Raw genomic sequence first — 57,671 nt, forward strand, 5'->3', positions numbered from 1 at the left:
TCGCACAGTGACAGCGACAGCGTCGTAAAAGGCGCGCGCGGAGATCTCTCCGTTGCCGCCGAGCGATTGCTGGAAGAGGTGGAGCTTCCACCCAAATAACGTCGATCCTCCTAATCGGACAGAGTCACCGTTCAAATCGCATCTAGTTTGTGTGATTGCACGTCGAGCTCAGTGAATCCATGCGGGGGCGACTACAATGGGTTCACCAGGAATACGAGGTCTGGCTGAGTGACTGATTTTGGAATGAGCGTCTAGTAGTAGAACGATCGTGTATTGTGCACACAAAGGCTTCGGCCCATAAGCAAAAGCCAAGCGGGGGTAAAATGTATTCAAGAGGATCCGAATGGCGCGAATGGGATTTCCATATCCATTCGCCGGCCTCCTTCCATTGGGGTGGTGAGCGGCTCGGATCGGACTCGGATCGCAACAACCACCTTATTGATGAAATGATCCGCGCATTGGATGAGGCGCGTCCAATAGCTTTCGGTCTCATGGACTATTGGACATTCGACGGCTGGTTCGCTTTGAAGGCGCGGCAAACGCAACAAGGTGCTCCGGCACTCACGAAGACTGTTTTCCCCGGCATAGAGCTGCGCCTGTCGGCGCCAATGGAGGGTCGACTTAACGCCCACGTTCTATTTTCAAACGAGATCAACGATCAGCATCTTAGAGATTTTCTATCTCGCCTGACGCTCGAACTCATCAATCAACCCCTGTCACCCGCAGCACTGATTGAATACGCTCGTTACGCGGGAGCTGATAAATTAGCAAAGCACGGGTTTGACAAGAGGCGGATCGCGTCAGACGACGCAGACGCTTTGAGGGCCGGCTGTGAAATCGCAGAAGTAAACGTCGACTCCTACAAGGAGGCGATCCGGCACGTGCCTGGAGGACGAGCGATCGGATTCATGCCTTTCTCCACGAACGACGGGCTCGCCTCGGTTAAGTGGTGCGATCACTACGCTTACGCATTGGGATTATTTGAATCCTCACCGATATTCGAAACGCGAAATCCGGACCTGTGGGCAGCCTTCTGTGGGATCGAAACCGAGGCGAACAAGGATTGGCTCGCTAATTTCCAGGCCGCGCTGAAGGGGGTTCCCCGGCTGGCCGTCTCGGGTAGTGATGCGCACTGTTTCCGCGGGAACGGCAACAACGATAAGCGGGGCTACGGCGACTTCCCCTCGGACAAACGAACGTGGATTAAGGCTGACCCTACCTGGAAGGGCCTGTTGCAAGTCTTGAAGGAACCCGCCAAGCGCTCGTTCCTGGGCGGGCGGCCACCAAAGCTAGACCGCATCAATCAAGGCAAGACATTTTACATTGACCGCATTCGCATCAGTAAAACTGCCAGCAGCACTCTTTCGGAGACCTGGCTTCACGGAACTGAAATTCCTCTGAACCCGGATCTCGTTGCAATCATCGGCAACAAGGGAAGCGGTAAGAGTGCGTTGGCCGACATTGTCGCTTTGCTGGGAAACTCCCAGCAGAGTGCCCATTTCTCATTCCTCAAGCGAGATCGCTTCCGCGGCAAGGCCGGCGAACCTGCCCGCCAGTTCACCGGCGAACTAGCTTGGCTCGCTGGCGATCCATGTGTCATGGGCCTCGCTGACGATCCATCGCCTGAACGGGTCGAACTGGTTCGGTACATACCCCAGGGCCGCTTCGAAGCTCTCTGCAATGATCACGTCTCGGGCAAGACCGATGAGTTCGAGAAGGAGCTTCGAGAGGTTATTTTCTCCCACGTTCCCAGCGACATTCGACTCGATGCACTTAGTTTCGATCAACTTATCGAGAAGCAGGAAAGCGTCTTTCGAGCCCGGGTCAACGAACTTCGCAAGTCGCTGCGCGCACTCAACGAGCAGATCGTGGACATCGAAGATCAACTTCATCCCAATGTCCGGAAGAACCTCGAAGAACAGATCAAACTAAAAACGAAGCAGATCGAAGAGCACAATATTATCAAGCCGCCAGCACCCGAGCCTCCCACGGAGGAACTTACTCCCGATCAGAAGCAGGCGAGCGCGCGGCTCGCGGAAATTGTTACAGTCTTGGAGACACTTACGGCCGAGAGCAAGAAGGCCGGCGAAGAACGACGGCTTATCGGAAGGAAGCAACGGTCGCTTCGCAGCATCAATGAACGCACTGGCTTGTTCGAGAAGCAATTCGCAACCTTTGTGAGCGAGATCGCCGATGATCTCGACCTGGTCGGCCTGAAGGCTGAGGATTTCATCACGCTGACCGTGAACACCTCTTTGCTAAAGGAACATCAGGATACGCTTGGCGCCGGCGATAGCGAGTTCGCGAAGAAGATCGAGAGCGCCGCCGCCACACAGGGCGCGATCGTTGAAGAACAGAAGAGATTGTCAAAGAAATTAAACGAACCACAACAGAAATATCAGGCAGACGTGCTGGCCCTGACCCAATGGCAAACCGCGCTGGACGTGATCGAAGGTTCCGATACCGAGCCTGAGAGCCTCAAGGGCCTGCAACGCCGCATGGCCCAAATCGATGAGCTGCCGACCCTACTTGCTCGACAGCAGACGTCGAGGCAGCAGATCACACGTCAGATATTCCTCGTACTTGATGAACAGCGCGCCGCGCGTGAGGCACTGTTCGCGCCACTGCAGCAGCTCATACAGAGCAATTCTCTGATCCGGGAAGAGTACAAGCTGCAGTTCCAGGCAAAGCTGTTGGGCTCACCGGAAGCCATCGCAACGAACCTCTTCAGCGCGATCAAGCAGAGCAAAGGGGAGCTTCGGGGAGAAGACGAAAGCTTCGGTGCCGTACGCACGCGATTCGAGAAGTATCAATTCAACAGCTCGGCAGATGCAGTCGGATTCGCTGAAGACATGGCCGCCGTGTTGGGTGAGAGCGCTGGGATCATACACAACATTCCAGGTATTCGTTCGCTAATGCGCAAGGGCAAGGACCCGGCTGACGTCTATAGTTACATTTTTGGACTTCAGTATCTTGAGCCGAAATACACATTGCTATTTCAGGATACACAGATCGAGCAGCTATCGCCCGGGCAACGCGGCGCACTTCTTTTGATTTTCTATCTTCTCGTCGACAGGGGCCGTAACCCGATCGTGCTCGACCAACCGGAGGAGAACTTGGATAACGAGACCGTAGTGAGCCTGCTTGTGCCGGTACTAAACGAGGCAAAGAAGTCCCGCCAGATCATCATGGTCACCCATAACCCCAACTTGGCGGTCGTGTGCGACGCCGAGCAGATCATCCATGCGGTATTCGACAGAAAGAACGGCTCACGCATCTCTTACAATTCAGGTTCTATCGAGAACGGCACCATAAATCGGGCGGTTGTCGACGTACTCGAGGGCACGAAGGTAGCCTTCGATAACAGAGGCCAGAAATACCATTGAGTGCTTACATGGCATAACGAAAGATTGGGCTTTCGGGTGGAAGCCTCCGAAGCTCAAGCCAGAACGACCCCGGATGCGAAGGATGTCGCTTACCCGACATCAGATGAGCCTAAGAAGCGCCATGAGTGCCCAATTTCTGACTGAGAAGGCATGCCAATTAGATCGCGAGAAGAATTAGAGGAATTGCGACTTAAAGTTCAAAAGGGACTTTCGGGATCAATCTATAAGGAACTTGCCTATCGATGCTTCATCTTCGACTTCGACATGGCGATCGCACTGCGAGAAAAACGCATCCCCGCGAGCAAAGCTATCGAAGCGGCGCTTCAAGCAATCCGAGGTGCCGGCCACGTCTTCCTCGAATACGAGCTTGTTGGCCGGGAAGAGAGCCTACAAGCGACCATCGGGCGGTTGGCGACGTTTGGCATGATTCAAAATATTACACATCTGGTGGAAGCCACGAAAATCGTCTGCGCTCGCCTGGAAATAAAAGAAAACGAAATCAAGAAAAGCTGGTATTGGGACTTTAGGAACGACCATACCCACATAGAACGCGAAATAAAGAAGGGAAAAAAGAAGGACGAAGAAGGAAAGAGAAAAGTCTTCAACATTCACGAAATGCCACCAGAGGTCACGAGCTTCGGCTCTATTAAGTACGCCTCTTACAGCGACGACGTACATGGATATTCGCTTCAGACCTTTTCATTGGACCGTGGCTTGAGGGATTTATCGTTCGATCTGGCGAAGGTTTTTGAAGCCAGCATCCGAAAGATCAACACGCCATTATAGGTATAAGGCGCATCATCAAGCCAAATGCCGAACGCTCTGATTGGAACTTCGTCTTCCGTGGGTTATCCGCCAGCGCTGCGAGCGCCCTGTGCCAGAGGCCGCTTGGGTGTCGGCTCTTTCGTTTGCCACGCCGAACATTTCTAATGGCATCTTAAGCAGTTCGGAAGTCCGGGGAGCATCCGCGTGTGTTTGGCAACGACGTGAATGGAGAAGAGACTCACCATTCTCCGGAGTGCCGCGTTGGCCGTGATGATGACGTTGGGCTCAATCCTTAGGTGAAGCCCAGCGACGTTTCTGATCTTCCCACGATGTAGGCGGCGGCCCTTGCGTCACCAGCAGGTTGGCTGTCAGCTCCGGAGGCTGACGTCCCTGCAGGATCATTTTTGTGATCTCTGGTGCGAGGAAGCTCAGGCGCACGACGCGCGTGAAGTAGGTCGCGCTGGTCCCTGCTTCTGCAGCGAGCGTCGTCATGGTCCGATCATGGCTGGCACGATCCAGGATCCGGCGACAGCGATGTGCCTGCGCTAAGAGACGGATGAGACTGCGATCGGCATTACGCCGAGTAGGCCCCGTGGGGCCTTGAATGAGCAGCTTGGTTTCCATGCCGGTGCGTTTGATGCGTGCCGGGAGTGACAGGGTTCTCGTTGGCCCATCGAGATTCTGCGGCAGACGTCGGATGTCGAGGTCAGGGGCCGTAACGTGCGGCACGGCATCGAGCCGAACGGTCAGCGCAACCTCTTTCGGAGCAACGACGACGCGCTCAATCAAAGCGCTCGCGATGGCACGTCGATCCGATGGCGATTGGCTCGGCCAGCGCTCAGCAAATGCTACGGCCTGCATGATCAGGGCTTTCCGCTGGGCGACGGATGAAGGCCCCGCGACCTCGTGAATGAGCTCCTCGTCTCGCATCAATCGTATGATTTCGTCATCGATGATCGTTTCGAGATCGGATGCCGGAACACGACAGGCTTCACCAGATGCTCGTGGCCGCCCACGTTTGATCAGCGACTGGCTGATGTAGTAGCGGTAGCGCGTGCCCTTCTTGTTCGCGTGTGTCGGCGACATGCGATCACCGCTCGCATCATAGACGAGGCCGGCAAGCAAGCTCGGATTGGCTGCTGTTGATCGGGTTACGCGCTCGACGCGGTTCTCGGCGAGTGCGGCCTGGACCATATCCCACAGAGCTTCATCAACGATTGCGTCGTGCAGACCGGGATAGGCCTTGTCTTTGTGGACGATCTCGCCGCGGTAGATGCGGTTCTTGAGCATCAGGTAGAGCGCGCCACGGGCGAGGGGCTTCCCGCCACGAGGCATGCCAAAGCGATCGACGCTGCTCTTGCTGAGGATGCCGGCTGCGTCGAGATCTTCCTTGAGGGCGTGTACGGACTTGAGGCCGGCGTAGCGGCGGAAGATGTCGCGGACACGCTCGGCTTCCGGCTCGTTGATGACGAGCTTCCTGTCGAGGACGTCGTAGCCGAGGGGTGGATTGCCGCCCATCCACATGCCCTTCTGCTTCGACGCCGCGATCTTGTCACGGATGCGCTCGCTTGTGACCTCACGCTCGAACTGGGCGAATGAGAGAAGCATGTTGAGTGTCAAGCGGCCCATCGAGGTGGTCGTATTGAACTGTTGCGTCACGGAGACGAATGACACGCCCTTGGCATCGAAGGCATCGACGATCTTGGCGAAGTCGTGCAGCGAACGCGTCAGCCGGTCGACTTTATAGACGACGACCGTGTCGATGCGGCCAGCAGCAATATCGGCGAGCAGGCGCTGGAGTGCTGGCCTCTCCATGGTACCGCCCGATATGCCGCCGTCATCGTACATCGCTTGTAGCGCGATCCAGCCAGCGGCCTTCTGGCTCCGAATATAAGCCTCGCACGCCTCACGCTGAGCATCGAGCGAGTTGAACTCTTGCTCGAGGCCCTCCTCGGAGGATTTGCGGGTGTAAATGGCGCAGCGGATGACCGCTGCGCCATTCGATCGGGGCGACCCGAGCTTCCTACTCATCCATCACGCCTCCGGTATTTCTTTCGGAGGCCAAACCGAAGAAGCGTGGTCCTGACCAATGGGTCCCGGTGATCTCCTTTGCGATCAGCGAAAGCGAGCGCCAACTCTGACCGCGCCACAGAAAGCCGTCCTCGGTGACAACCACCTCGTGGGTCTCACCTCGCCAGTCTCGGACCAGTCGGGCGCCGGGCCTCAGCTCCAGTTGCTTCGGTCTGGTGATGTCGGATTTGATCTCCAGTTCGTCGGCAAGCGCGTCGAGTTGGCGCTTGGTCGCCGTACCAAGTCCCCCGAAAGCCCGCTCTTGGATCTTCCAGGCAACACCGAGTTCGATCACGGTGCGGTTCACGAACTTCGGCGGATAGGCCTTGTAGTATTGCCGCCATGCAAGGCGAAGCTCTCGATGGCTGAGCGAGGCAAGCGCGGCAACCTCCGTAGCGACCGCGTTGCTGGTTTGATCAGATGCCCTCGACATATCTCAACCCTTCTGCAGCCGATAAGCTCGGCGGCCGGATATTGTGTCGAGATTGAAAGAGAAGCCGCGCGCTTTGAGCCGGCTCAGGGCGCCGAGCACCGAATGCCGCTGCCATCCGGTCGCTTCGACGAGTTCATCGGCCGTCGCGCCGCGCTTGGTGGCCAGACAGTCGATGATCACTCCGAGTTTGCCGCCGGGGTGTGGCTGGGGAGGAATTTGCTCGGTGTTAGGCGTCAACGCGGCTGGCGGTTTTCGTGCTGCATTCGAGCTTGCATTGCCAGATTTGGCCATCGGGTGATCCTCATGTGCGGCCACGCCCTATGCATGGCCTTGCACCACCCGAAGCCCCGGAATTCTTCACCGAGGCGGAAACCCTTGCCGCTCGTAGCAGCAAGGCATGACGACAGTACCGCTCCAATCAGCAGGGAAGTCCAGTCGGAAAGAGGCGTATGCAGACAATATCTCTGGCCCCAATACATTGAGAGTAGTGCGATATTTCGGGAGCTTTTTCTAGCGATACCGAAGGTTCGAATCCCGCTCGCTCCGCCATAAATTATTGAATACAAATAAGAAAATTCGTCTCCCCGCCGTGGTCGCGTATTCCTGCGCACTATCCGGGCCTTAGCGCGTGGTGACCGCCGACACGTGACCGAGAGATGGATTTCGGACCGCAATTACGAGGCCGTCGTGCCGAAAGTCTCCTATCGGCTTTCAGGTGGTACCACTGTGTCGGGTGGAATTGGTTCGACACCGGCGAGGTGAAGTCGCTTGCTTACGAGACGGTGGGCGAGCTCACGCCGAATTCGAGGCGAAGGACCGCGGTCGGTAAAGGTCAGTGCACCGTTCCGCCCACGGCGACGCCCCGTCCATCCAACCACGCTGCGTTCAACGCTTGCGCGTCGGACAGCGCGTTGTGCGGCGTCTCGGAATAGAGTGGTTGCTGCAGCACGAGCCGGACCTCCAGCGTGGCCGGTCCCACGAGGCGGTTACCCTTGCTGAGAAAGCCTAAGAATTTGGCGAGGTCCTCGGGCCAATCTGCGATGACCGTCTCGCCGCGGTGGGTCTGGAGGAAGACTGCGAGGCGGCCCCTGAGCGCGTCGTCGGATTCCGGCTGTTGGCCAAGGCAAGGAATCACATTGACCTTCACCCAGGGGTCCAGCTTTTTCGGCAGCTGGCGGACGCCATAGAACTCGCCGCTGTTGTCGGACACCAGGCCGAGCGAAATCAGCTCCCCCTGAAAGCCATTGAATTCCGCATCAAGAAACAAAGTCATCCTTCGCCCCATTTTGGCGGCGGGGACCGGCACCCTAATCCTTCTCCTTGAACCAGGCCAACTGATCGCCCAAGACTTGTTCCATCACTTTGAGGTCCTCGTTACTGAGGTTCGCAACCTTCGGCGGCGGCAGGGACAACGGGTGGCCCTATCGCGGCAGCGCCATGTCATTCCATCAAGCGAAACTTGAGCGGATGCCGGCCTTGGCGCCATTTCTTGTCACGCGGCTCGCATTTCCAGTCTGACGGGTTTCGCGTCGGCGCCATCGCCGTATCTGCGCCCCGGCAAGAGGTCTTCGACGACGTCGGCGGCGCCGCGCAGGATCGCCTCACGCAATCTGAGCGGATGGGCCACCCCATGCTCGGCTGCTGTGAACAACCTGGCGATCATTTCGTAAACTGTGAGGGGGATACCGCGGTCCGCCACCTCGCACACTACGCTGTCCAGCACCTGGTAGAAATCTTCCAGCTCTTCCGCCGTGAATCGGTATGTCGCCATCAAGCCTCTTCCATCCTCCGCGCGAACCGCATCATCCGGCGCGCCCACCAGGACGGAATCATGATCCTCGACAAAATCCCGTCACGTTTCTGAATCACCCACCGGCTTTCGGCATGTTCTCCACAGCTTGCGCACATCAGCACTCCGTCAGCGCCGTTTGCGGCTGCTCCTATAGACGCGCTCAAACGCAAACCGGCAGTGAAAGGACTCCTTGCGAGTGGTTGACCGGTGACCAGAACCACTCGCCCGACGATGTTTTCGTCGGATTGCGGATGTGTTTCACGACCTCAAGAAAGAGTTGTTCGATTTTTCAGCGACCCAGTAAGCGTGCTTCTGGGCATCATCGTTGGCAGTGTTTTCTTGGCATGCCTCGGATTCATCGGGCTCGACCTGAACTGGGGCTTAGATACTTTTCTCGATTTGGTGTGAGGCCGGACCGCTGCTCATGAACGTAAGATGCATGCTGCTGCCGCGAAGGCGAAGATTGCCATCGACAAATGCGAGGCAGAGAAGCTGCCGCTGTGGCTGATCTTCAAACCCAGCATGATGCAGCGGTTGCGGAAGTAACGGTGTGTGAGCAGGCATAGGAAAACCATCGAAGCCACGGCGGTCCGGATGCCATGTGCGATGGCAGCCGTACGCCATCGCTGAATACTCACGGACAGCTTAACGCCCCCAAACGTGTTGTCTGTAGCACAGGTAGCATCGCCAATTGGTGCAAATGGAAAGAATGCTGGCATAGGGCGCCGCCGTCGGTTCGTCCCAATTACAGACATCGGCTTGGTATGCGGAGCTACCGTCGGCTTCCACTGGCAGACGTCGGCATTTGGGTTAGGAGCCGACGTCACAAACGATCCAGGTATCTTCGACCCTAAGCGGCAATCACGCAAACGTAGCACCTTATAGCTCGAGGCAGCGCTCGGCCAAGAAAGCGTACGCGTCTGCCAAGGATCTAAAGATTGGAAGCCCGCAAGTCGAGTGTATTTCTCATCCAAAAGCTCGCCACTCGATGAATTCTGTCGCCTAGAAACACTCGCGGACGTCGGCTCTTCAAGAATTGGATGCGGAATTGAAAGACACGTATCTTCGCGATGAGCGAAGCAGAGATGGTCTGTCTCGTTCACTCGGAGCTTTCGGCGATGTACAATTTTTTCTGGTCTATCTTGGAGTTCATCGCATCCCCCCTCTCTTATCGTATGGGGATCGCAGCTACAAAAATCGCAATAGCAATCGTGTTTATTTGGATCGGCGCGCTGAAATTTGTGCCGTACGAAGCCGATAGCATTACGCCGTTCGTCGCGAACAGCCCCCTGATGTCGTTCTTTTATGAGCATCCTGCAGACTACAAAATTCACCTCACACACGAGGGTGAATTGAAGCCAGAGCAACGTGCATGGCAGACATCAAATAACACGTACGGCTTTTCCAAGGGGCTAGGCACCGTAGAACTTGTTATCGGCTTCCTGACATTGGCCGGACTATTCTCAATGCGTCTGGGCCTTGTCGGTACAGCACTCGCTTTCGCCACACCATTCGTAACGCTGTCGTTCTTGCTTACCACGCCTGAGGCTTGGGTGCCGGCGCTCGGGGATGCTGAGCATGGATTTCCATTTTTGTCCGGTGCAGGCCGTCTTGTCTTGAAAGACACGGTCATTCTTGCCGGTGCCTGGTTGGTGCTTGTCGATACGGCGCGGCGATTGCTTGGCGAAATGAATACCTCCACCGCGCGAACAAGCACGAAATTGTCAGCCCTATAACATTTTTATTTGGCTGGCTGGCAACCCAAACCGGACTGCCTTACGGGTGGCATCCATGGCCACGTCGATCGCAAATATCCCTGTGAACGGAGACCTTCGGTGACAACCTCGACAATCACGAGCGCGATAACACGGCGCGGCTTCTGTATGTGCTGTGCGGCCAGTGTCCTTGCCAAAGGTTGGCTGTCGCCAAGAGAGGCCTTTGCAGCTTCTCGCAGTCTCGTCGACCTCATTAGAGATTCGGCCGCGAAGACTCCGATCTCGACATACAAACTCCGCGGGAACGTTGCTGTTTTTGAAGGATCTGGAGGAAATATCGCGTTTTTGCATGGGCAAGATGGAAAGGTATTCATCGACGCCGGCATTACCGCTTCCCGTCTGCGCATCCTCGACGCGGCGAACGCTCTCAGCAGTGAGCCCATCCGCTATTTGATAAATACGCATTGGCACTTCGATCATGCCGATGGCAACGCTTGGCTGAACGCTGAGGGTGCCGCAATTGTTGCGCATGAAAATACGCACAAGCATCTTCTCTCGGCGCAACGTGTCGAAGACTGGAACTTCAATTTCCCAGAGTCGCCTTTGGCGGCCATTCCGACGGAGGTCTTTTCGTCGGAGAAATCCCTGAAGCTGAATGGCGAGACATTGGCGCTCAAGCACTATGGGCCGGCACATACGGATAGCGATATCTCGGTCATGTTTTCCAACGCCGACATTCTTCACTGTGGTGACACGTATTGGAACGGGATCTATCCGTTCATTGATTACTCAACTGGTGGCAACATTCAGGGAATGATCAAAGCGGCTGATGCAAACCTCGCCGCCACAACGGACAAAACCATTATCGTTCCGGGGCACGGCCACCCCGTCAGCAATCGGACTGAGCTTCAGGCCTATCGCGATATGCTGCTAGCCATCCATGAAAATGTCGCCAAGCTTAAACAGAGCGGTAAGTCGCTCGACGAAACAATAGCGGCGAAGCCGACTGCTGCATTCGACGCCAAGTGGGGACAGTTCATCATAGATCCGGACTTCTTCACGCAGCTTGTGTACGAGGGAGCGTAGGCTTGGCTTTGGAGCAATCGACCGAACGACTACACGACCACCGTCGCCGGCGCCTTCATGCCGTCGATCAGAAACTGAATGAGTGGTTGGGCAAGATCTCTGCGCGCGTTGTCTTGCCCAAGAACGACGATTTCCGTCTTCGGCAAAGGAGGCCAATGGTCGGGAACGCGCAGAATCTTCATATTGGATTTGATGAAGGACTGACCGAGAAGCGATATACCCAGCCCGCCTTCAACCGCGGCCTGCACGCCCATCAAGCTGCTGACGGTGCAAGCTATCGTCCATTCTTGGCGGGCGGCATCGAGGGTCGAGAACATCAAATCGCGATACATGCACGGCTCTCGCAACAAGACGAGCGGAACCGGGCGATCGAGATTGAATTGAAAATCATCGGCGGCAAACCAGACCATAGGCTCCCGCCAAATAATGCGCCCTCTGTCATCAAACTGTTTGGTTCCGATAACGAGATCAAGTGAATCGTTATCGAATGCTTCGATGAGCTCGTGAGTGAGGCTTGTGTTGATGTTGAGATGCACATCGGGATAGAGCCGCTGAAAACGCAGTAGTAAGCGAGAGAGTTGATGAGGAACGAAATCCTCACAGATACCAACGCGAAGCGTTCCGCTGGATATTGGCGCCCGCAGCGAGCGAATAATATCATCATTGAGTTCGAGCAATCGTCGTGCCCCTACCAGAAGCTGAGCACCGGTTGCGGTGAGCGACAAAATACGGCTGTTCCTATCAATCACAGGCAACCCGACGAGATCCTCAAGTCTTTTGATCTTTTGGCTCACTGCAGATTGCGTACGCCCCAGCGTGTCCGCAGCGGCGGTAAAGCTGCCGCCGTCCGCGACTGCAACAAGCGCGCGAAGGAGATCGATTTCGAGATCAGGCGTGGCGGATGTCATTAGCAGCCTTACTGACCATATTAGAATTATGCGTTTCACATGCACTGCTGCAGCGTCGATATACGCCGCATCGAAACGAATTTATTGGAAATTCCGATGAAGGCAATTGGCTACAGGGTTGCGGGTCCGATTACGGCTAAGGATGCGCTGATCGATATCGAACTTCCGGATCCAATACCCCGTCCACGAGATATTGTGGTGGCGGTGAAGGCCGTGTCGGTTAATCCAGCAGATGTCAAATTGCGCGCGGCTGTGTCGCCACCTGACTTTGATGGCAAACATCCGAGCGACCAAGCAAGAATTCTTGGCTTCGATGCTGCGGGAATTGTGAAAGCCGTCGGCTCGGATGTCTCCATGTTCAAGCCAGGAGACGAGGTATTTTATGCGGGCACGATCGATCGCCCTGGCACCAATAGCGAACTTCACCTCGTCGATGAGCGCATCGTCGGCAGAAAACCAAAGACGTTGAATTTTGCCGAAGCTGCAGCCCTGCCGCTGACCTCGATTACGGCGTGGGAACTTTTGTTCGATAGGCTAGGCGTCGCATTTGGAAATACGAACCAGAAGGGTTCGCTGCTCATTATCAACGGCGCGGGCGGAGTGGGGTCCATCCTGACCCAAATCGCTCGTAAGCTGACCGGGTTGACAGTTATCGCCACGGCCTCCCGGCCGGAAACAATTGCTTGGTGCAAGACGATGGGTGCGCACCATGTCGTCGACCACCACAAACCGCTTATGGAGCAAATAGCGACGCTTGGGATTTCTGGTGTCGAGTACGTTGCGGGTCTGACAGCGACGGACAAGCATCTTCCGGAGATTGAACGCGTTCTGCTGCCGCAGGGCAAGCTTGCGCTCATCGATGATCCTGCTGTGCTCGATATCGTGAAGTTCAAGCGAAAGAGCATCTCCGTCCATTGGGAGCTGATGTTTACGCGTCCACTCTATCAGACGGCTGACATGGTCGCGCAGCACAAGCTGCTCGATAACGTTGCGGACCTCGTCGACACCGGCGTTTTAAAGACGACGCTTTCTGAAATTGCTGGTCCGATAAACGCCGATACTTTGAAGCGCGTCCATCAGATCGTCGAGAGCGGGAAAGCGTTCGGCAAGACGGTTCTGGAGGGTTTCTGAGCCGTGTGTGCGCATGTCAAAAAGCCAAAGATCAGAAGATGGTCTTGTTCACGTCGGTCAGCGGTGTTGGCTTTTGCCTTCAGCCTTTCATCACAATGGCCTGTATATGCGGATGAGATGGTGCCAGCGCGATCGCTGATTAGCGCCGTATCGAATGCGCCGGGTCGAGGGATTCAACCGAGTATCACTAGCCATAGCGCTATGATGCCAATCCCCTATCAGCTGGACGATCAGCCCGTCGAGCAGATCTCGCCTCTCATCCAACGGCAAGTGATCCATGGAACACAGTCCACGTTCGTGAAATGGATTGTAAAAAAGGGCGGCACGGTTCCGCTTCATCACCACGCCAACGAGCAGATCACTTGGATTCTCAAGGGGCGTTGCGATGTCTATTCGCAGGGAAAGAAGTTCACTTTAACAGCCGGGACGCTTCTCGTTATTCCTCCGAACATCCCTCACGAGTTTGTCTGCCCCGAAGATACCGTCGACATGGATTTCTTTTCACCGCAACGGCAGGATTGGATCGACGGTGCGCCCTCTGTCGCCGCCACCGGAAAGTGAAGTGCCGCCGTTTGGCGCGCATCGATACTTCAGCTTGGAGCAGAAATTATGCGCATGTCGCTTTCGAAAGCCAAACGACAGCTCACATATGAGGGCGCCGCCGCGGCGGTAATGGCTGCTGTCGCCAAATCAAAGGAAATAGGCGCCCCCGAATGCATCGCAGTCGTCGACCCGGGCGGCAATCTTCTAGCATTCGCACGCGTCGATGGTGCAGCGACGCTAGCGCGAGACCCAGCCATTTCAAAAGCTGTCACAAGCGCGTCGCTGGGAATTCCGACAGGACAAATCCCATTTGTGTTTGGCGCAAATCTAAGCTTTGCAAGCCATGGCGATATCGTCAACCTCGGGGGCGGTCTTCCGATCATATTCCAGGATGAGATTATCGGTGCAATCGGCGTCGGTTCTGGGACAACCGAACAAGATATAGCTGTCGCAACGGCCGGACGCGACGCTGTCCTTCACGCACTGGCATCTGAAACCTGACGGGCGAGACAGAGCATGAGAACTCTACAAGCAACAACGATTGCAATTTTCTTTTCCTGTGCGACCCTAGGCGCAAGCATAGCCGGCGAGAAGCAGACAATAGAAAGCACAGACGCTTCCGCGTCACTTCCGAGCGACCGGACCATCGGCACGATCGAACCCGTTTTTGAATTCCGCGAAGCCATGCCAACCGGTGTTACTGTGTCGGCGAAAGGCCGCATGTTCATCAATTTTCCCAGATGGGGTGACAATGTTCCCTTCACGGTTGGCGAAATTCGCAACGACAAAGTCGTTGCATTTCCCGACTTGGCTACGAACACCTTCGATCCCAGTCGCGCCGCCCAAACATTGAGCAGCGTGCAAAGTGTCGTTATCGGTCCCGATGACAAGCTCTGGATTCTTGATACCGCCGCTCCAAAATTCTCCAAGCCCCTGATCGGTGCTGCGAAGCTGATGGCCGTCGATCTTGAGACGAACAAGGTTGTGAAGACGATCGCGCTATCCTCCTCCTCGGTTCTGCCAACAACGTACATCAACGACGTGCGCTTCGATCTCCGCAAGGGCAAGGCGGGATTCGCATATATCACAGACTCTTCCGTCAGCGGTCCAGGCGGCATTATCGTCGTCGATCTGGACAGTGGAGAAAGTTGGCGAAAACTTACAGGCGATAAATCCACGTCTCCCGATCCAAATTTTATTCCGGTTGTTGAGGGAGAACGCCTAGCGGTGCGTGCGAAAGGTAGCAAGCCTTCGCCATTTGCAGTTGCCTCCGACGGAATCGCGTTGTCAGCGGATGGCGAAACTCTGTTCTTCTGTCCCCTATCCAGTCGCCATCTCTTTTCTGTCCCGACGCGACTGCTCCGAGATCGGTCTGTTAACGACGGGGACGTCGCGAAAGCAGTGAAAGATCTCGGCGAAAAAGGTGCTTCCGACGGTCTTGAGGCGGATGACCAAGGTCACGTTTACGCAGGCGACTACGAGCGCAACAGTATTCGGCAAAGACAGATCGATGGCGAATGGATCACGATCGCCCACGATCCTCGCATCCTGTGGCCGGACACACTTTCGGTGGCGCGCGATGGCTATCTCTACTTCGCTGCCAACCAGCTTCATCGTCAGCCTCAATTTCATGAAGGACAGGACCAGCGGCAAAAGCCTTACACGCTATTCCGCATCAAAATTGGTGCCGGTCCCGTGTTGCTGAAGTGAGCATCCATAGAGACCGCGTCATGAAGAGAACTTCAATCGCCGGAAGACGACGTGGCGTTGCGGCATCCACGTTGGGGCCGGTATTGTTGTTTTTTCTGTCTTGCGGGGCGTCGGCGGCCAACGCACAACAGATGCGCGATCTCACCGTTGAATTTCAATCGCCATCGCTAATTATCAATGGCATCACGACGACTCCGTCCGGGAGGAAATTTGTCGTTATTCAGCCCCTAACGGCGAAGCAGCCGCAGGTAGCGGAAATCACTACAGGCGAGCCGATTGCCTATCCGAATGCTGCCTGGAATGGCAGGAAGCCAAGCGAGGACGGTAGTATCCGTTTTGTAGGCGTAAATTCGTTGCGTGTTGGCCCCGATGGCATGTTGTGGGTTGTCGACCGGGGGGCGCCGGGGATTGGAAAAGCCCTCGTTCCAGGAGGTCCAAAACTCATTCGCATCGATCTGGCGAACAACAAGGTGACGCGTATCTATGACCTTTCGACTGTCGCCCAAGGCAAGAGCTTCGTCGATGACGTAAGGTTTAATGGCAAGCATGCTTATCTGACCGACGCAGGCCGCCCGGCAATTATCGTTCTAGACCTCGAAACCGGCAACGCGCGCCGCATTCTGGAAAACCATCCTTCAACGGTGGCGCATCGCCCCCTAACGGCTGAAGGCAAGCAACTCCGCGACTCCGAAGGCAAACCGATCATCATCCATGCCGATCAGCTTGAAGTCTCTGCCGATGGCAAATGGCTTTTCTATCAACCCTGCACAGGGCCTATGTCGAGGATCGAAACGCGCTATCTGGACGATCCGACGTTGACGCCAGACGCGTTGGACAGGAATGTTCAAAGTTTTGCCGATACCCCTTCGACGGGAGGCACGGCAATCGATGCGAACGGCACAATCTATTCAAGCGATACCAATCGCTCGCGCATTTTGAAAATAGCGGAAGACGGCAGCATCTCGACGCTTATCGCGGACCCGCGGCTCGCCTGGGTAGACGCAATGTGGATCGATGACAGCAGGAAGCTTTGGATGCCGGCTGCGCAACTTAATCGCGTCGCCGGGCTAAATGACAGCGTCGACGCGGTATATTGGCCGGTCACGGTTTATTCCATCGAGATTGGAGAAAAACCTGTCAGACGCTGACGTTTGCCCAGGACTTTCCACGAAGCCTGAGCAGACCCTGCTCGCGGTGACGAACTCGTACTCGGTCGGCATTCCGTCGAATGTTCCGCCCAATGCGGAATCTCAGGTTCGTCTGGTGCCCTCGTCGCCCCTGCAGAAATGGCGATTAAAGCGAGTACTACTTTACATCGACGAAAAACTCTCGGAGCCGCTCCGTCTTTCTGATTTAGCTGCTGTTGCGGGGATGAGCCGGATGTACTTCGCGCGAAAATTCCGAGCGGCCACCGGCAAAAGTCCCCACGCGTATGTTCAATTCCGCCGTATAGAGTGCGCTCAATTTTTGCTCCTAACCACTGATCAGTCGATTTGCGCGATATCTCTAGAGGCAGGCTTCCACTCCCATGCGCATTTTTCGACGTTCTTTCGAAAGGCAACCGGCGAGACGCCCACTCAATGGCGTCAACGACAAATGAGCGAGAATGTGCCCAACTGGAACGCAAATAAAGAGCCTGCACATAGAAATAGAAAATCGCCGGCCATTTAGAGACGCATGCAGCGGGCTGCGTGACAACACTGACGAGCGGTCCGACTGTTTTTGGCCGTTTGCGTCGGAAGGCTATGTCCGCTCGTTGGCTGTATGCGGTCATAAGGTCCCTTGATTCAGCAACCTAGACCGCAGCCGACGTCAACGTCAGCAAACTCGGCTTTGCGGAAGTTATAGGACGTCCGCTTCGTCCCAATTGCAGACATCTAAGTCCAAAGTGCATGAAAACGTTGGCGGCACCGAAGAACGTCTGCTTTCATGTCAATGTTAGACCTCGCGGATCAAACGAAGACCGACGCCATTGGCCCGAGGCGGACATAAAACTCAAGCGAGGCGTTTTCCTAAAAACGCCGGCTGACGGCGTCGGCGAATTTTTTGCGGCTACTCGTAATCGTTACCGGCCGACGCTAATATATGATAGCGTCAGGTTCGCGGCCCAGTGGGAAGGGAAGCTCTGCAAGAGGGCCCCCGACTTCCCGCGCTTCCCCGAAATAAGGAAATGAAAAATTCTTATTTCGCGCCGTCTTGTGGACCTGCTAGCTCCGGCAACTCAATATTACGCCATCAAATAAGGGGTGAGCGCTCTGGCGGATGCCCATCCTGTGTCCGACTTCGCTTCTCATGGGGATGATCACGACGTCCGGGCCGCTAGAAACCGCTAACTGGTACGCAACGTTTGGAGTTGCGGCCAAATCCATCGGCTCATCGGATTTCTATCGGCAATTGCTCCGGTTGCTCGGCTGTTCCGTAGAGCACGATTACGGGTTTGCTGTCCGTTACGGAAAAGCCAATACCACCGATGTTCTACATACGACGGGCCATCCCGACTTCATCGTCGAACAATACAAAACGATATTTCACGAGGTTGATCCGTTCGGAAATTACTGGCGAAAAACCAGCAGGAAGGGATTTGTACGTTCCTCTGAGGTAATCAACGAGACCGCAGAGACCCAGCTTTACACAAATGTTTTTCTCAAGCGCGCGAAAATTGTCGATGAGGTTGGCATCGTCCTCCCGGCACCCGGAGGTTCGTGCATAGCGCTATTTCTCGAAAGTAAAGCGATCGGCTTTTCCAACGCTGTCGGTGCTCGCGTTGATGAAGTGTTCCCTGCGATTGAGGGCCTTCACCACGCACACCTGGCGCGAACCTATGGGAAGCTTATCAGCATCGCCAATGACAGTCGAAACGTCAGCGCACTTCCGATTGCCATTTTCGATCGGCACGGAAACGCGATTTACCAGAGCGCCAGCTGGCGAGAGGCAGAACTATCCGAACGCCGTCTCGTCGACTTGAAGAATGATATTCGTACGACAGGCCGCACCGAGTTCGGCGTATCCGACAGCATGCGTCTGCGGGTGATCCCTCTCCTCGACGATTTCGCAATCGCTCCGGGAGGACGGATGTGCGCTTTGGATTGGTCGCCGGTCGAGCCGATTGGCTTTATCGCTGAGGCAGAAAGACGTGCGCTTGCTCCGCTAACTAAATTGGAGCGAGACATTCTTGCGCTTATAAAGCTGTCAAAATCATCCGGCCAAATCGCAAGCGAACTTCAAATCGCAAAGGGTACGGTCAAAAACTACAAGCTTAGGCTCTATCGAAAGTTCGCCGTAAATTCCGAGCGCGAGCTTGTCGGACTGTTTGCGAAGACGTCCGTCAGCTGAAGTGCGTCAGCTCAGGCGCGCACGTTGGGCTTAGTGTCTGAAATCAATATACGAAGAAGATATAAGCCGTGTTTGCGGGCTTTTTTGCCGTTAGTGCCATTCGGCATCATTGCCTCTCGCGCAGCCCGAGACATTAAATCCCTCTCGAACAAACGAGCGCGTCTGCGGCCGCGCACGCAGCAAGCGAAGAGGGTATTACTTTGTCAATTTCAGTGGTGGGAATATCGGGAAGTCTCTCGGAACCCTCTCGAACGTCGGGGCTGGTTTCGGCAATCCTCGAAGCTATAGCGAGGGAGACGAACCTCGATACCATACAAATCGATCTCTCCACGTCGAGCGCCGGACTATTTGCAGCGAGCAGTCCGGCAAAGCTGAACTCAGAAGCCCGCGCCATCGTCGAACCCGTCGAGGATGCGGATCTGCTCGTTGTTGGGTCGCCGGTATACCGCGCGTCATACACGGGTGCACTGAAGCATCTGTTCGATCTCGTTGATCACAAGCGATTTGCTAGCAAGCCGGTTATTTTGGCGGCGACGGGCGGCAGCCCGTTGCATGGTCTGGTAATTGAACATCAATTGCGGCCGCTGTTCGGCTTTCTCAACGCGCTCACCTTGCCGACGGCAATTTATGCCATCGAAAGCGACTTCTCGAATTATCGTCTCACGAACGATGCCGTACGCGAACGCATCGATCGATCGGTCGCTGAGGCCGTCATCCAGCTGACCCGCCACCGAATCCCGAAATCATTTTCTTCATCAGTCGGCGCGGCTTCGAACGCGTAAGAACGGTGATAATTGCACTGGAGAGATTCCGAAATGACGATCCTGCCGAGAGAGAATTTGCAACCGCGCGAAGGGCTCAAGTTTGCCTACTGGGTGCCAAATGTTTCGGGTGGCCTCGTAATCAGTAAGGTCCCCCAGCGGACTCGATGGGATTATGAGTACAACCGCGATCTCGCACGTATCGCCGAAAAGTCGGGTTTCGACTATGCGCTCAGTCAAATTCGCTTTACGGCCGGCTATGGTGCCGAATTTCAGCACGAGCCCGTCTCCTTCAGCCAAGCTCTGCTCGGAGCAACTGAACATCTCAAGGTGATCGCAGCGCTTCTGCCTGGACCATGGACGCCTGCCGTCGCTGCCAAGCAGATTGCGACCATAAACCATCTCTATGGCGGCCGTATCGCGGTCAATATCGTCAGTGGCTGGTTCCGTGGGGAATTTGCAGCCATCGGTGAACACTGGCTCGACCACGACGAACGGTATCGAAGGTCTGAAGAATTCATCCGCGCTTTACGCGGGATATGGACCGAAGATGATTTCACGCTGCGCGGCGATTTCTATCGTTTCAATAATTTCAGCATGAAGCCGAAGCCGCTCGATCCTCTTCCGGAAATCTTTCAGGGCGGGTCATCGCGCGCAGCTCGAGACATGGCATCGCGTGTCTCCGACTGGTACTTCACCAATGGCAATACGCCGGACGGTCTTCAGCAACAAGTCGCTGATATCCGCGAGAAGTCGTCTGCATACGGTCGCTCGGTAAAAGTCGGAATCAACGCATTTGCGATTGTGCGTCAGACGGAAGCGGAAGCGCGTCAGGTTCTCGATGAAATCATCCAAGACGCCGACCCCGATGCCGTTAAGGCCTTCGGGCACGAGGTGAAGAATGCCGGCAAGGCATCGCCCGAAGGAGAAGGCAATTGGGCGAAATCCACGTTTGAAGATCTCGTTCAGTATAATGACGGATTCCGCTCAAATCTCATTGGCACGCCACAACAGGTGGCGGAACGCATCATAGCGCTCAAGGATGCGGGCGCAGATCTCATCCTTCTCGGCTTTCTGCATTTTCAGGAAGAGGTCGAGTACTTCGGACGTCATGTCATTCCAATCGTTCGCGAGCTTGAGGCCTCTAAACGCGTGCTTGAGGCGGCTCAGTGACAAGAAATCATCATCAATGAATTCGCACCAAACACCAAATTCGTAGGATCGAGAAATGACTGCAGCAGATATCATCAATGCGCCAAAGGCCGACATCGAAGCCGTTCCGGCCCTGCCCTGGCCGACAAGAGCCGCTCACATCATTCGGTCTGACCAGGAAGCAATTGAGATCGCCGAAGATCTGGCAGCGAAATTTGCGCAAGGCGCATCTGAGCGCGATCGAACGCGGCGCTGGCCAGTTCAGGAGTTGGACGCTTTCTCCCAGAGCGGTCTTTGGTCCATCAACGTTCCGAAGAAATTCGGCGGGCCGGAGGTCTCGTACGTGACGCTGAGCAAGGTCGTGGAAATCATATCCGCCGCCGATCCGTCACTCGGACAGATCCCTCAAAATCATCTCGGCGTTCTCGCTGCCATACGAACGGTTTCCGACGAGGGTCAGCAGCGATTGCTATTCGATCTGGCCTTGCGCGGCGTACGATTTGGTAATGCTTTTTCGGAGTTCGGTTCGAAGAAGGCAGCGGAATTCGAAACCAAGTTTACCGACGCCGGCGACCACGTGATCGTCAAAGGGCGTAAGTTCTATTCAAGCGGTGCGCTTCTTGCACATCTCGTTCCGATCGTCGCTTTAGACGATCAAGGCCGCGCCTGGTACGCAATCGCTCGACGGGATGCGCCAGGACTTACTGTAATTGACGACTGGAGCAGCTTCGGACAGCGAACCACACTCAGTGGCACCGTCGTCATTGATAACGTTTCCATACCGAAGACGCATCTCGTGCCGGGCTACAAGGGCTATGAGAGGCCAACTGCCGATGGTGCGATTTTTCAGATCATTCAGGTTGCGGTTGATACAGGCATCGCTAAAGCCGCCATCGACGATACGATCGCGTTCGTGAAAACGAGATCCCGGCCCTGGGTGGATAGCGGTATCGATCGCGCTTCCGGCGATCCGTATACAATTCAAGCTGTCGGTGATCTCGCACTGCGATTGCATGCCGCCCAGGCCCTCTTGGAGAAAGCGGGTCACGCGGTTGACGAGGCCGTCGCCAACGCCACCGCGAACACCGTTGCTCGAGCGCAAATTGCTGTCGCAGAGGCGAAAGTTTTGAGCACAGAAATCGCTCTAGCTGCATCGAATAAGCTCTTCGAACTTGCAGGAACACGCTCGACTCTTGCCGAACATAATCTTGATCGGCATTGGAGGAATGCGCGGACGCACACGCTCCACGACCCTGTGCGTTGGAAGTACGCGATTCTTGGCGATTACTTTCTCAATGACGTTAAGCCGCCACTCCACGCTTGGAGCTAGCGCAGAGACAATCTTCCCAACATCACTGACTTTCATCTTTAAGGCCATCTGGCCAAAGGAACAGCCATGTCCATTTCAAGCCTTGAGAGTTCGCAGATCTCAGCCGCCGGTCCGCAATCCGAAATGCGCCGCGTTATTACCTGGAAAGACGCGTTCTGGATCACAGCCGGAGCCTCGCCTTGGGTCCTCTTCTCGATAGGAGCCATGGCCGACACTCTCGGAACGGCGTCCGTTCTGGTGTGGGCAATTTCGTCTGTCATCGGCTTCGTCCAGCTTTTTCTATACGCGGAGTTAGCCGGCGTGTTCCCCAATAAGACTGGCGGTGGGTCCGTCTATGCTTCAGTCGCTTGGATCAAGTACAGCAAGTTCTTTGCTCCGATAAACATGGGAGCCTACTGGTTCGGAACCTCGACGTCGCTGACTGTTCTGGCTTCGCTTTGCGGAAGCTACATCGTCTCAGCTTTTCTCCAAGGCACCTCGTTTGCATCCTTCTCTGTAACTCTGCTCGATCTGTCCTCCGTCTTGCCGGGGATCGTATTCCAACTTAATGCGACGATCATCACGGGAATTCTTGTTCTGCTGTTCGTGTTCGCGCTTCAGCACACAGGCATCCTCCGTGCCGCAAAAATCCAGCATATCATTGCGCTTTTCGCACTAATACCACTGGTCCTGATCGCCATCGTTCCGCTGTTCAACGGCACGATCAACTACGCGAACTTCACGCCGTTCGAACTGAAGGGTGGCGTGGATTGGTTCAGCAAAGAGGGGCTGACGCTTTTGGCAGGCGGTTTGTTCATCGCCGGTTGGAGCACCTATGGGGCAGAACAGGCGGTATCTTTCGTCAGCGAATTCAAGGACCCGCATCGCGATAACATTCGTGCAATCGTATCGACGGGGCTGATCGCCTTCGTGTGCTACGTGGTATTACCCTTCACGTTCCTGGGGGTTCTCGGTCTCAAGACGCTCACCCAACCCGATTTCGTCGCTGGCTATACGCAGCAAGCAGTCTCTGATCTCGCGACGATTTCTTTTGGCAGCAAGGCCGCCGAGGTCGTCACCATCGTTCTAATCCTTGCTCTTTTGCTGTCGGTTGGAACGCTGTTGGCGGTGAGCTCGAGAACACTTTATCAGGGCTCCGTTGACGGCGTTTTTCCGAAGTTTCTTTCGCGTCTCAATGGTCACCGCGCGCCCGTCGCCGGAATGTGGGCCGACATCGTTGTCAACGGAGTTTTGATGCTGCTCGGTGCTCCACTGTTCGTTCTGGCGGCCGGAGCGGTCTCCTACCTTTTGAGCATCTCGATGGACCTCGTCGCCGTCAGGTTACTGCGCAGCCAGTATCCGACCAGCGAACGGCACTTTCGAGCGCCTGATTTTCTTGTGAATTATGTCGGCCCTGCTCTCGCCCTTTTTAACCTCGGACTCATCCTCTTCGGCGCCAACACGTTTGCACCCAACGCACTTTTCTACGGATTGGGCGTGTTGGTTATCGTCGTGCTGCTCTTTGTCTATCGCCACTACATCGTCGACAGAGGCGAGTGGCCGGAGCGCGCGAAAAGAGATCTCGGAGTCCAATAGGACACCCTCACACACTGAAGTTAACCCGATCAATCCGAGCAATTTAAAGCAGGAACGTTAGATGTCTCTCAGCACAACTCGCCTCGTTGTCGCCGCTGATGAGGAAGGTGGCTGGGACTACGGTACCGATCGCGGACCGTATTCCACCTTCCACATCGCAAACGGCGCCAAGTACTGCGTGTATAACAATCGTCTCATGCCGGTGACACAGAAGGTCGATCGCATTGACGGCTATTGGGCTCTTCGGCAGACGGCCGCGCTCTTCGATACCGGCGAACGACCGATCGAAATCAAGGGGCCGGACGCCGAAAAACTCGCCAACAAAGTCTTCACTCGCAACATCTCAAATTTGAAGCCCGGACGCGCCGCCTATTCTCTGCTCTGCTATCCGAATGGCACGTTACTCTGTGACGGTGTACTGCTGCGCTTCGAGGCAGATCACTTCTGGTACGTGCAGGCGGACGGACCAGTATTTTCCTGGCTCGTCGCTCAGAGCGAAGGTTTGGATGTCGAAATTTCGGACCCTCGCTCGTGGGTCGCTCAAGTCCAAGGCCCTGCATCTCTCGATATCTTGAACGAACTCGTCGAAGGCGGCGTGCCTGACGACTTCAGATATTTTGCTGTTCGCCGAGCACGGATCAAAGGTCAGGACGTCGTCATTACTAGAACCGGCTGGACCAACGAATTGGGCTTCGAATTCTATACGCTGCCCAAAGAAGCGAATTACGAGGGTGAAGGGCTGTGGCGTGCCGTGCTCGAAGCAGGCCGACGCCACGGACTTCAAGTGAGCGGCCTGGATTCAATGGAAATCCGCCGGATCGAGGCCGGCATTCTCAACAATGGCTCGGACTTCGACGATTCCTTCACTCCATTCGATGCGGGTCTCGGCGCATATGTCGATTTTTCGAAAGATCACTTCATTGGAAGATCGGCTCTTGAGACCGCCCACCGGGAGCCGCGCCTGATCGGCCTCATAAGCAAATCGGGCGAGCCATTACGCCAATCACGCGTAACGGCGAACAGCAAGGACCTCGGCTTCGTGACGGCGGCGGCATATTCGCCGTATCTCGAGGCGGGAATCGCGATTGTCCGACTGAACGAGCCTATTGCCGAAGGTGCGCGAGTGACGGTCACCGGCCGCGATCTGAAGCCCCACGCAGCCGTGCTCTCGAATCTTCCCCTGTATGACAAGGACAAGAAGATCCCGCGCGGACTGGCGGTCGAAATTCCTAAACGGCCTTCTGTCGCGCTGCAGAGGTCTCCAGAGCGCGCGCGCCCGTTCGCCGCTCGATCTTAAAGAGAGACTTGGCAATGACGTTACGCACAATTGATCATCCATTGGGTCATGCGGCTGCCGCGGATGAAGCGCCGGAGAAAATCAACGTCCTCTGGTTCATTCCGACTCATGGGGACGGCCACTACCTCGGCACCTCGCTTGGCGGCAGGTCGGTTGACCTGCCGTACTTGAGGCAAATAGCGCAGGCTGCCGACTCGCTCGGTTACTATGGAGCTTTGCTTCCGACCGGGCGAAGTTGTGAGGATAGTTGGATCGTCGCCGCAGCGCTTGCGCCGCTCACCGAGAAACTGCGCTTCCTGGTCGCCGTGCGCCCGGGGCTGCAGTCACCAACCGTCGCCGCGCGTATGACGGCCACGCTCGATCGAATCTCAAACGGCCGGGTGTTGATCAACGTAGTGACCGGGGGAGATCCCGCCGAGAACAAGGGCGACGGTCTTTTTGCCGATCACTCGGAGAGGTACGAACTCACTCGAGAATTTCTAGAAATCTACGATCGTATCCTTCGAGGTCAAAATGTAACCGCAGCTGGTAAGCACGTCGCCGTCGAAGATGCCCGTCTGCTTTTTCCCCCCGTGCAGACGCCGCGACCGCCGTTTTATTTCGGTGGGTCTTCCGAAGCGGCGAACAGTGTTGCGGCACAGATGGTCGATAAATACCTAACATGGGGTGAGCCTCCAGCCGCCGTCGCGGAAAAAATCGAGCATGTTAAGCGATTGGCTGCAGCGGCGGGCCGTAAACTCACATTCGGTATTCGGCTTCATATCATCGTGCGGAAAACCACCGAGAAGGCATGGGAGGCGGCGGCGTCGCTCATCGAGCATTTGGATGATGCGACGATCGAATCTGCGCAGAAAGTATTCGCCAGGATGGACTCCGTCGGTCAGCAACGCATGAACCGATTGCATGGCGGCCGCCGTGACAGGCTCGAAGTTAGTCCCAATCTTTGGGCCGGAGTTGGACTCGTACGAGGAGGCGCCGGCACTGCCCTGGTCGGAGATCCGGAAACGGTCGCAGAACGCATAGAAGAGTATCGCCAGTTGGGCATCGATACGTTCATTCTATCCGGCTATCCGCATCTAGAGGAATGCTTTCGCGTGGCAGAACTTCTTTTGCCCAAGTTGCCTCTGGCGCACGCAACGCGATCCAGCGCAAACGTCGTGAACATGGGACCCTTCGGCGAGACCATAGCGGGCGACCACCGACCGGCGGCGCGTGTGGGGCAATCGTGACCGAACTCGGCGGGCGTTCGACCGTTGCGATAATCGGTGGTGGCTTTTCCGGTGCTGCCGTTGCCTATCATCTGGCTGCACATAAAGATCTCGCGAGGATCGTGATCCTCGAACCCCGACCATTGCTCGGATCGGGACTTGCGTATGGCAGCGAAGATCCCCAGCACCGAACGAACGTCCCCGCTGCAAAAATGAGCCTGCTTCCGGAGAAGGAAACACATTTCCTCGACTGGATCCATGACACCAACGCGCTGGCAGACGACCCAGATGCCTTGGCCGGGGACGGGTTTGCCTATCCACGGCGCTTCCTCTTCGGACGCTATGTGCACAACCAGATCGCACCTTTTCTAGCGAGCGGTGCCATCGTGCATATTCGAGGTCTCGTTCGCTCTATGCAGCGCTGGAATAGCAGCTGGATCATTCGGACGGAGCACGGAAGTGTCCAAGCTGATTTTGTCGTGATCGCGACGACGCATCCCGAGCCACGTGTCCCGGAGGCTCTTGCGGGTGTACTGCCGGATGACTCCAGGATCATCGCCGACGCCACGACCGCAGGCGCGCTCGACGATCTGCGACCCGATGACAAAATCCTTATCGTCGGCACCGGACTGACAATGGCAGACATAGTCGCATCGCTCGATAACCGCGGTCACTATGGAAAGATAATCGCGATCTCGCGTCACGGATTGCGCTCGAAAGGCCACGCACCATTGCCCGTAGCTCCGTACGGTAATTTTATAGATCCACTCCCGCTAAGTGCCATCGAACTCCTTCGACGCACTCGACGAACGATCGCCGATGCCGAAGCCAAGGGGATATCCTGGCACGCCATCATTGATGCCGTTCGCGCCCAAGCAAAATTTTTCTGGCCCAATCTCTCTCTCGCAGAACGCAGCAGAATTGTTCGTCATCTCCGACCATATTGGGATGTGCATCGCTTCCGAATTGCGCCTCAGCCGGAATCCATCATTCGGCGGCGTGTCGAAGCAGGAGCCCTACACTTCATTGCTGCGGAGATCGAGAAGCTAAGTTCGCGTCACGATGGCCTAGAGGTCTTGCTGCGTTTGTCGCGCTCTGATCGGCGGCTCTCTCGCATCGTTGACTCAGTTGTTCTCGCCACCGGCCCGAACCACGGGCGCGTTCTTGCAAGCCAACCGTTTCTCGCTGAGCTGAAAGCTCAAGGATACGTTCGTCCGGATCCCCTGCGTCTTGGCATCGATTGCGATCAGCATGGCCGCGCTCTTAATCGCAACGGGCAAGTCAGCGACGGGCTCTGGATCGCTGGTCCGTTGGCTCGCGCCGGCGTCGGCGAACTCATGGGTCTTCCTCAAGTGACGGAATTTGCTGCAATGATTGCCGGAAACATCCGCGAAGCTGCACGAGCCTACGCGCTGCCGTAGTTTAAAACCGTTTGGTGTAATGTCCTCTTTTGGTCGCTGAGCAGAAGTTGTAATCTTGCCCGCCTGTGGCGGATAGGACGCGCGGACGCAGCCAAGTGACCGGTTTGGTATCATGCGAAGAGGGATGTCTGCTTTCTCGGCGTAGCAGAACAAATATCTTCGTAGCGGTCTTCGTTTTTCTCACCTGCAAAACAACACCATCATTTCTTTCGATTTCAGCTCTCGATCACCGTGAACAATGCTGTTGATGCTGGCATTTTCGGTCGGCAGCTCAATCCCAGCTTTCCGCGGGTCGTCTATGATCTCAGCCACAGGGCGGCAACATTTGAGATGGCCGCCTTCGCTGCGCGAGCCCGGCAATATTATTTATCGCCGTAGGCGTGAGAGATGTGCGCCTACAAAAAATCCAACTGATTAAGTTGATCGGACCAAAGTAGATCGAGCATGCCCGTTTGCTTCAGCTTGTTGGCGGTCAATTCCACCGGCTGGGAGCCTTCAAGAATAGCTGTGACGATACGCGGCGCGAGAAAGCTCAAGCGGAACACTCTGGTGAAGTACGACCGCGTGACGCCGGCAGCTTCGGCCAGTTCTGACAGAGACATGTCTGTGTTTCGCGCGACCATGTCGTGAAAGGTCCGGGCCTGTCCCAACAGCCGCACGAGACTGCGATCAGGATCGCGACGTTCCTCGGCTCCTTCGATCAATAGCCGCGTCTCCATACCGGTTCGTCGCACGCGCGCGGGAATAGAGAGAACAGTGACCGGGCTCGCCGACGGCTCGAGCGGTCGCGACAGGTCGAGATCGGGCGCCGTGACTTGCTGTAGCATAGCGAATCGGATTCCGACTTCCATGCTGTCCGGCATCACGTCGATCCGCGCGACGAGCGCATGAATCACAACGCGTTTCTGCGCGAAAGGCAGAGTCGGCCAACGCTGCTCGAGGTCGGCCGCATGCTCGATCAACGCTTTCCGTGCCGCGACCGTTGAAGATCCGGCGGCATCGACGAGTGCTGTCTGATCCTTCAGAAGGCTTTGGATCCGCTTTTCAGCCAGAGTTTCAAGGTCGGCCGCTGGAACGCGAGCGCCGGTGTCGGTTGTCCTTGGGCGTCCGCGTTTGATCAGTGATTGGCTGATATAGTAGCGATAGCGAACACCCTCCTTGTTGGCATGCGTCGGTACCATCCGCTCGCCATTGCTATCGTAGACGAAGCCGGCGAGCAGGCTCGGCGCTGTCGCCCTTGACTGTGTCGCCCTCTCGATGCGGTTCTTGGCCAGCGCATCTTGCACTTCATTCCATAGATCTTCTTCGATGATGGCCTCATGCAGGCCGGGATGCACGGTTCCTTTGTGAACAATCTGGCCACGGTAGATGTGGTTCTGCAGCATCAGATAGAGCGCGCCGCGCGCCATTTGCAGGCCGCCGCGTCGGGTGCCGTTGGCGCAGATCCGCATTTTACTGACGATGCCTGAGGCGTCGAGGTCTTCTTTCAGGGCGCGAACCGACTTCAGGGCCAAATAGCGTCGGAAGATATGGCGGACCGTTTCGGCCTCTTCCGAATTGATGACAAGCTTGCGATCTTTCGCGTCGTAGCCGAGCGGTGTCATGCCACCCATCCACATGCCTTTGGCCTTGGACGCTGCGATCTTGTCGCGAATGCGCTCACCCGTCACCTCGCGCTCGAACTGTGCAAACGACAGCAGCATGTTGAGGGTCAATCGACCCATTGATGTGGTCGTGTTGAATTGCTGGGTGACCGACACAAACGATACGTTCTTGCTGTCGAAGGCGTCGACAATCTTGGCAAAGTCGGAAAGAGAGCGTGTCAGACGATCGACCTTGTAGACGACGACGGTATCGATGCGGCCGGCTTCGATGTCTGCCAGCAGACGGCGCAGGGCCGGCCGTTCCATATTGCCGCCGGAGAAGCCGCCGTCATCAAACATCGTGGGCAATGCAACCCAGCCGGCGGACTTCTGACTCTTGATATAGGCTTCGCAGGCCTCCCGTTGAGCATCGAGGGAGTTGAAGTCCTGCTCGAGACCCTCTTCGGAGGATTTGCGGGTGTAGATCGCGCAGCGATGGCTCTTGGCCGTAGGAGGAGAGCTTCGGCTACGCATCGATATCTCCGTCTCGCTTCACAGCGATTCTGAGACCAAAGAAGCGCGGACCAGACCAACGGGCGCCCGTGATCTCGCGAGCAATGACCGACAGGGATTTCCAAGTCTTTCCGCGCCAAACGAAACCTTTCTCAGTGACAAGGACTTCGTGGGATTCGCCCGCCCACTCTCGGAGGAGGCGAACTCCTGGTTTCAGGACTGTCGTGCGCTTCTGTGTGAGATCGGATTTCGTCGTAAGCGTGTGGGCCAGTTCATCGAGCCGCCGCCGAGTGGCGCTATTCAGGCCACCGCTTACTTGCGCCTGCAGCTTCCAGGCGATGCCAAGCTCCAGATTATCGCGGGCGAACTTTTTCGGTGCGCGGTAACGAAAGAGCCGACTCCACATCGTGTGAAGTTCGGCATAATCCAGATCCTTCAACGCAGCGATCTCTTGGGCGAGGTCTTTCTGCTTTGCGCTCCGTTTTGCCTCGGCGGATGTGGTAGTGGCGGTGACGGCAGCACCTTGTTCTGCCGTCACCACGTTTCCCACCAAAGAGGCGACTTTGGTTGCGATCATGACGTTAGCGACCGCGCCGGGTCTCGATCCGGTACCGGCGTGATTGGCCGTCGGCTTTCGATGAAGCTAACGTCAAACCGAGTTTCTTTTTCACAGTTCCCGCGAAGAAGCCGCGCACGCTGTGCTGCTGCCAGTTCGTCGCTCGCATGATCTCTTCGATGCTCGCGCCATTGCGTTGGCGCAGCAGCGCCAATACGCGATCCTGCTTCGTCGTTGTAACGTCATTCTCGAAATTGCCGGGTTTCTTTGGATTTTGCCGGACCTCGCGCGTGTCCTTGGATTTAGGGCGCGAGGACACCCTCACTTTATGGGTGTCTTTCTTGGGCAAGATGGGCCTGGACTTCGATTCAGTTTCAATAATAAGGGAATGCATAATTGGGGGCTCCGGGTTTGCGGCGCCAGAATTGGCGCTTGCACCACCTAAAGCCCCGGCGATAGCGGGGTTTTGCCTGTCTCTCGCCTAGTCCGCGGCCAGGTCATCTATACGCGACAGCAATGCGTGCTTTCGGGGAGAAGTCCAGTCGCTGTTGAACCGACGAGAAAGGGCGAATTCTTGGTTAAGGAGTGGGTAGCTCAGCGCTGGATCTGAGAACAGATTTCTGAAAGTGGCGTGCGAGCGATAGTTACTTTGTTTTCCTTCAGCCGGCGATTGCTCGCTTAGTCTGAATATCCTTCAGAGCGCCGACTAACACGTCGATTTCATCGCACGTGTTATAGAAAGCGAATGACGGGCGAACGGTTGTCTCCTGTCCGAAGCGGCGCAGTATGGGCTGCGCGCAGTGATGACCTGAGCGCACGGCGATGCCGTATTTGTTGAGGCGGGCCCCGATCTCTTCGCTTGGGATACCTTTCAGCGTAAGAGAAATGACGCTCGCCTTTTCCGGAGCCGTGCCGATGATGCGCAGGCCCGGTATCTCGTTCAGCCGTTCCGTCGCGTAAACGAGCAACTTGTGCTCGTAGTCTGCGATGTTGTGAAGGCCGATCGCCTCAACATAATCAATCGCCGCGCCGAGCCCAACGGCATCGGCGATGTTGCCTGTGCCCGCTTCGAACCTTTGCGGCGATTTGTGAAACTCGGTGCGCTCGAATGTGACGTCGCGGATCATGTTGCCGCCACTCTGGTAAGGTGGCAGCGTGTCCATCAAAGCTTTCTTGCCATAGACGGCGCCGATGCCCGTTGGGGCAAACAACTTGTGACCTGAGAAGACGAGGAAGTCTGCGTCGAGATCCTGGACGTCGACTTTCATGTGTGACACCGACTGTGCACCATCGACGAGCACGCGTGCGCCAACGCGGTGCGCCATATCGACGATCGTCTTTGCCGGCGTGATCGTTCCGAGTGCATTCGATACTTGAGTGAATGCGACGAGTTTGGTGCGGGCGTTTAGCAGCTTGCCGAATTCGTCCAGAAGCAGCGCGCCACAATCGTCAACGGGAGCAACGCGAAGCTTCGCTCCCTTCTCCAGGCATAGCTGCTGCCAAGGGACGATGTTGGCATGATGTTCGAGATGGGTGACGACGATTTCGTCTCCGGGTCCGATGTGTTGCCGTCCGAACGTTGCCGCTACGAGGTTGATGGCTTCCGTCGCGCCGCGCATGAAAATGATCTCTTCCGCCGAGCCCGCATTGAGGAAGCGAGCAACTTTGTTGCGGGCACCTTCATAAGCATCTGTGGCGCGCGCAGCGAGTTCGTGAGCGGCGCGATGGATATTCGAGTTCTCGTGCTCGTAGAAATATTTGAGACGCTCGATGACAGAGCGAGGCTTCTGCGTCGTTGCAGCGTTGTCGAACCAGATCAACGGTCGGCCGTTGACGGTTTCATTGAGAATGGGGAAGTCCCGCCGGACGGCTTGGACGTCAAAACCACGCCCGCCACTGGAATTCGCCGTCGGTTGTGAGGCGGCGCCGCGATTTATGGTCTCGCCCGGAACTGCGCCCGAGTTGAGAAAATATAAGTTCGAACCGGCATCCCCCAACAACGTGCTTATCGGGTCGGCTGCGAGAGGCGCAAGCAACGACTTCAGCTCGGCTTCGAACGGAATGGTGACGCTGCTGTAATCGAGCGTTTGGCCGCCGGAGTTCGGTGCTTGGACGCCCGTATGATCATTCAAAATCTGCGGCGGTGGAGTTGCTGCAGGCGACTGAGGAGGCGACGCGCGGTCAACGCCGGGAAGAGCCTCAACCGAACGCGCGCTTTCATGGCGCGGAGGCAGTCCCTTGGAGGCGCCATATCCGGACAGAGACGGCCCTGCATCGATGCTTGCGGGCAGAGATCCCTCTGGTGTGCCGAGCAAAACGTCGCCGCTCTTAAGGGTGAGCGTTGAAATATCCCGATCCGGCGAACCAAATTGAGTGCCCAAGGTCGGTGCAGCGATTCCAGGAGAGTCTGAGTAGGTCGGCAGCGAAATCTCGGATACTTGGCCGCCGTGAATGTATGGCGATGCGCCGATACCGGGAAGCGAAGGCCCAGACGGGCTGCTCGTCGGGAGCGACGGGACGCCGCCGCCGATCAGTCCGATCAACACTCCCTGATCGAGTGACGGGCCTTGGCCTGAGTGAAATCCTGATGCGGAATTGAGCGAGGGTTCGGGAGTAGGCGTCCGCGGAAGTCCCGCCGCTATATGTGGCGCGGCGCTTCCGCCGACGTCGGTTGGCGACGCGCCGAACCCGCCCTGCGACGGACCTGCTGGACAGGCCGAAGCCTGTCCAGGGACCGCGGCAAACAGTTCGTTTGCCATTTTTGTGAGCGTGCCGACGTCCGGCAAGCCCGCTGGCGGCTGAATGCTCGGGCCTCGCCCCAACGCTTGAGAGGCGAGGTCGTCGAGATTCGCATTACGTCCAAGATCAGCTGTAGGCATGATACTTCGTCACATCCACGTTCTCGAGCACACCGACGGCGTCATCCGTAAGGATAGCGAGCGAGCAATAGAGTGAGACGAGATATGATGCGATGGCTTGGTCGTTGATGCCCATGAAGCGGACGGAAAGTCCCTTCGAAAGTTCGCCAGGGAGACCCGGCTGGAACAATCCGACGACACCCTGCTTTGCTTCGCCTGTGCGAATAAGGAGGATATTTGTCTTGCCGCCTTTCACTTCGAGCTTGTCGGAGGGAACGAGCGGAATTCCGCGCCAGGTGAGGAACGGCGAGCCAAACAGCGTGATGGTGGGCGGGGGAACGCCGCGCCGCGTGCACTCGCGGCCGAACGCAGCGATGGCCTGCGGGTGGGCTAGGAAGAACGCCGGTTCCTTCCAGACCTTCGCGATGAGTTCGTCGAGATCATCAGGTGTCGGTGCGCCGGTGCGAGTCTTGATCTTCTGAGAGGGAGCCGTATTCGGAATGATGCCGTATTCTTTGTTGTTGAGCAGCTCGCTTTCCTGCCGCTCTTTTACGGTCTCGATCGTGAGACGAAGCTGCTCTTTGATCTGATTGTGCGGGACGCTGTAGAGGTCCGAGACGCGCGTATGAATGTCGAGAACGGTCTGCACCGCGCTCAAAAGATATTCCCGCGGATTATCGATGTAGTCGACGAAGGTTTGCGGCAAGATGCGTTCGTCGCGTAGCGAGCACGCGACTTCAACGCTATCTGCATCTTTGACCTTGTTAACGCGGTAGATGCCCGCTTCGACCGGAACCCAGTTCAGGAAATGCACGAGCCATCGCGGTGTGATGCTCGACATTTGCGGAACGGTTTTCGTCGCATTGGCCAATTGCCTAGCGGCGATATCGCCCAGAGCCGTTTGAACTTCGTCTGCCATAACGTACCTGCTGTCTGCCAAATTGGAGAACACAAATTCTAGGTATTTGCTTATTCGTCGAACGAATAAGCAGTCAACGACGTTATATTGGAATTATATACCGGCTCCGTGATCGAAGGTTTCACTGCGAGCTTGCGCCTGAACCACCGCGCTTAAAGGCGGGACACTTCGTGTGAGCCAGACGTTGCCGCCGATCGATGATCCTCGCCCAATGGTGATGCGGCCGAGAATTGTCGCCCCGGCGTAAATCACAACATCGTCTTCAACGATCGGATGGCGCGGCTCTCCTTTGACAAGCGCGCCTTGCTCATCAACGGAGAACCGCTTTGCCCCCAACGTCACCGCCTGATAGATGCGTACGCGCTCACCGATAATGACTGTCTCTCCAATCACAACGCCCGTTCCGTGATCGATGAAAAAGTTTCCGCCGATCTGGGCACCAGGGTGAATGTCGATTCCCGTCTGCGAATGCGCGAGCTCGGCGATGATACGCGCGACGACGGGTGCGCCTAAAGAATACAACGCGTGCGCAATGCGGTGATAGATGATCGCTTTCACACCGGGAAAGCTCAGGAGCACTTCTTCGGTGCTTCTCGCAGAAGGGTCGCCATCGTACGCGGCGCGGATGTCCGTCTCCAAAAGCGAGTATATTCTCGGAAGTTCGCGGGCAAAGTTCGCAACTATCCCTTCGGCGGATCGTGGGCTTGTTTCATCCAAGCGTCGTGCGGGATCGATGAAACCGTGCTCGCGCCTGATCTGCTCGACCAAAAGAAGCAGGGCCTCGTTGAGCGTGCTGCCGACGAAGAATGCCAATCCCTCCTCGCTATGGTCGACGGCGCCGGCGTGGCGCGGGAAGAGTGAAGCAAAGAGCCTATCGATAACTTGTTGAAGCAGCTCGGGCGACGGAATTGGTGTGCGCCGATTGGCTGCGGATGCGACCCGTAGACTTCTGCGCCGGGCCTCTCGCAGTCCGGCAACAATCGCTTCGATATCCCATGGCAGAACACTCGGTCCGTCGAGAGCACTGTGGCCCACAACATCGATCGTAGAATTATTCGTCACGTTCACATTCACTGCGTTTATATGGACACTTGCCGACTAGTTCTGCCTGGCCGTGATCTGGTCGTAGATGCCGCCGTCCGAGAAGTGGACTTTCTGAACTTCCGCCCACGGCCCGATCTTGTCTTCGACTTTGAACGTTCGGATTTCGGGAAAGTGCGCTGCTTTTAAAATTTTGGCGTTTTGCGGCCGGAAGTGATGCTTGGCGATGATCTGCTGCGCTTCATCGGAATAGAGAAAATCAAGGTATGCTTTGGCGACTTTCTCGGTTTTGCGCTTATCGACGACCTGCCGCACGATGGCGACAGGCGGAGCTGCTTCGATGCTTAGCGAGGGATAAACGACTTCAAAATTGCTTCCGTCGACTTCTGCTTTGATGAGTGCGGCCTCATTCTCAAACGATACGAGCACGTCACCGATGCCGCGTTGCGTGAACGTTGTCGTTGCGCCGCGACCGCCGCCGTCAAAGACGGGGACGTTGGCAAAGAGTTTGGCGACGAAGTCGCGAGCCTTTTCGTCAGAGCCGAATTTCTCTTTCGCGTACCCCCAGGCGGCCAAGTAGGTATAGCGACCGTTACCCGACGTCTTAGGATTGGGTATAACGACGGACACTCTGGATTTGATCAAATCATCCCAATCCTTGATGGCTTTGGGATTGCCTTTTCTCACAAGAAAGACGCTTGTCGTGGTGTACGGAGCAGCATCATGCGGAAACTGCTTACGCCAGTCCGTATTGATGACGCCTTTCTTCGCAAGAAAGTCCAGATCGGTTGGCTGATTGAGCGTGACGACGTCGGCTTCAAGACCTTCGGCAACGGCTCGGGCCTGCTTGGTTGAGCCGCCGTGCGATTGCTTGACCGACACATCCTCTTCGGTCTTCTGCTTCCACTCCGCGGTAAACGCCGGGTCAATGTCCTTATAGAGCTCGCGGGAAACGTCATAAGACGCGTTCAATATCGTTGTTTCGGCCGACGAGGAAGCTGAAGCGGCCGAGAGGAGAGCAAATGCGAGGCTGAGGCCGGTGACGATATGTCGGCTGATCATAAGAGTTTTCCCGATTTTAGAAGCGCGCCTGTGTTTGTTGTTCCAAAGCCAACAGCGCAAGCAAACGAATAAAAAATCACAAGCTTAGATTGCCGAAATGCAAAACGGCGCGACGGAGTTCGGAACGCTTAAGCAGGAACGTTCATAAGCTAAGAAGAATTTGTTTATTCACGACTCTGCAAACGCAGATAGCTTGCAAGGATCTCAGACGTTCACCGGTCGCGACGCCAGAGGTCACTCAGAAAATGAATTTCCAACAACTTAGAATTATCCGTGAGACGGTGCGGCACAGATTCAACCTGACCGAGGCGGCAAACATCCTGTTCACCTCACAGTCCGGCGTCAGCAAGCATATACGTGATCTCGAACAAGAACTTGGCGTCGAGATTTTTGTGCGCCACGGAAAGCGACTTCTTGGTTTGACAGATCCCGGAAAGGAGGTCGTCAAAATTGTTGAGCGCATTCTCGTCGACGCCGAGAACCTGTCGCGCGTGGTCGCTGATTTCTCGGATGGCGACGAAGGAATTCTGCGCGTGGCGACAACGCATACGCAAGCGCGCTATACGTTGCCGGCCGTCATTGCGAGATTCAAAGAGACGTTTCCGGACGTTCGGCTTAACCTGCAACAGGCAAACCCAAAGGATCTGCCGACTATTCTGCGTGAAGGCGATGCCGATATAGCGATCGCGACGGATACTCTTGATGATCACCCCGGTATCATCGCCTTCCCATATCACACATGGGACCATGCTGTTGTGGTTCCGCGCGGACATGCGTTGGCTAAAGAAAAAACTCTGACATTGGCTGCAATCGCCGCATGGCCGATCATCACGTATGACGACGGGCTGACGGGGCGGAGACGGATCGATCAGGCCTTCGAAGCGGCCGGTTTAACCCCCGACATTTCGATAACGGCTCTCGATGCTGACGTGATCAAGGCATATGCAGAACTTGGAATGGGCGTCGGTATCATCGCGTCCGTCGCTTATGATCGCGAGCACGATCGCAAGCTGGTGAGGATAGACGCTCCGAACTTGTTTCTACCAAGCACGTCAAGCATCGCTGTGCGCCGTGGGCGGCTTCTCCGGCGTTATGCCTATCGATTTATCGAGCATTGCAATCCAAGGCTTACCGAGCAGGCCATACGAATAGCCGACAGCGATCAGCCACAAGACTTGTAATTGGATGAGTTCAGCCCGAACTCGCGCGAGTGCCCTCATCGACTGCACGCGTATCCAAGGGGTCGGTCAGTCTTGCCGCGAGTTGCGCACATTGCTCGCGAATATCCGGGATGCCGGTGATTTCCCAGAAGGCTCCGCGCGTCAGCGGGCCGAGGGCGAATATGTCAGAAGCGGCATCGCCACGAAGGTCAATCAGCGCTGCTGCGCCGTCGACGTCGAATCCGAGGTCGAGACGATCGGGACGCGCGAGGCCCTGATCGAGAAGGCTGCGAATAAGCGGATTTTTTATTCTCGAGACATCAACGCTGAAGCCCGTGCAGTCTGTGATGCCTTCGACTTCAATGGCCTCAACGGCATGCGTTCCGCGTCGGCGAAAGAAAACTTTGAAAGAGCCGTTTTCGTTATCCCGCGGCGTGACCGAAACGATCTTGGCCGGAATAATGATAAGTCTTCCGTGCGCTATGAGATCATCGATGGCCGCTGCGACCTTAGGCGCCATACGATGCCGGCGCACATCCCACCAGGGCCGCGCATGTCTCACAAACCGCGCCTTATCCTCTAAGGATAAGCTCTGCCAGATTTTCTGTACGTACGGGCGAAGACCATCGAGAACGGCGCGCCAATCGGAGCCAGTTTTCGCCGCTTGTTCTGAGCGTGCGCGAAACCATCTAAATATTTTCGAGAGGCGCCGCCCGTACGGGACGTCCGCGTCGGCAATTGCGGCCGGTTCAACCGGCCGATGGGCATGGGGTAGCAGGCCTCGTCGCGAGATCGCGTAAATCTTGCCCTGGTATCCCGCTGCTATCAGTGACTGCACTTGATCGACGGTCGAAAGCCCCGTCCCAAGCAGGAGGATGCTTTCAACTTTCTTTAGGGAGGCGCCATCGACGCTTAGCCACGGAATGAGATCGCCCGGCAACCCGGATATCGTCGGCGGCTCGTAACCGGTTGCGATGACCGCCACGTCCCCCTTCACGCGCCGATAATTATCAAGCGTTACGGCGATGCCGCTCGCGGATCTGGATAGCGCAACGGCTTCGCCTTGGATGTTCGTACATCGCTGTGTGGTCGCACTGAGCTGCTGCAATTCGCTGCTCAAGTAGTTGCCGAATGCCAGACGCGACGCAAACCGAAAGTTTTCGCCGCCTATGGCCCGGGCGTCCTGGCTGTTTTTGTCCAGCCAGTGAACAAAGTGATCCGGCATGTCGGGATAGGCGCTCATATTCGAGGCGCGGACATTGAGGAGATGAATGGGATCTCCGGACCCGTAGGCTATCCCTTTGCCTGGAGATGCCGCCCGTTCTATCAACGTGATTGTGATATTTGTGTTGGCTCGCAGAATTTGAATAGCTAACAGCGTCCCGCTTGCGCCGCCGCCAAGGATCAGGACATTCCGCGCTTTCGCCAAGCTCATTGCTCCACTTCGCAGCGCTAAACTTCTCGCAATATTCGCTCTTGAAGCGCAGCAAGCTCTACATCTGTTCGCTGTCGCGGCCGTTCGGCATTTACATCGACATCGAACGTCACGCGGCCTTCGCGCATGACGACGACCCTATCTGCCAGCGCGACAGCTTCGGCGACGTCATGTGTGATCAACACAGTTGTGAAGCGGTCGCGAAGCCAAAGTTTTTCAAGAAGCGTATGCATGTCGGCGCGGGTCAATGCGTCAAGCGCACCGAACGGCTCGTCCAGCAATAAGACATTGGGCTCGCCGACGAGCACGCGCGCAAGGGCAACTCTCTGGCGCTGGCCGCCTGAAAGAACTGCCGGCCATTCGTTGTTGCGCTCAGCGAGGCCTACGTCGCGGAGAGCATTCATCGCAGCATCGCGCCAACCCGGCGCCCGAGCGATTCCGACATTGCTGAGAACCGTCTGCCATGGCAGCAAGCGCGCATCTTGAAACAGCAGCTTTACCGATTTCTGCAATCCTTGAACGACGGATCCATCAATCGAAATGTTGCCGTTCGTCGGCTTATCAAGGCCAACGATCAGACGCATGAGACTCGATTTTCCGACGCCCGATCTGCCGACCACTGCTAGGAATTGCCCAGCGGGAATAGCGAGATTTAAGCCCCTTAGAACGTGGCGGTCACCGTACGAAAGGTGCAGATCGTTGAGATCAACGCGCTTCCCCCGATGCCTTCCGGCATCGAAGGCTGCCGGTTCTCGCGCACCGTTTTGCGCTTTGGACATCGGTGAGGAAAACACGCCATCGGCGTTATTCAGTAGCTTCAGCATCATCAAGGAACCTGTTTCAATACCACGTTTGGCTAATTGGAAGAGGCGCCATTGTGGTAGGCCGGATGCCACGCGAGTACACGTCGCTCGATGAGTTTCGTTGCGGTATCGGCGGCTTTGCCGAGCAGCGCATAGACGAGAATGCCGAGTACGACGACGTCTGTTTGCAGAAACTCGCGGGCGTTCATTGTCATGTATCCTATGCCGGACGACGCAGAGATCGTTTCGGCCACGATAAGGGTTAGCCACATGATGCCGAGAGCGTAGCGAAGTCCGACGAGCACAGACGGCATCGCGCCGGGAAGCAGAACGCGCCAGAATATTGCAAACGATCCCAGCCCGTTCACCTCTGCCATCTCGATCAAGCCGCGATCTACCGTGCGAATGCCGTGATAAGTATTGAGGTAGATGGGGAAGAGCGTGCCGATTGCGACCAGGAAGATCTTGGCCGTCTCGTCAATTCCGAACCAGAGAATGACCATAGGAATGATGGCGAGGTGCGGAACATTCCGAAGCATCTGAAGTCCGGAATCGAGAAGGAGTTCCGCTCGTCGGGATACTCCGGTAAGGACGCCGAGTGCGAACCCGAGGCTGCCGCCGATTGCTAGCCCTACAATTGCGCGCTCGAAGCTGATCAGGGCATTGCTGCCGAGTTCGCCGCTTTTCGCGCTTTCCCAGAAGGCAATCGCGACATTGCTTGGAGCGGGCAATGTTCGGGTTTCGATGAAGCCGGTTCGCGCGCCCACCTCCCACAAGATCAGCAGGGCGACCGGAAGCAGCCAGGGCACGAGGCGCTCTGTCGTTGCGCGCCAGTGGCCAGACCTTGTCACGATTGGCCCCGCTGACGTTCTGCCGGAGCAAAGTCGTTGGCAATCGTTTCTCCGATTGGGCCACGCCGTGTGCGAATGCCCGGCGTCGTTTCCGCGAGCGGCAGGTGCGGGAACACCAACTCGGCGAACCGGTACGCTTCTTCTAGGTGCGGATAGCCGGAGAAGATGAATGTATCGATCCCGATGCGCATGTATTCCTTGATGCGCTCTGCAACTGTTTGTGGGTCGCCAACGAGAGCCGTTCCTGCGCCGCCACGTACGAGCCCGACACCGGCCCAAAGATTGGGGCTGACTTCCAGTTTCTCCCGGCTTCCGCCATGCAGCGCGAGCATGCGCTTCTGGCCGACGGAATCCATCCGTTCGAATGTCTTTTGCGCGGATGCCAGCGTCTGATCGTCAAGATATTTCAAAAGATCATTAGCGGCCCGCCATGCTTCATCGTTTGTTTCGCGGACGATGACGTGCAGGCGAATACCGAAGGAAAAGCTGCGGCCTTTGGCATTGGCCACTTTCTGTGCCGCAACGATCTTCTTCGCAACCTCGGACGGAGGCTCGCCCCAAGTCAGATATTTATCTATTGTCTCGGCCGCTACCGCGATCCCGGCATCAGACGAGCCACCGAAGTAAAGCGGCGGGTGCGGCTTCTGCAGTGGCGGAAACAGAAGTCTTCCGTCTTCGATTTTGATATGTCGGCCTTCGTAGTCGACGCGACCGCCAGAGAGAAGCGCTTTGTAGGTATCAAGAAATTCCTTGGTGACCGCATAGCGTTCGTCGTGGTCAAGGAATATGCCGTCGCCTTTGTTCTCGACGGGATCACCGCCAGTGACGACGTTGATCAGAAGCCGGCCATCGGAGATTCTGTCGAGCGTTGCCGTCATTCGTGCGGCGACGGCGGGCGACAAAAGCCCCGGCCGCACAGCGACGAGAAAGCGAAGATCACGTGTCTGAGGAAGAAGCGCCGAGGCAATGACCCATGAATCTTCGCAGCTTCGACCCGTCGGCAAAAGCACACCGTAATACCCCAGCTTGTCGGAAGCTTCAGCGATCTGGCGAAGATAGCTGAGATCGACGTCACGGCCGCCGACAGACGATCCTAGGTATCGGCCGTCGCCATGCGTCGGAAGGAACCAAAGTATATTTGCGTTGTCGGCAGGTGCGATCGTCACAAGTAAGAAACCCTGAAGACATTTCCAAAACCAACCGCGGCGATCAATGCTGAAGGCGCCGGAAAGCTTTCGCTTTGCCTTGCGCACCGAGCGTTGATCGCCGCTATCTGGCATATTGGATGGACGGCTGCTCGAAACCAAACAAGAAAATGCGATTAGCTTTTCTGTTTTTCGTATTGGTCCTCGGTCGGGAGGGCATGACTACTATTGCAAGATTCAATGCGCAGTGGTGCACGCACACATTTTCGAGGAATCGCTATATGGATCGTCGTCGGCTTTTGCAGGTTGCATTCGCGCTTGGCATAACGTCGAGCTTTTACGCTCTTAACGCGACAGCGGCGGACAGACCGACGACCGTGCGCATCGGCTATCAGAAATCCTCAACACTGATCACAGTGCTAAGGGCGAACGGGGAGCTCGAAAAAAGCCTCGCTAGACTAGGTGTCAAGGTGAAGTGGTCGGAATTCTCCAGCGGTCTTCCACTATTAGAAGCTCTCAATGTCGGGGCCATAGATCTTTCGGGAGACGTTGCCGATACTGTGCCGATCTTTGCACAGGCAGCCGGTGCGAAGTTGACGTACTATGCCAGTGAAGGACCATCGCCGGCGGCGCAGGCGCTCATCGTAGCGGCCAACTCACCAATCCATTCAGTAGCCGATCTGAGGGGAAAGAAAGTCGCCGTCACGAAAGCTTCGGGAAGTCATTATTTTTTGATTGCGGCGCTCGCAAAGGCCGGACTGAAGCTCAAGGACATCCAACCTGCCTATCTCACGCCCGCCGACGGCCGGGCGGCCTTTGAGAAAGGTGCGGTCGACGCCTGGGTCACCTGGGACCCTTACGTCGCGGCAGTTGAGAAGCAGGCCGATGCTCGAGTACTTGCCAACGGCGAGGGTATCGCAAGCTATCAACGCTATTATCTCGCGTCGTCAAGCTTCGCGGCGGCAAGGTCCGACGTTCTCAAGCTTGTCTACTCAAAACTCAAAGAAACAGGCGAATGGGTAAAGCAGAATCCTGAAGCTGCCGCCCAAATTCTTGCGCCGGCATGGGGGCTCGATTCAGCTGTCATTTCGGTAGCAAATAGCCGCCGGAGCTACGAGATTCGTTCTGTCTCGTCCGACAATCTTACCGAAGAACAGAAAATAGCTGACACATTCTTTGCAGAACGGGCTCTTCCAAAGCGGATTAATTCCAGCGAAGCGCAGGTCTGGTCGCTCGATAAGCAGGCATCCGCTCAATAATTAGAAATTCAGCAAAAGAAGCCCGGCAAAAGGCTGGGCTCTTTTGTTCCGCGGCTCGCTCTTTGACGTCACGATTGATGGTCTCCGCCGTGCCAATGCGCATCATGGTGTACGTGTGTGGGGAGATAAGCGCCAGGTTTGAAGAGCGCATCGTAGTATTCAGTATCGATGTGATGGGCCTGCAGATACATCAGGGTATAGACCGATGGTATCGTGGCCGGAAACTTTCCAAACGTATCGTACATATACTGTGCCTGTAAGGCGATGAGACGCTTGAAGCGTTCGTCGTGAAGTTGTGCGCTTGCGCGTACGGTCGGGCTATCCTTCCAAGGTCCCGGCGTTTCGGGATTGAAGGGACCGCCAGGGCCAAATTTGCGCAGGACGAGCGCGTCGACCGCTTCGCTTAGATCTTTGTAGTGCGGTGGTGCGAATGCGGTAAAGACGCCTTCGAGACCCGTGGGATTAGGCTGCGGCCATCGCGGATCGGTATCGTAGCGAAAGCCAAGACCTGGAACTTGAGGATCGCCGCTGGCACCAAGCACGGTGAGGCGGTCGATCCCATCGTAGATCCATCCGCCAAGACCAAGCGCCTGCAATAATAGCTGGCCTGCAAAAGGACCGATCGCGAGTTCAGCTGAGAGCTCCGCCAACGAATATTGGTCGAGGAATGAAAGGGGATAGGGATTATCGACATCGACGATATCTCTGAACTTCTCGATCCCTGGGATCTTTCGTTTGTTGATGTCATCGTAGATCGTGAAACCGTTCTGCGCATAAAACGCGATGTTTAGCAGAACATGCTGTGCGAGATCTCCAACGGGAAAGATCAGCAGTGAGCCCGGCGCATTGCCGACCCACGTGTTATGCCCTTCCATATACGGCTCGCGGTTCGGGATATAAATCCGTTTGTCTGATAGCTGGCGGATTTGAGACTTGTGCGCTGCAAGCAGACGTTCAAGCTCGACGCTGCCATCAGCGTCGCGCTCGACCGGCACCGGCGTATCTCGCGTTTCGAAAATGTAGGTGCCGCTGTCGTCGGTGAAGAAAACTTCGGTGGTGTGAAACCCAGCAGCCGAAGGGAACGTTCTTCCGCCGGCAGCGCCGGGATAATTCGACAGATGCGGTGCGTAACGATCGTGTCTCGTGACGCTCTCATGCCAGCCGGTTTTTCCTGCAACTGTCGTAACGAGCAATAGTCGTTCAAGCTCCGATAACGGCTCGGGCTTGAAGCGAGACTTAAATTTGAGCGTCCCATCGGGAATTTCCGCGCCACGAAAAAATCGACGTGAGCGGCGCTGAAAGATGGCGGCCGTCAAGGGATAGCGGACGAGTTCTTTTAGCGCCTCGTGTTCGCCTGGAGTTAGTGAAAGGTGACCGCTGCCAGCGCTGCTTTCCGCTTGTTCGATGCTTGAGTCAGACATGCGACGAAATCCTGATACTGGGTAACGGTAGCTGCCGCGCTATTGATTACACGAGAAAAACGATCTCGCTACGCATTTCCGAATGCGCATGGTCATTTCAGCGAGGCCGTTTTTTCCGCGTCGGACGGCGTCGGTTTCCAAATCGGGAAAGTCAGTCGCGCCCAAACGTGGGTGTCATTTTTTGAATAATTTGTTGCTCCGCCTTGGTCGACCGCACGTGTCGCCTCCAACAAAAGTTTGGCTCCGCCAAAATCATAGCCGACCATTCCGCCGATGCCGACGATGTGCCCTTGGCCGACGGCGGCATTTGTAACGGTCTCTTCCAAATCCCACGCGCCGTAGCCGACGGCGCCGAACTGCCACTTGCCAAACGCGTGTGCCACTGTCCAATCGACGTTGAAGTAATTGGGTTGTCTGCGGTTGACCTCGTCGGGCGTGGTAACGCCATAGATCGTATTCGCCGAAATGATCCAGCCGTCTTTAAGGTAGCTGAAGGCAACACGGGTTTCGGCGGCCCATCCGCTCGTTTTATTTGGGGTCGTGAAAGCGACGTCACTATCGAAGGGAAAATAGATGCCTTCACCTAGTGAAACAAAATAGCCTTGTCCTAAATTCCACGACAGACTTATGGGAATGAGTAGTGGACTGAACAGGCCGGTCTTGGTCGACGACGTCACTTTATTTTGTACCTGCAGAGCCTCGGGGATCACTATCGCAGAGTACGAGGCGCCGAGAAAATTCCAGCCCGAAGACCAAGTGAATGCTGGAACATCCGCTGTTATGCTTTTGTCGGGGCCGTCGCCATAGTGTGTGAGATTCGAAACGTAGATCCCGGGAGAGAACGAAGCTCCCAGCGGCAGGCCCATCGTGACACCGGGCGGTGTCCAGGAAACTGCAGCGGCTGGTGCAACCGAGCCGGAAAGAACCGCGAGGCCAAGTATCCCCGATAATAGTCTGTTGTTCGTCATCGTTGTCCCCTTGAAAAGTTTTTCAAATGCCCCCCACGGGCGGATTGCGGTGCGTTATTGTTCGATTGGATGATGGTGCGCGTGTAGTTCATGGCTGATAGTCGGAGTGCGCGTAGAAGTAGGTGAGCGCCGCTTCGGCTACGTCCTGGTCTTGAATGGCAGTGCCTGAGCTGACGCCAATTCCGCCGACGATCTCGCCGCTCACAAAAACTGGCAGGCCGCCGCCGATGATGGAGAAGTGGCCGCCATTAGTGATGTGAATGCCGAATGTAGGTTGGCCAGGGACACAAAGTTGGTTGTAGACGTGCGTTCCCTTGCGGGCGACGGCAGCCGTGAAAGCTTTGTCAACTGCGATCGATATGCTGCTGATTTTGCCGCCATCCATCCGCTTGAAATCGATGAGGTGGCCGGAATCATCTGCGACCGCGATACACATCGGGACCTTGATGTCATTAGAAGCCGCTATCGCGCCATGGATAAGAATAGCGGCGTCGGCAAGCGAAAGCCGTCGAACTTCAAGCATGCGCATAACCCTTGAGAGAAGCGATATGAGACGAAAGGAACGCGTGAAGTTCCTCTAAATGCACGCCGTCGATGGCGTCGTAGGGCGGAAATGGTCGCCCAATCCGAACGCCGAGATAGTTCTCCGACGCTTTCATGACAGCAGCGAGCCCGTAGGACATCCATCTTGAAGGATACGTCGCGAAGACCTGCTGCAATTCTGTTGCGCGAGAGAGATCGCCACGGTGGTAAGCATTGATGAGAAGATGCGCGATCTCGGAGGCAGGCGGAGGTAACGTGACGCCCGCTCCGCCGAGCTGAAGTGTGATCAGCAGCATCTGCATCGTTGTGAAATAGTGGGCGAGGCCTGCGTGCTCGATTTCGGCAATCAGCCGAGAGACGCGTGCAAGATCGCGGGAGCTTTCCTTGATGAGTTTGATATGCTCGAGTTTAGCGAGTTCAACGGTCGCCGGAATCGAGACGTCCGCGCCTGGCCCAGCATTCAGGTAGAGAATGAAGGGGAGGGAAGTCTCGCGACCTACCGACTCAAAATAGCGCACGAGTTCCGATGTCGCCGCCGCGCCGCCTGTTGGTTTTTGTGGCGCAAGCAATTGCACAGCTTTCGCCCCGTGTTTCTCTGCGAAATGCGCAAGCTCGACCGCAATTTTAAAAGATGGATGCGAAATGCCGACGGCGACTGGAACACGATCGTCGACAGCGTCGATCGTGGCTCGAATAAGGTCGAGACGCTCATCAAAAGGCAAGAATTGATACTCTTGCGCTTCGACGCCCGCCGCAATGATCAGTGCTGGCTGACTGTGTTCGACAACGGCATCGACGCCGTTTTTTAGGGCGGCGTAGTCAACTTTCCAATCGGCAGTAAACGGCGTCAGCGGAGGAACGAGTATTCCTGGACGGCGAATATCCAATTTCTGCATTTCGATATGTGTTCCCAAACTTCTCGCTGCGCATGAATTTCTGCAGCTCCCAAGATCGCGATTAACATCGTGCTATCTTTTATTCAATAGACTCTACAGATTTAGTAGACTAATGAGATGCGACGCTTTCGTTGAGTTCTGATGAAGTAGTCGGCTCGTCCGTTAAGTTGCGCAAATGTGATGCCGCGAGCTCATACGGTCGCTTTGCCGAGATCAGATTCAACGGCTGCAAAAAAAGAAACGAAACGCGTCGCTTCCGGGGATGCTTCGCGCCAATGCATCAAGCGGTGAAACTCCGCAAAGCAAATCTCGAGAGGAAAACCATCGTCACATGGCTATCAGTGATTCACCCGTCCTTTATCAGCGTAGGATTCAGCGCAACGGCTTCGCAGGTGCGTCGCTTGGCTGGATGTTCGACGGCTACGAGACGTTCGCGACGGTTCTAGTTGCGCCGGCAATCGTCAATCAGTTGATCGGACCTGGCACAGCGCAAGCACACCCAATATATGTCGGGGGTATCCTGGCGACCACGCTGGTTGCGTGGGGTTTTGGTGGTTTGTTGTCAGGAATATTGGCTGACTACATCGGCAGACGGCGCGTGCTGATGTATTCGATTCTTTGGTATTCGATTTTTGCTGGCGCTGCCGCGTTTTCACAGAATTACGCCGTGTTTCTTGTCCTTCGTTTTCTCACCGGCGTAGGAATGGGCGCCGAATGGGGGGCGGGTAGCTCGCTCGTCTCCGAGATCTGGGACGATAAACATCGCGGCAAGGGCATCGCTTTGCTGCAAGGAAGCTTCGGCGTTGGCTTTCTTGTCGCCGCCGGCGCGTGGCAAGCGGTGAATCAGGGATCGCCGGATGATTGGCGGTGGATGTATATTCTCGGCGCCGCGCCCGCCCTCGTGTCTTTGTTTGTCAGACGGCGCGTTAAGGATCCCGACATTTGGGTCGCGGCCGACAGAAAACGACGTGATGTTCGAACGCGTATTCGAAATGGCGAGCTGGTTGGCGCTGGCGATCGTCAACTTACGAAATCCACGCTTGCCCAACTGTTTCAATCGCCCGAGTTACGTCGTCGCCTCATTTTACTTTTCTTGGCGGCGCTAAGCACGACAATGGGCTGGTGGGCCGTTTCAAGCTGGATTCCGCTTTTCTCCGCTCAGCAGCTCGCTGGCAAAGTTCCAAACGTTTCGACCGCGATCACCACCGTTGTCGTCGCTTACAATGTCGTTGGCCTTGCAGGTTACTTCTTGATGGGTGTGCTGGCCGATTGGCTCGGTCGCAAACCGGCGATGATGATATATTTTGCCGGCTCACTCGTTGTGGTGCCACTGCTCTTCCTCACTCCGGCTTCTCCGCAACTTTTCGTTGTTTTAGCGGCAATCAACGGCTTTTTCACGATGGGCCAGTGGACTTGGGTGGCTCTATACCCGGCCGAACTCTTCCCCACGCAGGTACGGGCCACGGCAATCACGTTCGTATTCAACACGACGCGCTTTGTCGTTGCCGCGGGCACGTTGCTCAGCGCCGCTGCGATCCATTTCTTCGGAAGTATAAGCGTCGCGGCGACCGTCTTAGGTTCCGGCTACATCGTCGGATTGCTGGTCACGCCGTGGATCGGACCTGAGACCAAAGGCCTTCCTCTCCCTGGCTCCGAAGTTCCCGACGACAAGACATGGATTCCACTCGAAACCGCAGCAGCAGGTCACAAATGACGTCGCATACGTTGGAAAAAATCCGGTTGCATCAGGCCAAGTCGCCTTTGTCCTTTCCCGACAGTCCGCTGTCGCGGATAGCCAAGCAACCGATGATGATCGGTCTTTTTCTACCCACTCAGACCGGAGGGTTTTCGCAATCGAAGCTGCCGCGCGGAACGGACTGGAATTTTGAATACAACAAGCATCTGACATTGACCGCGGAGAGTTACGGCTTCGATTTTGTCTTCGGTCTTCAACAGTGGGTGCAGAAAGGCGGCTTCGGCGGAGAAATAAAGTATCGAGAGAATTTTCTCGATCCTTTCATCTCCACGGTTGCAATTGGCGCGTTGACGAAAAGCATTGTGACGATTTCAACCGTCCACATTCTTTATGGCAGCCTACACCCGCTCTATCTCGCGAGGTTCGCCGCCACTGCCGATCACATCACTGGAGGCAGATTCGGCCTCAACATTGTCACAGGCTACGACGCCAAAGAGCCGCTCATGTTCGGCATGACGCGGGTTGAGCACGACAAACGCTATCAGCAGGCCGACGAGTTCACCTCGATCATGGAAGACTTATGGGTGGGAGGCGAAAATCTCACCTTTGATGGCGACTACTATCACCTCGAGGGGGCATACATCTCGCCGCGGCCGCGCTTTGGACGCCCCATACTTGTTTCCGCAAGCGCGTCTCAGGCCGGATTTGATTATGCGGCTCGCCATGCAGATATCGTCTTCACGTCAAGCCCCGCTGGGGCCGTGTTTGAGAATGCCATCGTCGCGCTTCCGGAGCATGTGGCGCAAATCAAGCGGGCGTATGAAAAAACCGGCCGCACAGCCAAGGTTATCATCTTCCCGCTCATCGTCTGCAAGAAGACGCGTGACGAGGCATATGCATACCGCGATGCGATCGTCGCCGGCGCAGATCTTGAGTCGATTGCCGCCTACACCAATCGTCATACGAAGGGTGATGCACACGGCTGGCCCAAGCACGTACCTGCCGATCGCGTACTCGGCGGACATATTCAGATCGTCGGTGATCCAACCGACGTTGCCGACGCCATCGGCGAACTTCATGAAGCAGGATTAGACGGCGTCCAGATTGGTTTCTACGACTACGGTCCGGACCTGGACTTCTTCGCCAAAGCTGTTCTTCCGCTTCTCGAGGAGCGCGGTTTGAGAAAGCCACGAGCATGAGTTCTGATATCATTCTAAATGCGACGATCATGGGTGTCGGTATGCACCTGGGAGCGTGGCGACATCGATCCGAAAACCCGTCAGACTATCTCAATATCGACTACTATCGTCAGGTCGCACAGCTTGCCGAGTACGGCAAGATCCACGCGCTTTTCCTGGCGGATACGCTCGCGGTCAGCGAAGAGAACTTCGAGCGGCCTAATCTCGGGGCGATGGATCCCACGGCGGTCCTCGGCGCTCTTGCCGCAGTGACAAGCCGAATTGGCCTCGTCGCTACCGCTTCGACGTCGTTCAATGAACCATTCAATCTCGCACGTCGCATCGCATCTCTCGATCATCTCAGTCGGGGGCGTGCGGCGTGGAACATTGTCACAACGTTCATACCCGACGTCGCAGCGAACTTCGGTAAAGGGCCACTGCCGTCGCACGCGGAACGCTACGCGAAGGCAGAGGAATTTGTAGATGTCGTCAATGCGCTATGGGATTCGTGGGATGATAGTGCACTCATCGGCAACAAAGATTCCGGCCTATTCGCCGATCGAAATCGGGTGCACGCGTTGAACCACATTGGGCGGTTTTTCTCGGTGCGAGGCCCGAGCACGTTGCCGCGGTCACCTCAAGGCCGACCCGTCCTTTATCAGGCGGGTTCATCTGACGAGGGGCGAGCTTTGGCCGCCCGCGTCGCCGATGTTGTTTTCGCCGTACAGAATACATTGCCGGACGCGATTGCGTTTCGAAAAGATCTTCGCCAACGAGCTGCTCTGCTAGGGCGCGATCCCAACGGCATAAAAATTTTGCCGGGGCTGGTAGCGATCATCGGCGGTACCGAGCGCGAGGCACAACAACGCAAAAGAGAGCTTGATGAACTCGCTGGCGACGCAGAGCTCAGGAAACTTGCGTCGCGCGTCGGCTTGCCGGTGTCGGAGCTTGAGTTGGACAAGCCGCTACCCGTCGAACGGATAAAGGCCAATGATAAATTCAATGCATCGCGAGGATTCCAAGCCGCCGCCATTCAGCTCGGTGCGTCCGAAAACCTTACTGTGCGCGACATCCTATATCGCAACGGGGGCGGTCATCCGCAGGTTGTCGGGACGCCAGAGCAGGTCACCGATTTTATTGAAAATTGGCATCGCGTCGGCGCCGCGGACGGCTTCAACCTGATGATCGACGAATTGCCTTCTGGGCTTCGCGCTTTCGTCGATGAGGTCGTTCCGTTGCTGCAACGACGCAACGTTTTTCAACTTGACTATCGCAGCGATACGCTTCGCTCAAACCTTGGGCTAAGGGATTTCCATGATACGTTACAAGACCGCCAACTGCGTCGCTCGTATTACGCTTGATACACCAGAGACGGGGAATAAGTTCACCTATCAGCTAATGCTCGATTTCATCGCGGCTTTGACATCTGCCGAGAACAGCGGCGCCGCGATTTTACTTCTCGATGCGACCGGACCCGACTTTACGCTCGGGCGCGATCAAAGCGAAAAGCTTGAAAATGTGAGCCGCCGAGATAGCCTGAAGCTTATCCTTCAAGCCAACAGCCGGTTACAGTCATTTCCAGGGGTGAGCATTGCGCTTATTCAGGGCCGTGCGATGGGGTTCGGTAGCGGGTTGGCACTTCATGCGGATATATCCGTGGGCTCGGATGATGCGGTGCTTGGATTTAACGAGATCAAGCATGGTCTCGCGCCGCTGGTGGTATTGACCTATTTGTCCGAATACGTCGGCCCGAAGGTCGCGAAGGAGCTGATTTACACAGGACGTGATGTTTCTGCAGACGAGGCGGTTCGGCTTGGACTTCTCAACCGGGTCGTCCCAGCAGCCGATCTCAAAGCTGCAGGCGAGCGTCTCATCGCGGAGCTAGGACAGTTCCACGCCGGTGCTATCCGGTTGATCCATGACTTCACCGAGGACCTTCCGGATATCACGACTGAGAATCCGGCAGTCGTCGGCATTGATCGTCTTGTCGCGTGGATAGAAGCTGGCAAACCCTAGCGGGTTGTTCGTTTCGCTTTGCGTTGCTGCCGCGGCAGGTCGCGAAGTTCCGCCAGCGTTTGGTTGTCGAGAACGCTGGCGATAGCGTTTCGGACATTTAGCATGGTGAGACGAATGGCGCAGGTATCGTCATCAACGCAGTCTTCACACTTCTGGAAAAAATTGTGCGAGGCGCAGGCTATGGGCGCCAATGGGCCATCGAGAACGCGGATCACCTGCCCAATATGAATTTCCTCTGGCAGGCGAGCTAAAAAATAGCCGCCACCCTTTCCCTTCTTGCTGTGGACCACAGCCGCCTTCTTGAGATCGCTCAAAATCGCCTCAAGGAACTTTTTGGGAATCTGGTTGGTCTCGGCGATGGTGGTGATCAATGCGACTTCCCCCGGCTTGAGACGCGCCAAATAGACCAAGGCCTTGAGCCCGTATTTTCCTTTTTTTGTCAGCATGAGTTGGATGATGTCTGCGTCGGATATGAGCAGCTCAAGAGCACAAATTTGATGAATAGCATAGAAGAAAAAAAGATAAGCGTTCCGCGCCTTCGGTCATCTTATCGCGGGTTAAGAACGGCCTGCTTTTGAAAAGTCGGATAATTCACGGAAGAGATAAGCGCGCATGACTATTCGCGAACAGGAATTTCACTCAGCAGCCTCGGAAATATCTAAGGTCGTCACCGTCACCGTCACCGTAAGTTGGAATAGCCCATCGAAAACACGAGTTCTAACAGATGCCATTGTCGCATCTCTGCAGTCTCGCCCAAAGTGGCGTCAAAGTCGAACGTTAGTGCGCAGTTCAGCGACATCTCGTATCCTATAACTGCAGCGGGCCTATGATGGACGCCAGGTGGAGTATTTCGGATCGGTCGTGATGTGCTCTTTGAGAATGATCCAGCGGCCGTCGCGACGTTCCATCGGGAATGTGCAAAATTGCCTAAGCTTCGCCTGGGAACCGTCGGTAAGAAAGCCGCCGCCGCGCAGAATGAAAGAAGCAACAGCGATATCGCCATCAGTCCATATCTGGATGCTGTCTTCCTCGGCTTTGATTGCCCATGACGCATCGTAGCGTTGACAAGACTGCCCCATACGGAGCGGTAATCCTTATGCCCATGGAGCAGGGATAGCTCGCCGCCGTAGTCGTCAATAACCATGGCATCCTCATCGAGAAGGTTCTCGAACTTTTCGATGCTCCACGGATACTCGCCGAACGTCCATGCATCTATGGTGGCGCGAACCCCAGCCACATCCTTGTTCGACATGGACTTCCTTCTCGTTTGCTCAATGTCAGTGCGAGCTCGGTCTGAAAGATTGTTCGCGTCTATAGCAAAGACGCGCGGAATACCCCGGTATGGGTAGCCGACAAGCTCTTTTACCGCGTGCTAGTTGGCTGATTTGAACGGCCTAGCTTCCTCCGACCAGGCGCTCAAAGGCATTGGTTGAAGGCGAGAGAAAATCGGCGAAATCCACTTCGTGAGCGTCAAATTTGGCTGTTGCTAGCCCACGACCTCGATCGTGACAAACTAGCTACGATCACCCGGACGATCTCACTTGACCAAGTGATACCTGCTGCGAGCGCCATCATCGAAGGCACGGTGCGAACGCGGGTGGTCGTCGAGATCAGATGAAATGGCGCCCGCCCCCTGGCGACAAGAACTGTACTGGGCGGATGGAACTGACCCTTCTCGCCGGTTAACGATTTCGACGATCCCTCTCCTAATCCAAGGCGGTTCACCCCTTCTGCTGCCCCGGTGCAAAGCTCCGGGTAGGCGGTCCCGCCGTGGAATGGATGGCGGAGCCGCATAGGATGGTACTTTCGAACTCTCGATCAAGAAACGCGCATGATCTAGCATTCATCGTACAGACTAAGTCGCCTACTTCTCTCCTAGAAAAGGAGACTTGTATGCTCACACCCCAGCAGCCCATTGGCTCAGGATTTAGTCGCGCCTCCACGACCGTCGACATCATCAAGGGAGTCGATCTGGTCGGAAAGGTAGGAATCATCACGGGCGGCTACTCAGGCCTTGGCCTTGAAGCCGCGCGCACCCTTGTCTCAGCCGGTGCGCGGATCATCGTGCCGGCGCGTGATGCCGAACGCGCACGCAAAGTCACCGCGGAAGCGGGCGGCGGCATGGAGGTTCAATCGATGGACCTCACCGATCCCGGCTCGATCGATAACTTCGCGCGTGACTTCGTTGAAACCGGCCTGCCGCTTCACTTCCTGATCAACAACGCCGGCATCATGGCGCTGCCCGAACTGAAGCGCGATGCGCAAGGCAACGAGCTACAGTTTGCCACCAATCATCTCGGTCATTTTCGGCTTACCCTCCGGCTCTGGCCAGCGCTCAAGCGAGCCGGTGGTGCGCGGGTTGTGTCGGTATCGTCGGCGGGACACCGCTTCTCGCCGGTCATTTTCGACGACATTAACTTCGAGCGCCGCAGCTATGACCCTTTCAAAGCGTATGGTCAGTCGAAGACAGCAAACATCCTCTTCGCGGTCGGCCTTGACCGACGGGGCAAGAACGCGGGCATTCGCGCGTTTGCGCTGCATCCCGGCGGGATCGCAGGAACGAATCTCGGCGCGCACATCGGGTTGGAAATGCTGAAAAAGACCGGGTTCATCGACAAGAATGATCGGCCGGTCGTCGATCTGTCCCGTGACCTTAAATCGGTGCCGCAGGGAGCGGCCACGCACGTCTGGTGCGCGGTCAGTCAGCAGCTCGACGGCAAAGGCGGGGTATTCTGCGCCGATTCCGATATCACGCCCATATTGCCGGAAGGCGGTTCGTCTGATCTGACTGAAGATCGTGCCAATCGCGGCACCGGCGTCCAAGCCTATGCGGTCAACCCGGATGCGGCCGAGGAGCTTTGGCGCAAAAGTGAGGAGATCACCAAGATTTCCATCCAAAGCTAACCGCCGGGATTGCGGCTGAGCTGGCTTGGTGTGTTGGAAGCAGCGCGAGCTGAGCTGCTTCCAACAAGTGATAGAGCTAGTGAGCAATCCAAGCGCGTATATTTAGACAAATCGGCTAAGCTTATTTGGATGCCAATCCTATTCGGGTTCGAATACCCGCCGTTTCACGGCACGGCGACGCTCCGAATAGGTTTGCATAGCTTCCTTCCGGAAGCGGCCCGGAGAAAGGCCGGTCGCCCTGCTGAAAGCGTTGCTGAACGCGCTCTCGGAACCATAACCGAGAGACCATGCGATGGTGGCAACCGAATGGTCGGTTTCACTTAGCTCTCTTTCCGCCAACCGCATGCGCCAGTTGAGCACATAGGTCAAAGGGGGCACTCCGACGACCTCCCGAAACCTGACCGCGAACGATGTTCGAGACATTCCAGACAGTTTCGCCAATTCCTCCAGATTCCACGAGTGTGAAGGTTCGGCATGGATAGCACGTAGCGCAATCGAGATGCGCTTGTCCTCGAGGGCGGTCAGCCAGTCGGCACCCCCGAATTTCGCGGTTCCGATATGGAGCCGCAGTGCTTCAACGAACAGCAGTTTTGCGAGGTGCGTGATCGCAGTCGTCGAACCGGCGCGCTTGCACAGGGTCTCCTCGGCCAATTCCGTCAGAAGCCAGCGCAGTTTGGCAGCCTCCGCGTCTTGACCGGTTACATGGATCACAGGAGGGAGGCTTTCGCGAAGAAAGCCACATCGTTGCTCATCGACCTCCAGTAGGCCTCCGATCATCATGAAATCGGAGCCTTCGCCGGCTCGCAAGTTCCCGTCGGCATCATGGTCGAGAGGAGCATCGCTGGCATGTCCAAGCCCCTCTGAGGTGCTGGCCAGGATAATCGATGGCGCCCCATTGGTGATCACGACATCACCTGCCTCGAAGCGAGCCGGCTCCGCAGCATTGGCTTCCGTCGCAAGCCAGCAATGTCCTCTCACCACGGCAAGGAATTTCACCGCCTCGGAGCGTCGGAACTTTCGTGACCAGTCTCCGCCTGCAAGGAGCGTCCCCGTAAGGACGCATCGAGCATCAGCGAGATCAAGGACATCCGAGAGGGGATCTAAGTGCATTTTCGCACTATCGCGCAGAAATACCGCACTATCAATCATTCATCATTCGAAGAGGGTGGTCTAGGTCTGCGAAAATCTTATTATGGATGGAGTCCTCACATGCCATTGGACCACTTTATTACCCTTGGGCGCTCGGGCTTACGCGTAAGCCCGCTATGCCTGGGCACCATGACTTTTGGCGAAGACTTCGGCTGGGGAGCCAGCGAGGAGGAGTCACATGCGATGCTCTCCGAGTACCGCAACCGTGGCGGCAACTTCATCGATACTGCCAATATCTACACTGCCGGACACTCCGAGGAGATCGTCGGAAATCATCTGAGGCAGAACTGCCTTCGCCGTGACGGGATCGTGCTCAGCACCAAGTTCTACTGCAACCTGTTTCCTGGCGATCCCAACGGTGGCGGAGCAGGGCGAAAGGCATTGATCCAGCAATGCGAAGCTTCGTTGAAGCGGCTCCAGACCGACTACATCGACATCTATTGGCTGCACAATTGGGATCAGACGGCGCCGATCGAGGAGACGCTGCGAGGCCTCGACGATCTCGTCGCGGCCGGCAAAATCCGCTACGTCGGCTTCTCCGATATCCCCGCCTGGAAGACGGCCCAAGCCCAGACGATCGCCCATTTTCGAGGATGGACACCGATCATCGCGCTGCAGCTCGAATATTCGCTACTGGAACGGACCAGCGAAGGCGAACTGTTCCCGATGGCGCAGGGGATGGGAATGGGCGTCATGCCCTGGTCCCCGCTCAAGAGCGGTTTCCTGAGTGGAAAGTTCAGGCGCGGCGGTCAAGGCAATGTCGACACCAAGCGCACAGGCATGGTGGGCATTCCGAGCGAGGCAGACTACGACATCATCGAAGCGGTCGCCGACGTCGCCTCGGAGCTTGGCGTCAGCTCCGCATCGGTAGCACTGTCCTGGGTCAGGTCACGCGCGGGCGTCAGTTCTACTCTTATCGGCGCCAGACGCGTGGACCAGCTCAAAGCCAATCTCGATTCCCTGGATGTGGAGCTGTCGGCCGAATATTGCGCCAAACTCGACGCGGTCTCCAAGCCAAGGCTGAACTTCCCAGCCGACAACAATGCGACCTATGCCCCCGTACTCGGGTTCCCGGGAACCACGATCGACGGACGAACGGTGCGCTCGCCGTCAAGTCTGCACGAGTAATCTACTCGATAATTGTTAGCCAGAGACAGGTCGATACCCACGGCGCGCAGAGGCGCCTGACTACGGAAAAAAATAAGATCCTGGCGCTCGATCCAAATTGTTGGCGCTTACCACGAAGTAAAAAACGGAGTGCGCTTGAATGCGGCAGCTCACAAATGAGCTGAAGCTTTAGTCGCACGAAGTTGAAAAAATATAATCATCACGGAGAAGAAATGTTGAGGAGCGAGTTTATCTCGAACGCCCGGCGCAAGTCAGTGCACACTCTTCTTATTTGCTCGCTATTAGCTGCTGGTGGCGCCGTAAGCCCTTCGCATGCGCATAATTCCGACAGTGGAGGTCCGGTCGTCAATACTGTCCCTTGGGGATAGAAGACAAAAAGATTCTCTATTCCTGATTGCGTCGGAAGCGGTCGAGGATGACGGCGAGAATGATAACGATTCCAACTGTGAGCGTCTGATAGAAATCCGAGATGCCGATCATGTTCATGGCGTTCGACAGCATGCCGAGAATTAAAACGCCGTAGAATACCTGCAGTATGCTGCCGCTGCCGCCTGTCAAAGCAACGCCGCCGAGCACGACTGCCGCGAGTGATTGAAGCGTCAGCGTTGGGGCTGCGACGGGCTGTGCCGCGCCGACCCATGCGGTCATCACCAGGGCGCCGATGCCCGATGTCAGACCGGTGATGGTGTAGACGAGCATCGTATAGAAGGGAACATCGATCCCGGATTTTTCCGTCGCGGATCGGCTTGAGCCGATGGCATAGACATACCGTCCGAAAATTGTGCGACGAAGCAGGAAACCGCCGGCGATCATCGTCACACTGCTGATGATGACTGTAGACGGGATGCCAAGCACTCGCCCAAAGCCAATAGTATCCGTCAATGCATCAGGCACATTGTAGATGGGAACGCCATTCGAAAGGATGAGCGCGATCGCCTGCGCGATCGACATCATTCCGAGCGTGACAATCA

The 57,671-nt window shown here is 56.1% G+C and carries 52 protein-coding genes (2 of these 52 cut by a window edge); 27 read left to right on the forward strand and 25 right to left on the reverse strand.

All coding sequences use genetic code 11. The annotated features are described in order from the left end of the window. The 3 genes from HYPMC_RS00515 to HYPMC_RS00525 form a co-directional block, all read left to right on the forward strand. A protein-coding gene (locus tag HYPMC_RS00515) for a toll/interleukin-1 receptor domain-containing protein (RefSeq protein ID WP_013945769.1) crosses the window boundary here: on the forward strand, positions 1–99 show its 3' portion. The gene continues 690 nt to the left of window position 1, outside the view; the window shows 99 of its 789 coding nt (coding positions 691–789); the start codon falls outside the window, past its left edge; the stop codon is at positions 97–99. A 224-nt stretch (positions 100–323) separates the two neighbouring features. Continuing rightward, a complete protein-coding gene (locus HYPMC_RS00520; protein WP_013945770.1) occupies positions 324–3,386 on the forward strand; it encodes a TrlF family AAA-like ATPase in 3,063 nt (1,020 codons plus the stop codon). Positions 3,387–3,569: 183 nt separating this feature from the next. Beyond that, entirely contained in the window at positions 3,570–4,172 is a 603-nt protein-coding gene (locus HYPMC_RS00525) for a hypothetical protein (protein WP_157135375.1), read from the forward strand. A gap of 264 nt (positions 4,173–4,436) precedes the next feature. Here HYPMC_RS00525 and HYPMC_RS00530 read toward each other — a convergent pair whose 3' ends face one another. The 5 genes from HYPMC_RS00530 to HYPMC_RS00550 all read right to left on the reverse strand — a co-directional run bounded on the left by HYPMC_RS00530 (position 4,437) and on the right by HYPMC_RS00550 (position 8,425). Next, positions 4,437–6,182: a recombinase family protein gene (locus HYPMC_RS00530; protein ID WP_013945772.1), complete on the reverse strand. Its 1,746-nt coding sequence runs from the start codon at positions 6,180–6,182 to the stop codon at positions 4,437–4,439. Continuing rightward, the gene (locus HYPMC_RS00535; protein ID WP_013945773.1) at positions 6,175–6,654 is read right to left on the reverse strand and encodes a DUF2924 domain-containing protein; all 480 of its coding nucleotides are present in this window, start codon (positions 6,652–6,654) and stop codon (positions 6,175–6,177) included. The genes HYPMC_RS00530 and HYPMC_RS00535 overlap by 8 nt, the downstream gene beginning before the upstream one ends. A 3-nt stretch (positions 6,655–6,657) precedes the next feature. Beyond that, positions 6,658–6,945 (reverse strand): DUF3489 domain-containing protein, encoded by a 288-nt coding sequence (locus HYPMC_RS00540; protein ID WP_013945774.1) that lies wholly within the window; start codon positions 6,943–6,945, stop codon positions 6,658–6,660. Positions 6,946–7,486: 541 nt separating this feature from the next. After that, complete coding sequence (locus tag HYPMC_RS00545; protein ID WP_041299560.1) at positions 7,487–7,927, reverse strand: hypothetical protein; 441 nt, start codon at positions 7,925–7,927, stop codon at positions 7,487–7,489. Between the two features lie 219 nt (positions 7,928–8,146). Further along, positions 8,147–8,425, reverse strand: a complete 279-nt coding sequence (locus tag HYPMC_RS00550) for a hypothetical protein (RefSeq protein ID WP_013945777.1) — start codon at positions 8,423–8,425, stop codon at positions 8,147–8,149. A 1,091-nt stretch (positions 8,426–9,516) separates the two neighbouring features. Between HYPMC_RS00550 and rclC the strand changes: the two genes are divergently transcribed. Together rclC and HYPMC_RS00560 are read left to right on the forward strand one after the other, a co-directional pair. After that, the gene (rclC, locus tag HYPMC_RS00555; RefSeq protein WP_013945779.1) at positions 9,517–10,182 is read left to right on the forward strand and encodes a reactive chlorine resistance membrane protein RclC; all 666 of its coding nucleotides are present in this window, start codon (positions 9,517–9,519) and stop codon (positions 10,180–10,182) included. Positions 10,183–10,329: 147 nt separating this feature from the next. Beyond that, positions 10,330–11,247, forward strand: coding sequence for an MBL fold metallo-hydrolase (locus HYPMC_RS00560; protein ID WP_041299564.1), 918 nt, complete (start codon positions 10,330–10,332; stop codon positions 11,245–11,247). Positions 11,248–11,276: 29 nt separating this feature from the next. On the opposite strand, the gene HYPMC_RS00565 is transcribed toward HYPMC_RS00560, so the two are convergent. Then, a complete protein-coding gene (locus HYPMC_RS00565) occupies positions 11,277–12,155 on the reverse strand; it encodes a LysR substrate-binding domain-containing protein (RefSeq protein WP_013945781.1) in 879 nt (292 codons plus the stop codon). A gap of 96 nt (positions 12,156–12,251) precedes the next feature. On the opposite strand from HYPMC_RS00565, the gene HYPMC_RS00570 reads away from it, so the two are divergent. From HYPMC_RS00570 to HYPMC_RS00635, 14 genes are all read left to right on the forward strand, one after another. Then, positions 12,252–13,286, forward strand: a complete 1,035-nt coding sequence (locus tag HYPMC_RS00570; RefSeq protein WP_013945782.1) for a zinc-binding alcohol dehydrogenase family protein — start codon at positions 12,252–12,254, stop codon at positions 13,284–13,286. Between the two features lie 66 nt (positions 13,287–13,352). Beyond that, positions 13,353–13,847, forward strand: a complete 495-nt coding sequence (locus tag HYPMC_RS00575; RefSeq protein ID WP_244420952.1) for a cupin domain-containing protein — start codon at positions 13,353–13,355, stop codon at positions 13,845–13,847. A gap of 48 nt (positions 13,848–13,895) precedes the next feature. Beyond that, the gene (locus HYPMC_RS00580; protein WP_013945784.1) at positions 13,896–14,330 is read left to right on the forward strand and encodes a heme-binding protein; all 435 of its coding nucleotides are present in this window, start codon (positions 13,896–13,898) and stop codon (positions 14,328–14,330) included. 15 nt (positions 14,331–14,345) lie between these two features. Next, positions 14,346–15,539, forward strand: a complete 1,194-nt coding sequence (locus tag HYPMC_RS00585) for an L-dopachrome tautomerase-related protein (RefSeq protein WP_013945785.1) — start codon at positions 14,346–14,348, stop codon at positions 15,537–15,539. A 20-nt stretch (positions 15,540–15,559) separates the two neighbouring features. Further along, positions 15,560–16,687 carry an SMP-30/gluconolactonase/LRE family protein gene (locus HYPMC_RS00590; RefSeq protein ID WP_013945786.1) on the forward strand — a complete coding sequence of 376 codons (1,128 nt, stop codon included), beginning with the start codon at positions 15,560–15,562 and terminating at the stop codon, positions 16,685–16,687. Next, positions 16,611–17,210: a helix-turn-helix domain-containing protein gene (locus tag HYPMC_RS24950; protein ID WP_013945787.1), complete on the forward strand. Its 600-nt coding sequence runs from the start codon at positions 16,611–16,613 to the stop codon at positions 17,208–17,210. The genes HYPMC_RS00590 and HYPMC_RS24950 overlap by 77 nt, the downstream gene beginning before the upstream one ends. A 591-nt stretch (positions 17,211–17,801) precedes the next feature. Beyond that, positions 17,802–18,872, forward strand: coding sequence for a helix-turn-helix transcriptional regulator (locus HYPMC_RS00600; RefSeq protein ID WP_013945789.1), 1,071 nt, complete (start codon positions 17,802–17,804; stop codon positions 18,870–18,872). Between the two features lie 200 nt (positions 18,873–19,072). Beyond that, entirely contained in the window at positions 19,073–19,654 is a 582-nt protein-coding gene (gene msuE / locus HYPMC_RS00605; RefSeq protein WP_013945790.1) for an FMN reductase, read from the forward strand. Positions 19,655–19,687: 33 nt separating this feature from the next. Then, positions 19,688–20,806, forward strand: coding sequence for a dimethylsulfone monooxygenase SfnG (gene sfnG / locus HYPMC_RS00610; RefSeq protein ID WP_013945791.1), 1,119 nt, complete (start codon positions 19,688–19,690; stop codon positions 20,804–20,806). A gap of 55 nt (positions 20,807–20,861) precedes the next feature. Next, the gene (locus HYPMC_RS00615) at positions 20,862–22,115 is read left to right on the forward strand and encodes an SfnB family sulfur acquisition oxidoreductase (protein ID WP_013945792.1); all 1,254 of its coding nucleotides are present in this window, start codon (positions 20,862–20,864) and stop codon (positions 22,113–22,115) included. Between the two features lie 66 nt (positions 22,116–22,181). Then, the gene (locus tag HYPMC_RS00620; protein WP_013945793.1) at positions 22,182–23,690 is read left to right on the forward strand and encodes an APC family permease; all 1,509 of its coding nucleotides are present in this window, start codon (positions 22,182–22,184) and stop codon (positions 23,688–23,690) included. Positions 23,691–23,751: 61 nt separating this feature from the next. Next, positions 23,752–24,987 (forward strand): aminomethyltransferase family protein, encoded by a 1,236-nt coding sequence (locus HYPMC_RS00625; RefSeq protein ID WP_013945794.1) that lies wholly within the window; start codon positions 23,752–23,754, stop codon positions 24,985–24,987. A 14-nt stretch (positions 24,988–25,001) separates the two neighbouring features. Beyond that, positions 25,002–26,216 carry an FMNH2-dependent alkanesulfonate monooxygenase gene (gene ssuD, locus HYPMC_RS00630; RefSeq protein ID WP_013945795.1) on the forward strand — a complete coding sequence of 405 codons (1,215 nt, stop codon included), beginning with the start codon at positions 25,002–25,004 and terminating at the stop codon, positions 26,214–26,216. Then, positions 26,213–27,616 carry an FAD/NAD(P)-binding protein gene (locus tag HYPMC_RS00635; RefSeq protein ID WP_013945796.1) on the forward strand — a complete coding sequence of 468 codons (1,404 nt, stop codon included), beginning with the start codon at positions 26,213–26,215 and terminating at the stop codon, positions 27,614–27,616. The genes ssuD (HYPMC_RS00630) and HYPMC_RS00635 overlap by 4 nt, the downstream gene beginning before the upstream one ends. Before the next feature lie 395 nt (positions 27,617–28,011). Here HYPMC_RS00635 and HYPMC_RS00640 read toward each other — a convergent pair whose 3' ends face one another. The 7 genes from HYPMC_RS00640 to HYPMC_RS00670 all read right to left on the reverse strand — a co-directional run bounded on the left by HYPMC_RS00640 (position 28,012) and on the right by HYPMC_RS00670 (position 36,148). Further along, complete coding sequence (locus tag HYPMC_RS00640) at positions 28,012–29,733, reverse strand: recombinase family protein (RefSeq protein WP_013945797.1); 1,722 nt, start codon at positions 29,731–29,733, stop codon at positions 28,012–28,014. Continuing rightward, on the reverse strand, positions 29,726–30,250 hold the full coding sequence (locus HYPMC_RS00645; RefSeq protein ID WP_244420953.1) for a DUF2924 domain-containing protein: 525 nt from the start codon (positions 30,248–30,250) through the stop codon (positions 29,726–29,728). Before HYPMC_RS00645 ends, HYPMC_RS00640 begins: the two co-directional genes overlap by 8 nt. A gap of 43 nt (positions 30,251–30,293) precedes the next feature. Further along, positions 30,294–30,587 (reverse strand): DUF3489 domain-containing protein, encoded by a 294-nt coding sequence (locus HYPMC_RS00650; RefSeq protein ID WP_244420954.1) that lies wholly within the window; start codon positions 30,585–30,587, stop codon positions 30,294–30,296. Positions 30,588–30,927: 340 nt separating this feature from the next. Continuing rightward, on the reverse strand, positions 30,928–33,147 hold the full coding sequence (locus tag HYPMC_RS00655) for a family 2A encapsulin nanocompartment cargo protein cysteine desulfurase (RefSeq protein WP_013945800.1): 2,220 nt from the start codon (positions 33,145–33,147) through the stop codon (positions 30,928–30,930). Next, positions 33,134–34,045, reverse strand: a complete 912-nt coding sequence (locus tag HYPMC_RS00660) for a family 2A encapsulin nanocompartment shell protein (protein ID WP_013945801.1) — start codon at positions 34,043–34,045, stop codon at positions 33,134–33,136. The genes HYPMC_RS00655 and HYPMC_RS00660 overlap by 14 nt, the downstream gene beginning before the upstream one ends. A gap of 93 nt (positions 34,046–34,138) precedes the next feature. Then, positions 34,139–35,107, reverse strand: coding sequence for a serine O-acetyltransferase EpsC (gene epsC, locus HYPMC_RS00665; protein WP_041300566.1), 969 nt, complete (start codon positions 35,105–35,107; stop codon positions 34,139–34,141). 36 nt (positions 35,108–35,143) lie between these two features. Continuing rightward, positions 35,144–36,148, reverse strand: coding sequence for a sulfate ABC transporter substrate-binding protein (locus tag HYPMC_RS00670; protein WP_013945803.1), 1,005 nt, complete (start codon positions 36,146–36,148; stop codon positions 35,144–35,146). A 245-nt stretch (positions 36,149–36,393) separates the two neighbouring features. On the opposite strand from HYPMC_RS00670, the gene HYPMC_RS00675 reads away from it, so the two are divergent. Beyond that, complete coding sequence (locus HYPMC_RS00675; RefSeq protein ID WP_013945804.1) at positions 36,394–37,329, forward strand: CysB family HTH-type transcriptional regulator; 936 nt, start codon at positions 36,394–36,396, stop codon at positions 37,327–37,329. 10 nt (positions 37,330–37,339) lie between these two features. Here HYPMC_RS00675 and HYPMC_RS00680 read toward each other — a convergent pair whose 3' ends face one another. From HYPMC_RS00680 to ssuD (HYPMC_RS00695), 4 genes are read right to left on the reverse strand one after another with little or no spacing between them, the layout of a single operon-like run. Further along, a complete protein-coding gene (locus HYPMC_RS00680) occupies positions 37,340–38,743 on the reverse strand; it encodes an FAD/NAD(P)-binding protein (protein ID WP_013945806.1) in 1,404 nt (467 codons plus the stop codon). 17 nt (positions 38,744–38,760) lie between these two features. After that, positions 38,761–39,570 carry an ABC transporter ATP-binding protein gene (locus tag HYPMC_RS00685; RefSeq protein WP_013945807.1) on the reverse strand — a complete coding sequence of 270 codons (810 nt, stop codon included), beginning with the start codon at positions 39,568–39,570 and terminating at the stop codon, positions 38,761–38,763. Positions 39,571–39,599: 29 nt separating this feature from the next. Next, positions 39,600–40,397 (reverse strand): aliphatic sulfonate ABC transporter permease SsuC, encoded by a 798-nt coding sequence (gene ssuC / locus HYPMC_RS00690; protein ID WP_013945808.1) that lies wholly within the window; start codon positions 40,395–40,397, stop codon positions 39,600–39,602. Beyond that, entirely contained in the window at positions 40,394–41,563 is a 1,170-nt protein-coding gene (gene ssuD, locus HYPMC_RS00695) for an FMNH2-dependent alkanesulfonate monooxygenase (protein ID WP_244420955.1), read from the reverse strand. The genes ssuC and ssuD (HYPMC_RS00695) overlap by 4 nt, the downstream gene beginning before the upstream one ends. A gap of 260 nt (positions 41,564–41,823) precedes the next feature. Between ssuD (HYPMC_RS00695) and HYPMC_RS00700 the strand changes: the two genes are divergently transcribed. Further along, the gene (locus tag HYPMC_RS00700) at positions 41,824–42,801 is read left to right on the forward strand and encodes an aliphatic sulfonate ABC transporter substrate-binding protein (RefSeq protein WP_013945810.1); all 978 of its coding nucleotides are present in this window, start codon (positions 41,824–41,826) and stop codon (positions 42,799–42,801) included. A gap of 68 nt (positions 42,802–42,869) precedes the next feature. Here HYPMC_RS00700 and HYPMC_RS00705 read toward each other — a convergent pair whose 3' ends face one another. The 4 genes from HYPMC_RS00705 to HYPMC_RS00720 form a co-directional block, all read right to left on the reverse strand. Continuing rightward, positions 42,870–44,222, reverse strand: a complete 1,353-nt coding sequence (locus tag HYPMC_RS00705) for a hypothetical protein (protein ID WP_013945811.1) — start codon at positions 44,220–44,222, stop codon at positions 42,870–42,872. Positions 44,223–44,314: 92 nt separating this feature from the next. Beyond that, the gene (locus HYPMC_RS00710; RefSeq protein ID WP_024275213.1) at positions 44,315–45,088 is read right to left on the reverse strand and encodes a transporter; all 774 of its coding nucleotides are present in this window, start codon (positions 45,086–45,088) and stop codon (positions 44,315–44,317) included. 190 nt (positions 45,089–45,278) lie between these two features. Next, complete coding sequence (locus HYPMC_RS00715; RefSeq protein WP_013945813.1) at positions 45,279–45,713, reverse strand: heme-binding protein; 435 nt, start codon at positions 45,711–45,713, stop codon at positions 45,279–45,281. Further along, positions 45,706–46,629, reverse strand: coding sequence for a dihydrodipicolinate synthase family protein (locus HYPMC_RS00720; protein WP_013945814.1), 924 nt, complete (start codon positions 46,627–46,629; stop codon positions 45,706–45,708). Before HYPMC_RS00720 ends, HYPMC_RS00715 begins: the two co-directional genes overlap by 8 nt. Positions 46,630–46,960: 331 nt before the next feature. On the opposite strand from HYPMC_RS00720, the gene HYPMC_RS00725 reads away from it, so the two are divergent. The 4 genes from HYPMC_RS00725 to HYPMC_RS00740 are packed head-to-tail and all read left to right on the forward strand — an operon-like array spanning position 46,961 to position 51,519. After that, positions 46,961–48,343, forward strand: coding sequence for an MFS transporter (locus HYPMC_RS00725; protein WP_013945816.1), 1,383 nt, complete (start codon positions 46,961–46,963; stop codon positions 48,341–48,343). Then, positions 48,340–49,524 (forward strand): LLM class flavin-dependent oxidoreductase, encoded by a 1,185-nt coding sequence (locus HYPMC_RS00730; protein WP_013945817.1) that lies wholly within the window; start codon positions 48,340–48,342, stop codon positions 49,522–49,524. Before HYPMC_RS00725 ends, HYPMC_RS00730 begins: the two co-directional genes overlap by 4 nt. Continuing rightward, the gene (locus HYPMC_RS00735) at positions 49,521–50,864 is read left to right on the forward strand and encodes an LLM class flavin-dependent oxidoreductase (protein WP_013945818.1); all 1,344 of its coding nucleotides are present in this window, start codon (positions 49,521–49,523) and stop codon (positions 50,862–50,864) included. Before HYPMC_RS00730 ends, HYPMC_RS00735 begins: the two co-directional genes overlap by 4 nt. Further along, entirely contained in the window at positions 50,818–51,519 is a 702-nt protein-coding gene (locus HYPMC_RS00740) for an enoyl-CoA hydratase/isomerase family protein (protein ID WP_013945819.1), read from the forward strand. Before HYPMC_RS00735 ends, HYPMC_RS00740 begins: the two co-directional genes overlap by 47 nt. Here HYPMC_RS00740 and HYPMC_RS00745 read toward each other — a convergent pair. Both HYPMC_RS00745 and HYPMC_RS24005 read right to left on the reverse strand, forming a co-directional pair. Then, positions 51,516–51,965 carry an Rrf2 family transcriptional regulator gene (locus tag HYPMC_RS00745; protein WP_013945820.1) on the reverse strand — a complete coding sequence of 150 codons (450 nt, stop codon included), beginning with the start codon at positions 51,963–51,965 and terminating at the stop codon, positions 51,516–51,518. The genes HYPMC_RS00740 and HYPMC_RS00745 overlap by 4 nt on opposite strands. Positions 51,966–52,198: 233 nt before the next feature. Beyond that, on the reverse strand, positions 52,199–52,771 hold the full coding sequence (locus tag HYPMC_RS24005; protein WP_013945821.1) for a hypothetical protein: 573 nt from the start codon (positions 52,769–52,771) through the stop codon (positions 52,199–52,201). Between the two features lie 641 nt (positions 52,772–53,412). Between HYPMC_RS24005 and HYPMC_RS00755 the strand changes: the two genes are divergently transcribed. Beyond that, positions 53,413–54,423, forward strand: coding sequence for an SDR family NAD(P)-dependent oxidoreductase (locus tag HYPMC_RS00755; protein WP_013945823.1), 1,011 nt, complete (start codon positions 53,413–53,415; stop codon positions 54,421–54,423). Positions 54,424–54,561: 138 nt separating this feature from the next. On the opposite strand, the gene HYPMC_RS00760 is transcribed toward HYPMC_RS00755, so the two are convergent. Next, complete coding sequence (locus HYPMC_RS00760; RefSeq protein WP_155831134.1) at positions 54,562–55,533, reverse strand: AraC family transcriptional regulator; 972 nt, start codon at positions 55,531–55,533, stop codon at positions 54,562–54,564. Between the two features lie 99 nt (positions 55,534–55,632). On the opposite strand from HYPMC_RS00760, the gene HYPMC_RS00765 reads away from it, so the two are divergent. Continuing rightward, entirely contained in the window at positions 55,633–56,700 is a 1,068-nt protein-coding gene (locus HYPMC_RS00765) for an aldo/keto reductase (RefSeq protein WP_013945825.1), read from the forward strand. A 384-nt stretch (positions 56,701–57,084) separates the two neighbouring features. Here the strand turns inward: HYPMC_RS00765 and HYPMC_RS00770 are convergent, their stop codons facing one another. Further along, positions 57,085–57,671 carry the 3' portion of an ABC transporter permease gene (locus HYPMC_RS00770; protein ID WP_013945826.1) on the reverse strand. It continues 403 nt past the right edge of the window, so only the last 587 of its 990 coding nucleotides appear in the window; the start codon falls outside the window, past its right edge — the gene reads right to left on this strand; its stop codon occupies positions 57,085–57,087.

Origin of the sequence: Hyphomicrobium sp. MC1 (assembly GCF_000253295.1) — a bacterium.
Taxonomy (GTDB): domain Bacteria; phylum Pseudomonadota; class Alphaproteobacteria; order Rhizobiales; family Hyphomicrobiaceae; genus Hyphomicrobium_B.

What these genes read in the sequence shown, in the direction of transcription:
- HYPMC_RS00520 (WP_013945770.1), top strand. Translation starts at nt 324, where the DNA reads ATGTATTCAAGAGGATCCGAATGGCGCGAATGGGATTTCCATATCCAT.
- HYPMC_RS00530 (WP_013945772.1), bottom strand. Translation starts at nt 6,182, where the DNA reads ATGAGTAGGAAGCTCGGGTCGCCCCGATCGAATGGCGCAGCGGTCATC.
- HYPMC_RS00535 (WP_013945773.1), bottom strand. Translation starts at nt 6,654, where the DNA reads ATGTCGAGGGCATCTGATCAAACCAGCAACGCGGTCGCTACGGAGGTT.
- HYPMC_RS00540 (WP_013945774.1), bottom strand. Translation starts at nt 6,945, where the DNA reads ATGGCCAAATCTGGCAATGCAAGCTCGAATGCAGCACGAAAACCGCCA.
- HYPMC_RS00545 (WP_041299560.1), bottom strand. Translation starts at nt 7,927, where the DNA reads ATGACTTTGTTTCTTGATGCGGAATTCAATGGCTTTCAGGGGGAGCTG.
- HYPMC_RS00550 (WP_013945777.1), bottom strand. Translation starts at nt 8,425, where the DNA reads ATGGCGACATACCGATTCACGGCGGAAGAGCTGGAAGATTTCTACCAG.
- rclC (WP_013945779.1), top strand. Translation starts at nt 9,517, where the DNA reads ATGAGCGAAGCAGAGATGGTCTGTCTCGTTCACTCGGAGCTTTCGGCG.
- HYPMC_RS00560 (WP_041299564.1), top strand. Translation starts at nt 10,330, where the DNA reads ATGTGCTGTGCGGCCAGTGTCCTTGCCAAAGGTTGGCTGTCGCCAAGA.
- HYPMC_RS00565 (WP_013945781.1), bottom strand. Translation starts at nt 12,155, where the DNA reads ATGACATCCGCCACGCCTGATCTCGAAATCGATCTCCTTCGCGCGCTT.
- HYPMC_RS00570 (WP_013945782.1), top strand. Translation starts at nt 12,252, where the DNA reads ATGAAGGCAATTGGCTACAGGGTTGCGGGTCCGATTACGGCTAAGGAT.
- HYPMC_RS00580 (WP_013945784.1), top strand. Translation starts at nt 13,896, where the DNA reads ATGCGCATGTCGCTTTCGAAAGCCAAACGACAGCTCACATATGAGGGC.
- HYPMC_RS00585 (WP_013945785.1), top strand. Translation starts at nt 14,346, where the DNA reads ATGAGAACTCTACAAGCAACAACGATTGCAATTTTCTTTTCCTGTGCG.
- HYPMC_RS00590 (WP_013945786.1), top strand. Translation starts at nt 15,560, where the DNA reads ATGAAGAGAACTTCAATCGCCGGAAGACGACGTGGCGTTGCGGCATCC.
- HYPMC_RS24950 (WP_013945787.1), top strand. Translation starts at nt 16,611, where the DNA reads ATGACAGCGTCGACGCGGTATATTGGCCGGTCACGGTTTATTCCATCG.
- HYPMC_RS00600 (WP_013945789.1), top strand. Translation starts at nt 17,802, where the DNA reads ATGCCCATCCTGTGTCCGACTTCGCTTCTCATGGGGATGATCACGACG.
- sfnG (WP_013945791.1), top strand. Translation starts at nt 19,688, where the DNA reads ATGACGATCCTGCCGAGAGAGAATTTGCAACCGCGCGAAGGGCTCAAG.
- HYPMC_RS00615 (WP_013945792.1), top strand. Translation starts at nt 20,862, where the DNA reads ATGACTGCAGCAGATATCATCAATGCGCCAAAGGCCGACATCGAAGCC.
- HYPMC_RS00620 (WP_013945793.1), top strand. Translation starts at nt 22,182, where the DNA reads ATGTCCATTTCAAGCCTTGAGAGTTCGCAGATCTCAGCCGCCGGTCCG.
- HYPMC_RS00625 (WP_013945794.1), top strand. Translation starts at nt 23,752, where the DNA reads ATGTCTCTCAGCACAACTCGCCTCGTTGTCGCCGCTGATGAGGAAGGT.
- ssuD (WP_013945795.1), top strand. Translation starts at nt 25,002, where the DNA reads ATGACGTTACGCACAATTGATCATCCATTGGGTCATGCGGCTGCCGCG.
- HYPMC_RS00640 (WP_013945797.1), bottom strand. Translation starts at nt 29,733, where the DNA reads ATGCGTAGCCGAAGCTCTCCTCCTACGGCCAAGAGCCATCGCTGCGCG.
- HYPMC_RS00655 (WP_013945800.1), bottom strand. Translation starts at nt 33,147, where the DNA reads ATGCCTACAGCTGATCTTGGACGTAATGCGAATCTCGACGACCTCGCC.
- HYPMC_RS00660 (WP_013945801.1), bottom strand. Translation starts at nt 34,045, where the DNA reads ATGGCAGACGAAGTTCAAACGGCTCTGGGCGATATCGCCGCTAGGCAA.
- HYPMC_RS00670 (WP_013945803.1), bottom strand. Translation starts at nt 36,148, where the DNA reads ATGATCAGCCGACATATCGTCACCGGCCTCAGCCTCGCATTTGCTCTC.
- HYPMC_RS00675 (WP_013945804.1), top strand. Translation starts at nt 36,394, where the DNA reads ATGAATTTCCAACAACTTAGAATTATCCGTGAGACGGTGCGGCACAGA.
- HYPMC_RS00680 (WP_013945806.1), bottom strand. Translation starts at nt 38,743, where the DNA reads ATGAGCTTGGCGAAAGCGCGGAATGTCCTGATCCTTGGCGGCGGCGCA.
- HYPMC_RS00685 (WP_013945807.1), bottom strand. Translation starts at nt 39,570, where the DNA reads ATGATGCTGAAGCTACTGAATAACGCCGATGGCGTGTTTTCCTCACCG.
- HYPMC_RS00700 (WP_013945810.1), top strand. Translation starts at nt 41,824, where the DNA reads ATGGATCGTCGTCGGCTTTTGCAGGTTGCATTCGCGCTTGGCATAACG.
- HYPMC_RS00705 (WP_013945811.1), bottom strand. Translation starts at nt 44,222, where the DNA reads ATGTCTGACTCAAGCATCGAACAAGCGGAAAGCAGCGCTGGCAGCGGT.
- HYPMC_RS00710 (WP_024275213.1), bottom strand. Translation starts at nt 45,088, where the DNA reads ATGGGCCTGCCGCTGGGAGCTTCGTTCTCTCCCGGGATCTACGTTTCG.
- HYPMC_RS00715 (WP_013945813.1), bottom strand. Translation starts at nt 45,713, where the DNA reads ATGCTTGAAGTTCGACGGCTTTCGCTTGCCGACGCCGCTATTCTTATC.
- HYPMC_RS00720 (WP_013945814.1), bottom strand. Translation starts at nt 46,629, where the DNA reads ATGCAGAAATTGGATATTCGCCGTCCAGGAATACTCGTTCCTCCGCTG.
- HYPMC_RS00725 (WP_013945816.1), top strand. Translation starts at nt 46,961, where the DNA reads ATGGCTATCAGTGATTCACCCGTCCTTTATCAGCGTAGGATTCAGCGC.
- HYPMC_RS00730 (WP_013945817.1), top strand. Translation starts at nt 48,340, where the DNA reads ATGACGTCGCATACGTTGGAAAAAATCCGGTTGCATCAGGCCAAGTCG.
- HYPMC_RS00735 (WP_013945818.1), top strand. Translation starts at nt 49,521, where the DNA reads ATGAGTTCTGATATCATTCTAAATGCGACGATCATGGGTGTCGGTATG.
- HYPMC_RS00740 (WP_013945819.1), top strand. Translation starts at nt 50,818, where the DNA reads ATGATACGTTACAAGACCGCCAACTGCGTCGCTCGTATTACGCTTGAT.
- HYPMC_RS00745 (WP_013945820.1), bottom strand. Translation starts at nt 51,965, where the DNA reads ATGCTGACAAAAAAAGGAAAATACGGGCTCAAGGCCTTGGTCTATTTG.
- HYPMC_RS24005 (WP_013945821.1), bottom strand. Translation starts at nt 52,771, where the DNA reads ATGTCGAACAAGGATGTGGCTGGGGTTCGCGCCACCATAGATGCATGG.
- HYPMC_RS00755 (WP_013945823.1), top strand. Translation starts at nt 53,413, where the DNA reads ATGCTCACACCCCAGCAGCCCATTGGCTCAGGATTTAGTCGCGCCTCC.
- HYPMC_RS00760 (WP_155831134.1), bottom strand. Translation starts at nt 55,533, where the DNA reads ATGCACTTAGATCCCCTCTCGGATGTCCTTGATCTCGCTGATGCTCGA.
- HYPMC_RS00765 (WP_013945825.1), top strand. Translation starts at nt 55,633, where the DNA reads ATGCCATTGGACCACTTTATTACCCTTGGGCGCTCGGGCTTACGCGTA.